Source organism: beta proteobacterium MWH-UniP1 (assembly GCA_036362785.1).
Taxonomy (GTDB): domain Bacteria; phylum Pseudomonadota; class Gammaproteobacteria; order Burkholderiales; family Burkholderiaceae_A; genus Lacustribacter.
Map to the genome: position 1 here is coordinate 917462 of CP143625.1, position 56541 is coordinate 974002.

Consider the following 56541-nt stretch of genomic DNA (forward strand, 5'->3'; position numbering starts at 1 on the left):
GCCCGGTCCTGGCCGCCGCCGCAGGCGCTGGTGGTTGACGGTTCAGGCGGGCCTGGTCTGCACCTGCGAGCGCTGCCTGACCCCCGTTCATTTGAGCCTTTCAACGCGGCGCGGTTTTGAATTCTGCGAGTCTGCCGCCCAGGCCGATGCCCAGTCCTTGCGACTGGAAGAGGCGGAACTCGAGGCGGATCCCGATATTGAGCTGGTGGACTACCTGTCCCCGGAAGATGAGATGACGATCGCCAAGCTGGTCGAGGACGAGCTTTTGCTGAATTTGCCGATGGCACCCAAGCACGATGGTTGTAAGTTGCCGGCAGAGCTGGCCGGCCCCGGGGATAGCGGGGACGCCGTGTCCCGTGGTCTGGCGTCTGCGCCAGAGTCGGCCGAGCCCGAGGTGGTTCGGCCGTTTTTGGGGCTTAAAGACCTGCTGAAGAAACGCTAAAACCCAAAAATGTCTTATAATTCAAGGTTTTCCGGAGTCCCAACATGGCTGTCCAACAAAATAAGAAGTCGCCGTCTAAGCGCGGCATGCATCGTGCCCACGATTTCCTGACCAACCCGCCAACTGCGGTTGAACCCACCACGGGCGAAGTCCATCTGCGTCACCACATCAGCCCGTCTGGCTACTATCGCGGCAAGAAAGTCGTCAAAACGAAAGACGTTGCCTGATTTGACTTCCCAGGGGGTCTGCGTTGCCGTCGATTGCATGGGCGGCGACCACGGTCTACCGACCACAATTCCAGCGGTCCTTGCTTTTCTGGGTGAAAGCCCAGAAAACAGGGTCCTATTGGTTGGTTTAGAGCCCCAAGTCTCACAGGCCCTCGCGGCCCAATCCGTCTCGGCGAGTCTTCGCAGCCGGATTGAAATTCTGGCCGCCGACGAAGTGGTGGCCATGGATGATCCACCGGCCATTGCGCTTCGGAATAAGCGCCGCTCCTCCATGCGGCTTGCTATCGAAGCCGTGAAAGAGGGCCGTGCCCAGGCCGCCATTAGTGCCGGCAACACGGGTGCCTTAATGGCGATCGCCCGCTACGTTTTAAAAACGATCGAGGGTATTGATCGCCCGGCGATTGCCACCGCGCTACCGAATCGCACTGGCGGTGTCACCACCATGCTGGATCTGGGGGCCAATGTGGATTGCAGTGCAGATCATCTGCTGCAGTTTGCGCTCATGGGGTCGGCCTTGGTGTCAGTGATTGACTGCAAAGAGCGGCCCTCGGTTGGTTTGCTGAATGTTGGCGAAGAAGTCATCAAGGGCAACGACACCGTCAAGCTCGCCGGTGAAATGTTGCGTGCTAGCCATCTGAATTTTTACGGTAATGTCGAGGGCGACGATATCTTCAAAGGCACCACCGATGTGATTGTCTGTGATGGCTTTGTTGGCAATGTGGCGTTGAAGACTTCCGAAGGCCTTGCCCAGATGTTGCGCAGCTTTATTAAAGAAGAATTCACACGAACAATTTGGACCAAGGTCATGGCCATGATTGCCTCGCCGGTGCTGAAGCGTTTTTCGCGCCGGGTGGATCATCGTCGCTACAACGGCGCATCGCTTTTGGGTCTGCGCGGTATTGTTATCAAAAGTCACGGTTCGGCGGATGCGGTTGCTTTCCGGCATGCCCTGCATCGTGCGGCTAATGCGGCTTCCCATGGCTTAAATGAAAAAATCGCCCAGGCGTTAGAGCAATCTCACAAAGACATCGCGCAGCGGCTCTCCACCACAGCCGGCGCTTCGGTGCCTGCCTCGGTGTCAGACACCTCAGGCATGGTGTCAGACACCGTGCCTGACACCATGCGTGGCACCGCATCGGACACTGTTTCCAGCTAGGTTGCGGAAAGCCTTCGCGCGGGCGTTGTAGACTGAGCGGATTATGGAAATCTTTTCAAAAATAGTGGGCACTGGCCGGGCACTACCCGGCGCACCTGTGACCAATGCCGAGCTGGCCAAACGCCTTGCCCAGTCGGGCATTGAAACCTCTGACGAATGGATTCGTGAGCGCACGGGCATTGCCCAGCGGCATATCGCTGCAGACGATGTCAATAGCAGTGATCTCGCGGCCGAGGCGGGCGCAAAAGCCTTGGCAGCTGCTGGCATTGCGCCGGCAGATGTTGATCTTGTGATTGTGGCGACCTCAACGCCCGACATGATTTTCCCTTCGACGGCTTGTCTGGTGCAAAAGAAGCTGGGCATCTCGGGTTCGCCTGCCTTTGATGTGCAGGCCGTCTGCAGTGGGTTTGTCTATGCGATGTCGACTGCTGATTTGTATATCAAGGCAGGCAAGGCCAAAAACGCCTTGGTGATTGGTGCCGAAGTGTTTTCGCGCATCATGGATTGGTCGGATCGCACCACCTGTGTGTTGTTTGGTGATGGCGCGGGTGCGGTGGTACTTAAGGCAGATTCAAGCCCCGGCATTTTGGGCCACCGGCTGCATGCCCGTGGTGAATACGAAAACATCCTGCGCACGCCGGGCATGATTTACAACGGCCAGATTAGTGGCCACCCGTTTTTAACCATGGACGGTCAGGCGGTATTTAAGCTGGCAGTGCAAGTCTTAGAGAGCGTGGCCCGTGAAGTTTTAGACGACGTTGGCATGCAGGTGAGCGATATCGATTGGCTCATTCCGCATCAGGCCAATATCCGAATTCTGCAAGCCACAGCGAAACGCCTTGGCATTGATGAATCCAAAGTGGTGGTCACGGTAGATCAGCAGGCGAACACCTCGGCGGCATCGGTGCCGATTGCACTTGATGTCGCGGTACGCGATGGCCGCATCAAATCAGGTCAACGCATCATGCTACAGGGCGTAGGCGGTGGCTTCACCTGGGGCGCAGTATTGGCGCAGATGTAATTTTTACCATCACTAAGACCATGAAAAATCTCGCATTTGTTTTTCCCGGGCAGGGCTCACAGACAGTGGGCATGCTCGCTGGCTTTGCAGGTAACACCGCAGTGGCAGCTGCCATGCAAGAAGCGTCCGACGCCCTTGGCCAAGACTTGTCGGCCCTGATTCACGACGGCCCCGCAGAAGCGCTTAACTTAACGGTGAACACACAGCCCGTCATGCTGGCCAGTTCCATTGCGTTTTATCGCGCATGGCTGGCTGCCGGTGGCGCCACGCCCACATGGGCGGCTGGCCACAGCTTGGGTGAGTATTCTGCGTTAACGGCAGCAGGTGTTTTTTCCTTGGCCGATGCCACCAAGGCCGTGCGTTTTCGTGCCGAGCAGATGCAATCGGCCGTGCCGGTTGGCGTGGGCGGCATGGCGGCAATTCTGGGAATGGACTCTGCCCAAGTGATTGCAGCTTGTGCCGATGCGGCCCAGGGCCAGGTAGTCGAGGCGGTGAACTTTAATGCGCCTGATCAAACCGTTGTGGCCGGTCACAAAGAAGCAGTGGACCGTGTCTGTGCGCTGGTGAAAGAGCGTGGCGCCAAGCGTGCGCTTCCACTTCCTGTGTCCGCACCATTTCATTCCAGTCTGTTGGCGCCAGCCGCGCAAGCCTTGCGCGGGTATCTCTCTGGCATGGCGCTTTCTGCCCCAAAAATTTCAGTCGTGAACAACGTCGATGTCGCCATTGAAACCGACTCGGTACGAATCCAAGACGCACTTTCACGGCAGGCCATGAGCCCTGTTCGCTGGGTGGAAGTCATCCAGTCTTTAGAGAAAAATGGCGTGACCACCATCATCGAGTGTGGCCCGGGCAAAGTCCTGTGCGGGCTTATCAAGCGGATCGCGCCGGCCATCACTACCTTTGCGATCAATGACCAGGCTAGCTTAGACGCTGCGCTGGCGGGCATTGCTTCCCAGTCATAAGGAGCCCCCATGACACAGACCCCCTCTTTAGAAACCCGCGTGGCCCTGGTCACCGGTGCCACCCGTGGCATTGGCCAGGCGATTGCCCAGGCGCTGGGCGCCCAGGGCCATACCGTGATTGGCACGGCCACCTCGGAAGAGGGCGCCGCCAAGATCTCTGCTGACTTGGCTGCCGCCGGCATCAAGGGCGAGGGCCGGGTGCTGCAGGTCAACGATGCCGCTGCCTGCGATGCACTCTTAGAAGATATTTCCGCCAAGTTTGGTGGCATCGGCATTTTGGTCAATAACGCCGGTATCACCCGCGACAACCTGGCCATGCGTATGAAGGACGAAGAATGGGACGCGGTCATTCAAACCAATCTCTCGGCGGTGTTTCGGCTCTCCCGCGGCGTGCTGCGGCCCATGATGAAGGCCCGCTGGGGCCGGATCGTGAATATCACCTCGGTGGTGGGCCAGTCGGGCAACCCTGGGCAGGTGAACTATGCGGCGGCCAAGGCCGGCGTGGCCGGCATGAGCCGGGCGCTAGCCCGCGAGGTGGCTAGCCGTGGGATCACCGTCAATGCCGTGGCGCCGGGCTTTATTGACACCGACATGACCAAGGCCCTGTCAGAAGACCAGATCAAGAGCCTGACCGCACAAATTCCCGCCCAACGTCTTGGAACTCCCCACGATGTGGCGGCATCTGTCGCCTTTTTGTGCTCAGAGGGCGCTTCTTACATTACCGGAATTACCCTGTCGGTCAACGGCGGCATGGTGATGTCCTGATACAATTCGACCACCGTTTTATCCTTTAGGAAGAGGTTCATGGAAGACATTCAAAAGCGCGTTATTGGTATCGTTTCGGAACAACTTGGCGTCAAGATCGAAGACGTCAAAAACGAGTCCAAGTTTGTAGACGACCTGGGCGCTGACTCTCTCGACACCGTCGAACTCGTAATGGCCTTAGAAGATGCCTTCGGCTGTGAAATCCCTGACGAAGAAGCCGAAAAGATCACCACGGTCCAGCAGGCGATCGACTACGTCACGACCCACCTGAAAAAGTAAGAAAGTCTCTTGCCGATGAGCGGTCCTTCCTCTCTGGGCGCCGCGGGTCGGCGCCGTGTAGTGGTTACCGGCCTTGGGTGCGTCTCCCCAGTGGGAAATAGCATCCAGGCCGCGTGGCAGCAGGTTCTTGCCGGAAAGTCCGGCATCGCCACTGTCACCAAATTCGACCACTCCAGCCTGCCGGTTCACTTTGCCGGCGAGGTTAAAGATTTCAATATTGAAGACTATCTGCCCGCCAAAGAGGCGCGGCACATGGATACCTTTATCCATTACGGCATTGCCGCTGGTCTTCAAGCCCTGGACGACTCTGGCCTGCAGGTCACCGAAGCCAATGCAGAGCGGATCGGCGCCTTTGTGGGGTCCGGAATTGGGGGCCTGCCGCTGATCGAAGAGACCCATGCGGAATACACCAACCGCGGTGCCCGCCGCATCTCCCCATTTTTTGTGCCAGGCTCGATCATCAACATGATCTCTGGCCACATCAGCATTCTGCGCAACCTAAAGGGCCCCAATATCGCTGCGGTAACCGCCTGCACCACAGGCCTGCACAGCATTGGTCTGGCCATGCGCCTGATCCAATACGGCGATGCCGATGCCATGTTGGCGGGCGGTGCCGAGTCCACCATTTCCCCGCTGGGCATTGGTGGGTTCGCAGCGGCGCGGGCACTTTCTACCCGTAACGACGACCCAGCGACCGCATCCCGGCCGTGGGACAAAGACCGCGATGGCTTTGTGCTGGGCGAGGGCGCGGGCGTCCTCATGCTAGAAGAATACGAACACGCCAAGGCGCGTGGTGCCAAGATCTACTGTGAGTTGTCTGGTTTTGGCATGTCTGGGGATGCCTTCCACATGACCGCACCGAACATGGACGGCCCGCGCCGTTGCATGGTCAATGCCCTGAAAGATGCGGGCATCTCGGCCGATCAGGTGAACTATGTCAACGCCCACGGCACATCCACCCCTCTGGGCGATAAAAACGAGACCGAGGCGATCAAGGCAGCCCTGGGTGAGCAGGCCAAAAAAATCGTGGTGAACTCGACCAAGTCGATGACCGGCCATCTTCTGGGTGGTGCTGGCGGCCTGGAGTCCGTTTTCACGGTCTTGGCCCTGCACCATCAGAAGAGCCCGCCCACCATCAACATCTTTAACCAAGATCCAGAGTGCGATCTGGATTACTGCGCCAATACCGCCCGTGATCTGAAGATCGATGTGGCTGTGAAGAACAACTTTGGCTTTGGGGGCACCAACGGCACTGTGGTCTTTCGCCGCATTTAAGGCGACCAGGGCAGGGTGGCGTAAAGGGTGATCAATCAGAAAGAGGCCGACGCCCAGCTGGTCGAGCGGGTTCAAAACGGCGATCAGCGTGCCTTTGAGTTGCTGGTCGTCAAGTATGAACGCCGGGTCCTTCGGCTGATTTCCCGGCTGGTCCGAGACCCTGCCGAGGCCGAGGAAGTCGCCCAAGAGGCCTTTATCAAGGCTTACCGGGCCCTGCCCCAATTCCGTGGAGACAGTGCCTTTTACACCTGGCTCTACCGGATCGCCGTTAACACGGCAAAAAACTACCTCGCGGCCCAGGGCCGTCGGCCCCGGACCATCTCCGAGTTCCAAGGCGATGAGGACGGGGAATCTTTTGATGTTTCCGATGTCGTAGAGGACAACAACACGCCTGATGCGGTGCTTCACAGCCGCCAGGTGGCCGAAACCGTGAACAAGGCCATCGAGGCCCTGCCAGAGGACCTGCGTACAGCAATCACCCTGCGGGAAATTGAGGGCCTGAGCTACGAAGAGATTGCCGCAGCGATGGATTGCCCGATCGGTACGGTGCGGTCAAGAATCTTCCGTGCCCGTGAGGCCATCGCGCAGCAGCTGCGGCCGTTATTGGGAACGAATGAAGGAAAACGTTGGTAGAGCCGTGATGAAGAATTCAATAACAATAATTTCAGTTCAAGTCGCTTGGTTTCAGGGAGCCAGACCATGAGTCAGTTTGAAAAACTCTCCTCTTTTATGGACGGAGAAACAGAGCAGTCCAGTGCCAGTGTGTCGGCAGCAGAAATCCTGGAAGACTCTGAAAGCCGGCAGCGTTGGCAGGATTGGCATCTGATTGGTGATGTCATGCGCAGCAACTCCCTTGCAACCAAGTCTTCAGTGGCCAACAAAATAGCCCAGCAGTTGGAATTCGAACCCATTCATTTCCCGCGCGCCACTGCCGTGAAAAAACCAGTGGCTCGTCGGCCTCGGCTCGTCTACGGTTCGGCAATTGCTGCGGCGATTGCCTTTGTCGCGGTGATCGCGGTGGCCCCCCAGATGCAGCAGACGGGTATCACTGGGCTGATTGCGGGCCAATTTGGTGGCGGTGCCGCCATGACAGCCAAGCTTGATCAGCCGGCCACCCCCGTCATGCTCGAAGATCCGCGCCTGCGCGATCTTCTTGACGCGCATGGGTCCATGTCCATTCGCCCTGTTTCGGCCGAGGTTCGGTAATGATGCTGCGGGGTGCGCTTGCGATTAGCCTGTCGTTGGGTCTTGCCAGCTTTGGGGTTCAGGCCGCCGACCCGTTGGATGCCACGTCGGCAAAGGTCATCATTGACCGTATTCAGGCCGCAGGCAACAGCCTCGTTTTCACCGGCACCTTTGTGCATCAGCAAGACACGGTGCTGCACACCTCAAAGATTGTGCAGCGTATCGATTCGCGACAGCCTGTGACCAAAGTCCAGTCGCTCGAAGGCCATCAGCGTGAAATTATCAAAACACCGGCCGAGACCCGCGTTTACATGGCCGAGCGTCAGCTGGTAAAGGTCGATCAGACCGGCCAACCCCGTGCGGCATTTCCTGCAATGTTTGTAGGCGAGTCAGCCAGCATTGTTCGTAACTACGACATGGTCAAGGGCGGCTCCATGCGAATCGCCGATGTCGATGCCCAGGAATATCAACTCAAGCCGAAGTTTGACTCGCGTTGGCCCATTCGCTTCTGGGTAGATAAGCGCAGCGGTCTGGTGGTGAAGTGCCAAAAACTTGGCAGTGATGGCCGTGCAGTAGAGCAGGCCGCTTTTACAGAACTCAATCTCAATGCGCGGCCCTCTGCTGCAAGCGTGGCCGTATCGTTTGCCGGGGCCCGGCAGTGGGAAACCCACGACGCATCGCTAAGCCCATTGGCCGCACCGCCACTACTGAAGTTCAAGCCCGAAACACTCAAGGGCTTTGATCTGGTGGGTGTGTATCAAAAGCCACAAAACGCATCAAACGACACGATCGAGACACGTCGCTATGTCTTCTCCGATGGTGTCGCCTTTGTATCTGTGTTTATTCAGCCGAAATCATCGGGGCCGCTCACGGATCGTGCCCGCCGTAAGGGGGCGCTGTCCATGTTGTCTCGTGAGATTCAAAACGCCTGGGTCACCGTCATTGGTGATCTTCCGCCCGAAGCCGTAAATCAATTTGCCCAAACTATCGAATGGAAATGAGAGCCATGAAGTCCCGTTTTGTATCTACGTTGTTCGCGGCAATGATGGTCACACCGCTCATTTCTGTGCCTGTGTTGGCGCAGCCGGGTACTCAGCCCAGCGCTGCTGCAGTTCGGGGTCTGCCTGACTTTGCGGATCTGGTGGAGTCGGCTGGCCCTGCGGTGGTCAACATCCGCACGATCGAAAAAGTCAAAGTTCAGCAGGCCCAGCAGCCACAGTTTCCCGAACTCGATGAAAACGATCCCTTCTACGAATTCTTTCGTCGATTCTTTCCGCCCCGCGGTGCGCCCCGTGGTGGTCCACGCAACCAGGGCCCCGAAGAAGTGCCACGTGGCGTGGGTAGCGGATTCGTGGTGTCTTCTGATGGTTTTATTCTGACCAATCACCACGTTGTCGATGGCGCTGATGAAATTCTGGTCACGCTTGCAGATAAGCGTGAATTCAAGGCGCGGCTGATTGGCTCTGACCGTCGTACCGATGTGGCCTTGGTCAAAATTCCGGCCACCAATCTCCCTTCTTTAAAGGCGGGGGACCCGAATAAGCTGCGGGTGGGCGAGTGGGTCTTGGCGATCGGTTCGCCTTTTGGCTTGGAAAACACCGTGACGGCCGGCATTGTCAGTGCCAAGGGCCGTGACACCGGGGACTATCTGCCGTTTATCCAGACTGATGTCGCCGTGAACCCAGGTAACTCGGGCGGTCCGCTACTGAATATGCGTGGCGAAGTTATCGGCATTAACTCGCAGATCTACAGCCGCACCGGCGGCTTCATGGGCATCTCGTTTGCCATTCCTATTGATGAAGCCAATCGCGTCGCGGATCAACTTCGCACACAGGGCCGGGTGACCCGTGGCCGAATTGGTGTTGGTATTGGTGAAGTCACCAAAGAAGTTGCCGATGCCCTGGGGCTGTCACGCACCTCGGGTGCCTTGGTGCGTAGCGTCGAGGCCTCGGGTCCCGCAGAGCGTGCCGGCATCGAGCCGGGCGACATTATTCTGCGGTTTGATGGCAAGGTGATTGAAAAGTCATCTGATCTTCCGCGCATTGTGGGCAACACACGGCCCAATGCAAAAGTCAGCGCACAAGTCTGGCGCAAGGGCCAGACCAAAGACCTCAGCATCACGGTGGCCGAGATGGAACCCGATCGCTTGGCCAAGGCGCCTGCAAAATCAACGCCAGCACCGGCTCAAGTCGCTTCGAGCTGGCTGGGTCTATCGGTGTCGGATTTGACCGATGCCAAACGCAATGAACTGAAGATCAAGGGTGGCGTGCTGGTCGAGGCCGCTGATGGCCCTGCCGCACGGGCAGGCATCCGCCAGGGCGATGTGTTGATCAGTGTCAACAACACGGATGTCAGCACGGCCAAGCAGTTTGGCGAGCTGGTTGGCAAGCTGGATCAGTCGAAGTCTTTGGTGGTGTTGGTCCGTCGCGGTGATGGTGCCTTGTTTATTCCGGTGCGACCCACACAGGCCAAGCCACCCGCAAAAAAATAAATGAACGAAGTGCAGTTCAAAACTTATAACAATAATTCCATGGTGCGTCTTGGAGAACATCCGAAATTTTTCGATTATTGCCCACATAGATCACGGTAAAAGTACGCTCGCAGATCGTATCATTCAGATTTGTGGTGGTTTGTCTGAACGCGAAATGGAATCCCAGGTGTTGGATTCCATGGCGCTTGAGCGCGAGCGTGGCATCACGATCAAGGCCCAGACCGCCGCGCTGAAATACAAAGCGCGCGACGGCAAGGTCTATTCGCTCAACCTGATTGACACCCCGGGCCACGTTGACTTCTCTTATGAAGTCAGCCGCTCGCTGTCGGCCTGCGAGGGCGCGCTCTTGGTGGTGGATGCTTCCCAGGGTGTCGAGGCCCAAACCGTGGCTAACTGCTACACCGCCATTGAGTTGGGTGTGGAAGTCGTGCCGGTGCTTAATAAAATTGACCTGCCCGCGGCCAACCCCGATCAAGCGATTCAAGAGATTGAAGACGTGATCGGTATTGACGCCCATGACGCCGTGCGCGCCAGCGCCAAAACGGGCCAGGGTGTGGAAGATATTCTGGAAATGCTGATTGCGCGGGTGCCGCCACCAAAAGGCGACCCCAATGCGCCGCTGCAGGCACTCATTATCGACAGCTGGTTTGATAACTATGTGGGGGTGGTCATGCTGGTGCGCATGGTCAACGGCACACTCAAACCCCGCGACAAGATTTTGCTGATGGCGGCCGGGGCCAACTATTCGGTCGAACACGTTGGCATGTTTACCCCGAAGTCAAAAAACCTGGATCAACTTAGCGCAGGCGAAGTCGGCTTTGTCATTGCAGGCATTAAAGAATTAAAAGCCGCCAAGGTGGGTGACACGATTACCCATGCGGGCCACGCCGCAGCAAAAGCACTGCCTGGCTTTAAAGAGATCAAGCCCCAGGTCTTTGCCGGACTTTATCCGGTGGAGTCCAATCAATACGAAGCCCTGCGTGATGCGCTGGATAAGTTAAAGCTTAACGACTCATCACTGCAGTACGAGCCCGAAGTGTCTCAGGCCCTGGGCTTTGGTTTTCGTTGCGGCTTTTTGGGTCTTTTGCACATGGACATTGTGCAAGAGCGCTTAGAGCGGGAATACAACATGGATCTCATCACCACGGCACCCACCGTGGTCTATCAGGTGCTGATGCGCGATGGCACCGTGATTGATGTGGACAACCCATCAAAGATGCCAGAGCCATCGAAGATTGAAGAAATCCGTGAGCCCATTGTCACGGTCACGCTCTTTATGCCCCAGGAATATGTTGGCGCCGTGATCACGCTGTGCACGGGTAAGCGTGGTGTGCAGACTGCCATGAGCTATCACGGCCGTCAGGTGAATCTCACCTATGAAATTCCCATGAACGAGATCGTGCTCGACTTCTTCGACAAATTAAAGTCGGTCTCGCGTGGTTACGCTTCGATGGATTACGAATTTAAAGAGTACCGTGCCTCTGATGTGGTCAAACTGGATGTGCTGATTAACGGTGATCGCGTGGACACGTTGTCGGTCATTGTTCACCGGGCTAGCGCTGCACCCAAGGGCAGGGAGCTTGCAGCCAAGCTGCGCGAACTTATTCCACGGCAGATGTACGACGTGGCCATTCAGGCAGCTATTGGCGCCAACATCATTGCCCGCGAAAACATCAAGGCGCTGCGCAAAAACGTGTTGGCCAAGTGCTACGGCGGCGACATCTCGCGTAAGCGTAAGTTGTTGGAGAAACAAAAGGCCGGTAAAAAGCGGATGAAGCAGGTCGGTACGGTTGAAATTCCCCAGGATGCCTTCTTGGCCATTCTGAAGGTCGAGGACTAGAAATGAATTTTGCGTTGATTATTTTTTTACTGTGTGTGGCAACCGGCATCTTGTGGTTTGTCGATCGGCTGGTCTGGCGCAAACAGCGTGGGCCAGATGCGGCCCGTCCGCTCTGGCTGGAATACACCGCGGGTTTTTTCCCGGTGATTTTCGCGGTGTTTGTGCTGCGCAGTTTTGTGGCCGAGCCCTTTAGCATTCCTTCGGGGTCCATGATTCCCACCCTGCGCGTGGGCGACTTAATTCTGGTGAATAAGTTTTCTTATGGCATTCGGCTTCCCATCGTGCACACCAAGGTGCTTGAAACCGGCAAGCCCCAGCGGGGAGATGTGGCGGTCTTTCGCTACCCGCCTGATGAGTCGGTGGATTACATCAAGCGGGTGATTGGGGTTCCTGGGGATGTGATCCGCTATGAAAACAAGCGGCTCTATGTCAATGACCAACTCGTCCCCACTCGGGGCTTAGAGCCCTTTTTTGATGGGGGCCGGATCTCGCTTCAGTTTGAAGAGAAGTACGGCGGCAAGACCTATCGCACCCTGAATGACGACGACCGCAATGTGCTGGGTGTTTTCCCGGCCTCAACTGGTCCGAACAGCTGCCAGGTCGTGGGCCTGGGCCTGCGTTGTGTGGTGCCGCAAGACCATTACTTCATGATGGGTGACAATCGCGACAACAGTAGCGATAGCCGGGTCTGGGGCTTTGTTCCCGAGCGCAATATGGTGGGTCGTGCCTTTTTTGTCTGGTTCAACGCAGGCGAGGTCATGAGCGGCAAGTTCGATCGATTGGGAAACTTTGAGTAATACAGCCATATCATCGTCAACGGTCAGCGCTGCGGCGGGTAATGCCGCGGGCTTTGTGCGCCCGCCCGTTGCTGAACTTGAGCAGCGCCTGGGTTATCAGTTCAAAGATCAGGCGCTTTTAAAACTAGCGCTCACCCATCGCAGCCACAGCGCTTCCCACAATGAGCGGTTAGAGTTCTTGGGCGACAGCGTCTTGAACTGCGCTGTGGGCCATCTACTGTATCGCCAGCTCAAACAGTTTGATGAAGGGGATTTGTCTCGCGTTCGATCAAACCTGGTCCGTCAGCAGGCCCTGCATGACATCGCGCAAACACTCGCGCTGCATCAGTATCTGCATTTGGGTGAAGGTGAACTGAAAAGCGGCGGCCTTCGCCGGCCATCCATTCTTGCTGACGCACTAGAAGCGCTCTTGGGCGCAATCTTTTTAGATGGCGGTTTTCCTGAAGCGGCCCGCGTGATCGACAGCCTCTATGCACCGATTCTGAAACAGGTCGACCCCAAGACGCTTGGCAAAGATGCCAAGACACTGCTTCAGGAATTTCTTCAGGGCCTTGGTCTGCCATTGCCGGTGTATTCGGTGGTGGCCACGCATGGTGCGGCCCATAGCCAGGTCTTTGAAGTCGAGTGTGCGATTGCCAAGCTCTCGATCACGGTCTTGGGTTCGGGCGCTAGTCGTCGGGCTGCAGAGCAGGTGGCGGCGACCCAGGCGCTTACGGCGGCCCGCTCGGCAACGGACAGTGTTCCGAAAAAATCACGTCGTGCCAAAAAGGCAGCGCCTCCACCGCAGGCACCGCTTGTGTTTGATGACAAGCAGCGCAAATAAACGGACAGCGACACGATGACCAATCGATGTGCGGTAGTGGCGATTGTTGGCAGGCCCAATGTCGGCAAGTCCACCTTGCTCAATCAGTGGGTCGGGCAAAAGGTGAGCATCACTTCCCGCAAGGCACAGACCACGCGACATCGGATTACAGGTGTGCTGTCGCGGCCGGGGCTACAGATTGTGTTCGTGGATACGCCCGGCATTCAAAAGCGCCACAACGCTGCGCTGAATCGCACGCTGAATAAAACTGCGGTGCAGGCCTTGAGCGATGTGGACATGGTGCTTTGGGTCATTGAGGCCACCGGCATGACTGCAGAAGACCAGGCAGTACTCGCCCTGATTCCAGAAAAACTACCCGTCATTGCGGTGCTTAATAAATCTGATCGCGTAAAGACCGAGCGTGAACGGCAGGCGGCCTATGCCCTGGGGGATCGACTCGCCGCGATGCAGCGGTTTGCCGCCTTGGTGCCGGTGTCTGCGGAAAAGGGCAGCCAGCTCGAAGCGGTCATTTACGAGATTGAAAAACTCGCCCCCGAGGGTGAGCCCATGTTTGCCGAAGATGAAATCTCGGATCGCAGTGTGCGGTTTCTCGCTTCGGAAATCATTCGTGAAAAATTATTTCGCCTGCTGGGCGACGAGATCCCCTACGAGGCCACAGTGGTGATTGATCAATTCATTGAGGGGCCATCAAAGTCCAATCCTGCCCGTGTGCATGCGGATATCTCTGCCAGCATTGTGGTCGCCAAGGCCTCTCAAAAAGCCCTGGTGATTGGTGACAAGGGAGAGCGAATTAAACGTATCGGCACAGAAGCCCGCCAAGACATTGCCAAGCTGATTGATGGGTCTGTGCATCTGGAGCTCTGGGTCAAGGTCAAGGGTGGTTGGGCCGATGACGCCGCCGCTGTGCAGGCATTTGGCTATCAATGACAAGTGCGCGTGATATGGGCCTGGTGTTGCACACCATGCCTTGGCGTGAGACCAGCCTGATTATTGAAGTCTTTACCCGCCATCATGGCCGGCTCGGTTTGGTGGCCCGCGGTGCGCGGCGCCCGCGCTCGGCGCTTCGGGGGCTGTTGCAGCCGTTTCAGCCCTTAGAACTGCGCTGGTCGGGCAAGTCTGAACTGCGAAATTTGATTGGCGCCGAGTGGGTGGGTGGGCTTGCCCAGCTCAGTGGTGCCGCCATCATGCCGGGCTTTTATCTGAATGAATTAATGGTCCGATTGATTCCGCGTGACGATGCCCACCCAGGCCTGTTTGACGATTATCTGGCCACGCTGGGCCTGCTGGCCCGCGATGACAATGAGCGAAGCCGTGAGTTGACCGAGCCTATTCTTCGGCGCTTTGAGTGCAATCTGCTGCGTGAGATGGGCTATGCGCCCAACTTTGATTGCGAGACCGCAACGGGCCATCAGGTTCGGCCCGATGGCCTTTATCAGGTCTGCCCCGTGGCAGGAATCAGTCTGGATTCAGCCAGCGGTAACGTTCAGGGGAGAACGCTGTTGGCCCTGGCCGCAGCCGGCCAGTCCATTGAAGAGGCGGTCTCGGCCTTAGAGGCCCCCGACATCGCAGCCGAGTCGAAGCGGCTACTGCGCACTCTGCTGGGCCATCACCTGGGTGAAGATGGGCTACAGTCCCGTCAGGTCATGCGGGAGCTGGTTCGGATTTAAGATACGGCAGGCAGGCACGCGAACCGGGCGACCCGCCATATAGAGAGAAAAAAATGATCGAGTTAGGTGTCAACATTGACCACGTAGCCACGCTTCGGCAGGCCCGCCGCGGCATTGATCCAGACCCAATCTGGGCAGCCGTTGAGGCCCACTTGGGTGGGGCTGACGGCATCACGGTGCACCTTCGTGAAGACCGCCGGCATATTCAAGACGATGATGTGCGGCGTCTGCGCACGCACACCCAGATCAAGTTGAATTTTGAAATGGCCGCCACCGCCGAAATGGTGGACTTTGCCTGTGATGTCCAGCCCGAGATGGCCATGCTGGTGCCCGAGGGTCGCCAGGAAATCACCACCGAAGGTGGCCTGGATGTGATTGCCAATCGTAAGAGCCTGCAGTCCAAGATCAAAACACTTCGCGATGCCGGCATCACGGTAAGCGCCTTTGTCGATGCGGATCTAAAACAAATCAAGGCGGCTGCAGATCTAGGGGTTCAAGTCTGCGAAGTGCATACCGGACCTTATGCGGCAATTTTTCACTCACAGGGCCGTGATCCAGAGTCACCTGCGGTGGCCAAAGAAATTGACAAGATCGCCAAGGCTGGCCAGAAGATTCAATCCCTGGGCATGCGGTTTAACGCGGGCCACGCCCTGAACTATTTCAATGTGCAGCCAATCGCGGCATTGCCGGGTGTAAGAGAGTTGCACATTGGCCATGCGATTGTGTCTCGCGCGGTGTTGGTGGGGATGCGCGAAGCCGTTCGTGAAATGAAGCGGCTGATGCGTGAAGCCGAAGTCATGGGAGCCCAGTCTTGATTGTTGGGATTGGCACGGACACCGTGGTCATTGATCGCGTTCGAAAGATTTTCGATCGCTGGGGTGACCGGTTTGCCGAGCGGGTGTTGGGCCCCATGGAATATCAAGAGTATGTGCGCCGGCAGTCCCGTGGCGTGAGTGGTCAAGATCGTGCGGTGCGCTATCTTGCCAAACGATTTGCCGCCAAAGAGGCGATTGGCAAGGCGCTTGGGGTGGGGCTTTTTCATCCCATGTCACTTCATGCCGTAGAAATTCTGAATGATGCCAAGGGCGCACCGCGGGCCGTGCCGCGCAAAGCCCTGGCCGACTATTGTGAGGCCCGGGGCTATCACGTGCATGTCTCGATCTCGGATGAGATTGATCATGCACAGGCCTTAGCGATTGTGGAACAGGACAACAAATGACTTTTGGTAATGACCGTTTGGGCCCGCTGATTGTTTGTGTTCAAGGTTTTGCACTCACTGATCGTGAGCGCGAGGTCTTGGCCCACCCATGGATTGGTGGCGTGATTTATTTTACGCGTAACTTTCAATCCAAAGAGCAGATCCAAGATATGAGCCGCGAGATTCATGCCATCCGCAGGCCAGGGGGTGGAGCGCCGCTGTTGATTTGTGTCGATCATGAGGGCGGCCGTGTCCAGCGATTCCGCGAAGGCTTCACAGAAATTCCCGCCATGTCCACCCTGGGGGCGATGTGGGACCCAGACAATACCGATGCACAACTTGCAGCACTAGCCCGAGCGAGACAGCTGGGTTTTATCCTGGCATCTGAATTACGTGATGTTGGTGTGGATTTTAGTTTTACACCGGTATTGGATTTGGATTGGGGAAGAAGTGAAATCATTGGCGAGCGCGCCCTTCATCATGACCCACGGGTGGTCGCGCAGTTATCAGCGGCTGTTATGCATGGCCTGGCGCTTGCTGGCATGAAAAACTGTGGTAAGCATTTTCCTGGCCATGGCTGGCCCCAAGCCGATTCGCACTTGGCGCTACCCGTGGATGAGCGAAGCCTGGATGAGATCTTGCAGCAAGACGCGCTGCCATACGCCCGCATTGGTTCACCAGCGCTGAGTTCGGTCATGCCCGCCCATATTCAATACACGCAGGTCGACAACATGCCCGCCGGTTTTTCAAAGGTCTGGTTAGAGCATATTTTGCGCCAGCGGCTTGGCTTTGAAGGGGTGATCATCTCTGATGACCTTTCTATGGCTGGTGCCGCAGTGTTGGATGATGTCGCTGATCGCGCCGAGACCGCGTTTAAAGCGGGCTGCGATGCCACACTGATCTGCAACCGCCCTGATCTGGTGGAGCGTGCGCTGGATGAACTGCCCAAGCGTATGCCCGAGTTTCTAACGGACCCCAATCGTCGTGGTCTGGAATTACTGCGGCCACTGTCGTAGCGGATTCTCCGCAGCTTATCGTTTGACCAGACCCATCGCGCCAAGCCGTATGACGTTGCCCAGAGATCGCCATGCCATTTAGCCCAGCGGTCTATAGTGCCGATTGCCGTGACTGCCCGCGGCTGGCAGCATTTCTTGATCAGGTCCGGAATCAGCACCCAACTTATTTCTGTAAGCCCGTGCCACCGTTTGGTAGTGAGCAGGCCGATCTGTTGGTGGTGGGCCTTGCACCCGGCATGCACGGCGCAAACGCAACCGGTCGGCCCTTTACCGGGGACTGGTGTAGTGATCTGCTCTATGGCACGCTGCACGCCTATGGCTTTGCGAGAAAACCGCAGTCGATTGCGCGGGATGATGATCAAGAGCTAATTAACTGTCGGCTGACCAATGCTGTGAAGTGTCTGCCTCCCGCCAACAAACCCACGCCAGCAGAGACCAAGACTTGTGCGAAGTTTTTGGCGGCAGAAATTGCCGAGCTCTCACCCAAGGTGATTGTCTGCCTGGGTGCAGTAGCCCACGACGCTGTGTTGCAGTGTTTGGCCAAAGATGACCCATCGATAAAACGCAGTCAGTTTAAATTTGGTCACGGGGCGATTCATCAATGCGGCCCATACCGACTGATCGACAGTTACCACCCCAGTCGTTACAACACGAATACCGGCCGGCTGACGCCTGAGATGTTCGCCGCAGTGTTCGATAAGGCAAGGCAGTATGTCAGCCTTTGACCCCAAGCCCATTCTCAAGACCCTGCCGAATCTGCCCGGGGTCTATCGCATGGTGGGACCCCAGGCGAAAGTTCTGTATGTGGGCAAGGCCAAGGATTTAAAGAAACGGGTGACATCGTATTTTCGGCCGACCGGATTGTCACCGCGGATCGCCAAGATGGTGAGTCTGATTGAGAGCATCGAGATCACGGTGGTGCGAAGCGAGGCCGAGGCGCTTTTATTAGAAAACAATCTGATTAAGACGCTTGCGCCGAAATTTAATATCTTGTTTCGTGACGACAAGTCCTATCCGTTTTTAAAGTTAAGCAAACATAGCTTCCCGAGAATCTCGTATTACCGGGGCGCCTTGGATAAAGATTCGCAGTTTTTTGGTCCTTTTCCAAATTCCTGGGCAGTGAAAGAAAGCCTGCAGCTTCTGCAGAAAGTCTTTCAATTGCGTAGCTGCACGGATGCTGTGTTTTCCAATCGATCTCGTCCGTGCCTGCTGCACCAGATCCACCGTTGCAGCGCGCCTTGCGTGAATCGGATTTCAAAGGAAGCCTATGCCCAAGATATTGCCAATGCGGTTCGTTTCCTAAAAGGGGATTCGGCATCGGTTTTAAATGATCTTGAGCGGCAGATGAATGATGCGGCGAGTGATCTACGCTATGAGCAGGCCGCAGTCTTTCGTGATCAGATTGCATCGCTTTCGAAAGTCTTGGCCCAGCACAATATGGAGACCCACCCTGAGCTGGACTGCGATTTGTTGGCGGTTGCAACGGATGGCAATACCATTGCCGTCAACCTGGCTATGGTCCGTGGGGGGCGGCATCTTGGTGACCGTGCCCATTTCTCATCGGTATCGGTCGATATTTCGGAAGCCGATCTGGATGATCTTCAAGACGAGGCCTTATCGGCGTTTGTGTCGCAGCACTACGCTGGCCAGGATGCACCCGGTGTTCTCGTGATCAATCGGCCGGGCTTGGCGTCGGTGTTGGCGGAGTGGCTGTCCGTCCAATCGGGCAGAGAGATCCGTGTCTTGCATCAGCCCCAGGGCAAACGTCGTGAGTGGTTAGAGCAGGTGGAGTCCAACGCGCGCTTGGCACTGGCGCGCCGCGCACAGGAGATGGGCTCACAGCAGTCGCGCACACAGATTTTGAGTGACACGCTTGGTGTTACATCTCAGGCGGAAGATCCCTTTGACTTGCGCATTGAATGTTTTGATATCAGTCATACCGCAGGGGAGTCGACCCAGGCCTCGTGCGTGGTCTATCAGCATCACGACATGCAGCCTGCGGAGTATCGTCGATTCAACATCAGCGACATTACGCCGGGCGATGATTACGCGGCTATGCGTCAGGCCTTAACGCGCCGATACGAGGGCATGGAGACGCTTCCGGATCTGGTTCTGGTGGATGGTGGCAAGGGCCAGCTCGGCGTGGCGATTCAGGTCTTCGATAGCCTGGGCTTGGATACTGGCGTGCTGGTTGGTGTAGCCAAAGGCGAAGGCAGAAAGGTCGGACTTGAGACTCTGGTGTTCCCAGACGGCCGAGAGATCGCCCTGGGCCCCGATCACCCCGCACTGATGTTGGTGGCCAAAATACGGGATGAGGCCCACCGGTTTGCCATCACGGGCATGCGGGCCCGTCGCGCAAAAGCGCAGATCGGCTCTGTATTAGATGAGATCGAGGGCATTGGTCCTAAGCGCCGTCAAAAACTTCTGGCTCGGTTTGGTGGTCTGTCGGGATTAAAGGCCGCCAGTGTTGAAGAGTTGGCAACCGTAGAGGGCATTTCTCGGGCCACGGCCCAAGAGATTTATCGGCGGCTTCGGCGATAATCGATCGCATGGTCTGGAACCTTCCCAACATCCTGACGTGGGCCCGCATTGTGGCGATACCGCTTTTGGTCGCCATCTTTTATCTGCCCATGGGGCTGACGGAAGCGGAGCGAAACCTAGCCACCACCGTGCTTTTTGTTGTGGCCGCCATTACCGATTGGATCGATGGCTGGCTGGCCAGAAAATGGAACCAGACCTCGCCCTTTGGCGCCTTTTTAGACCCGGTAGCGGACAAGCTGATGGTCTGCACCGCTCTGGTGGCCTTGATCGAACTGGGCCGGCTAGACCCCATTATTGGCCTGATTATTATTGGCCGGGAGATCACCATTTCGGCCCTTCGGGAATGGATGGCATCAGTTGGCGCCCGGGCGAGTGTGGCGGTGAATTGGATGGGCAAGGCCAAGACCATTGCCCAGATGGTGGCGATTCCTTTTCTGCTCTATCACGGCTCGCTATTCGGGGTTTTGGACACCGCCTGGTGGGGCCAGTTGCTGGTCTGGATTGCCGCCGTATTGACGGTTATTTCCATGGTGGTCTACCTACGGGCGGCCTGGCCCGAGTTGCAAAAGCGATCTTAATCGGGCTAGAATTACGGTCTTCGCGAAGCAGCGGTCGGTAAAAAGTTGGTAAAAAGCGAAGCGAAATATGCGGGAGTAGCTCAGTTGGTAGAGCGCAACCTTGCCAAGGTTGAGGTCGAGAGTTCGAGACTCTTCTCCCGCTCCAAATTTTCAGAAAAAGGGGCTAGGCCCCTTTTTTATTCCCCACGCGGCGGGATGGCAGAGTGGTTATGCAGCGGCCTGCAAAGCCGTGTACCTCGGTTCGATTCCGGGTCCCGCCTCCAAGACCAAAAAAGTTATAGAGTTGTCAACGTCAAGATGACCCTGGCAGATCGAAGCGTTACATTAAAGTTGATTGATTAGTGGCTTGAATGCTGCTTCGCTTTTCGGCAATGCCTGCAACTTCAGCCCCAATGCTGCAAGCACTTTAATTACTGTTGCGAACTCAGGATTGCCGGTTTTGGAGAGTGCTTTATAGAGGCTTTCACGACCGAGAGATGCTTCATTCGCCACTCTGGACATACCTGATACACGCGCGACGTCACCAATAGCGGCGGCGATAAGAGCCGGATCGCCGTCATCGAAAGCCGCCCCTAGATAAGCAAGCACGTCTTCTTGCGTTTGAAGGGATTCTGTCGGATCCCATTTCGTGAGTTTTGCTTTCTTCATAGGTGTTTGGCTAGCTGAATAGCTTTATCAATATCTTGTTGCTGTGTGCTTTTATCGCCACCGCCCAACAGAATCACAGTTGTCTTATTTTTGTTGACGAAATAAACCCGGTAGCCTGGCCCGTAATCGATCCGTAGTTCTGATACTCCGGAGCCGACTGGGCGAACATCACCTGGGTTGCCAAGCGATAAGCGCCGAATCCGGATGTTGATCCTCGCGCGGATCTGCGAATCACGAAGCGATGCAAACCAGTTCTCGTAAGTCTTCGACTGAAGAATTTCAATGGTCACAACTGTATCCTTTGAGATACAAATAGTCAAGACCTCTCAGTGTGTGGCTAATCAGACTGTCTGAAAATTCGACTTGCGGATTAATCCGGTCGCCTAATCACGGGCCGCGAACGGGCAACAGAACAAGAAGTGGGATTGAGGTGCTTATTGGGTTTCCGCCCAAACCAGCCCGCTCTGCCGAACTACCTCCGGCAGACTACCCGAGGCGGCGTATTGATCTCGAAGCCAGTTGGCGTCCTCTGTCTTCTTGCGCACACGTTCTTGAAGCCGGACCATTGACTCGGTGCTCTCAAGCGTTTCAAAGTAGCCTGACAGACTTTCAATAGTCTTGGAGATGCGCTCATGAAGCGACAGCATCTCTCGGCCCTCCACGTCAACGATCTGGCCGCCTAATCCAAATCGGCAGGCCTGAAAGCGGTTGTAGCTATGCACACGCTCGGCATCGGGGTGGGGCGTCTGGCCGATTTCCGGGTGATCGAAACAATAGGCTGCTAATGCCTGAGCATAAGCGGCCAAGTCCACCGCAGTCCCGATATGAATTGGTGAGTCACAGACCCGGATTTCAATCGTCCCGTACTCGGGCTTTGGCCGTAGATCCCAATAGAAGTCTTTCATCGACTCTACGATTTTTAGGCTTTTCATGTGTGCAAAGTAGTCTGAGAATTCAGACCAGTTGCGAAAGCCGGGCATACGGCCACTTAGCGGAAAAGCATTCACGCTCGTGAGTCGCGATGACTGAAAGGAAGTATCCACCCCCTGATAAAAAGGCGATGAGGCACTCAGCGCGATAAAGTCGGGTAAATAGGCCCCGATAAAGTTAGCAAGCCGGATCGCATCGTCACCGCTAGGGCATCCAATATGGATATGCTGCCCATAGACGGTGAACTGTTTAGCCAGATAGCCATAGAGCTCAGATACGAGTTGGTAGCGATCGGCGGAGAAAATACGTTGATCATCCCAGTGCTGAAACGGGTGGGCACCACCGCCAACAATCGCGATATTCATTTTCTCTGCATGGCTGAGCAGCAGGGTGCGAATGGCGTCGAGCTCGCTGCGCATAGGGCCAACCCGCTCATGAATACCCGTCGCAATCTCAATCATGGACTCGGTAATCTCGGGCTTGATGTCAAAGCCGTGCTTAAGCGGCTTTAGCCGTGTCAGCAGATCGGTGGCCGCGCGTGTCAGGTTGTAATCCCGCCGATTCACCAGTTGGAGTTCGAGCTCTACACCCATGGTGAGCGGGGCCGAGGTTTTAAATTCAAGCATTGGGCCTTGCCTCGCCAGAGAGTTTCAGGCTCCACCATGTGATGAGTGGGCCAACGATATAGGTCAGCAATAAAACGGAGCCCAAGAGATTTGCGGCCTCGTTGCCGAATCCGGGATAGAGCGTGATGGTGTGGTTCACCAGAATTACCGTCACGGTGGACATGGGAAATAGGGCGCTTCCCCAGAGCGCTCCCCGCCGGACGGTTAGGCCGTTTTGCTTGGCCAATAGCACAGGTGGAACGATGAGTAATAGCCAGCGAACGATGAGCACCACAGCACCAATCGCAATCGCCGTCATCTGAAAGTCGATTCTGAGCGTGGTGCCCAGATAGACGAATAAAAAGGCGAAGACCACATAGTGCCCAAACGGTGATTCTGGATTCGGCAGAGCAGGGTGTCGGCCATAGCCACGGCTTGCCAAACCAAAGATCAGCAAGGACACCATCGGTGCAAGTTTTAGTAGATCGTTGGCCTCGACCAGCAGACCGACGGCACTCAGGATTAAGAGCTGCTGCAGTTGTGTCTGTTGGCCCAGTAGCCGTGATAGGTAGCCCACCAGTAGACTCGCGATTACGCCGAGCGCGGCTGAGCCCAACAGCAAATAGAGTGGGTGGGCGAGTGTAGTGAGCCAGCTGACCGACTGTGACCAGTGCAGTGATTGCAGGGCGATCGCAAACAGCACAAAACCCAGAATTGATTGAACTACGACGGCGTGTAACAGACGCTCAGTGACCTGGCCTTCGGCGCCGAGTTCTTGGCTGATGCGCAGGGTAATGGCGGGTGAGCTGGCACAACCTAATGCGGCGACCATCATGGAAAGCAGTGGGCTCACACCCAGCAGACTGAGCGTGACCAACAGTCCAATAAATACGATGAGTCCCTGGGCCAGGCCAGTGATCAGGGCCCAGCGTTCTCGGGCCAGCCAAACGGGATCAACCCGGCGGCCAAGCTCGAAGAGCACCAAGCCCAGGGCGTAGTCGGCGAGCGTCGTGAGTCCTGGCAGGCTGTCCGCTGACACCAGCGATAAGACACTGGGGCCCAGCAACAGGCCGCAGAGCAGAAATCCACTGGTCTCGGGGATCTTCAGGGTCTTGGCGAGCAGCCTTGCCAGTAACCCGCCAGAGATCAGCATGAGGGCCACGGCAGTGAGCAGACTGAACTGCGATGGCCAAGAAGGCATCCAGGGCAATTCGTTCATGAAAGGAAGTGTAAGGTCTACTGGCCTTGGACTAGGGTCATCCCCCATAGGGTTCCGAAACCTTTCTAAATCTTAAGTTAGAAATATTTCATAACTTATTGATTAGTAATTGATTGTTCAGCCGGTTTAGATCTAAACTCCGGGCTACAGGAGAGGAATAGGGGTTAGATTTGGGCCAAAAGCAGCCTGCATCAACAGCTGATCGTCGGTGTTGTCGTCCGGTTTCGGTGGCGGCGCTCGTGCTTTTGGTGACTCTGACATCTGGTTGCGCGAGTCATTCGGGCAAGACTTATGCAACGCTCGATCGCAACAACCCTTATTTCCATTCCTCCCAATGCCAGCAGGCCACACGGGATATTGAAGTCCACGATGACATTAAGTTGGTTCGCACAGTGGTCTCGCCTGTAGCAGTGATCATGTCGGGCGGCCTTTTGTTGCCTGCGGTCTTTGCGGCAAACGTAGGCCTAGACACTGTGGATCGCGTGGATGCCTCGCGCATGGAGATTCACTGCGGTGGGCAGGGCCAGTCACCCATTGAAATCGCCCAGGGTGTGGCCAAAGGCGCTGCCTTTGGGCTGGCCACTAGCGCAGCTGGAAGTGCGATTAGCAACGGAACGATGGTGCCCACAGGCGCCGGCTCAGGCCGCTAACCGGTTCGAGCAAACTTGGTGTCTGTCACGGTGTCTGACACCTATCAGGAATGCAAACTTGGTGTCTGACACCTGTCAGCGAGCAGTTGCTGGAAGCGTGGGTCGGGCGAGCTGAATCTTTTGTAACGGTGGCGCTGCAAAGCCAGTCCATTGCGCCTGCAGCGACTGATACGCCTGTGCGGGGTTGGGCGCAGTGACAATTGCTTGAATAATCGATGCACTCGCACAGCCCGTGTCGTGAATGGCCTGCAGGTTGTCTTGATTCACGCCACCAATGCCCACCACCGGCACCGGAATAAGGGCCGACCAATAACGCAGGTTGTCTAATCCCTGTGCAATCCATGGCATGGCCTTGGCACGTGTCGGAAATACCGGGCCACAGGCGATGTAACTGGGTGATATGGTCATGGCACGGGCCACCTCCCAGAATGCATGAGACGACACGCCAAGCCGCAGCCCTGATTGTGCGATCGCCTTGAGATCGGCGGTGAGCAGGTCTTCCTGGCCCAGATGGACCCCATAAGCACCCTCGTCAATGGCGGCCTGCCAATAGTCGTTAATAAAGAGTTGGCTGTCAGGGTAATGCTGCGCGAGTTGCACTGACCGATCAATCGCGTGACGTATTTCATTGGTCAACACATCCGATTTAATGCGCAACTGAATAATCTTGGCACCGGCATCAAGCAGGGCAGCAAGATGATCCAAATTATCGACAATTGAGTAGATGCCGGGCCTGGGGTTATGCATGGTCGGAAACCGAAGTTGCATCAACCCATAATCCTTGTTCCGGCAGTCATCTACCAGTTTTGGAAAGTAGGCCGTGCGAGTTAACCCATCTTGTATAAAGTCTGAAACGCCTGCCTGGGTGCAGCTCTGCTCAAACACGGCCAGAATTGCGGCGTCTTCAGTCACATAGCCCTTGGTCTGCCAGTTGGCGATCGATTGACGCAACTGGTCTTGGACCGAGACCGATGCAAGATCAGTCGGCTGCGCGGGAATGATCTCCGCACTTAACAGCTTCGTTTTTAGTCGAAGTGTCCAGCCCTTGGGGGTATGGTGAAACTCCACAGTTTTGAGATCTTGCATGGTTGAAAAAGGTAAGGGCGGGCGCTACAGAGTCATTTACAAAGTAAAAGGCTGGCCCGTTACCGGCGTGGATGGGGTGGCAAACGCCTGCGGGGGAATCACACCAGCCTTAAAGGCGGCGCGGCCCGCGCGAATCGCATCACGAAAGGCACCGGCCATCATCACCGGGTCTTGGGCCTGCGCCACTGCGGAATTCAACAACACTGCATCAAAGCCAATTTCCATGGCAAGCGCTGCATGTGATGGTGCGCCAATGCCGGCATCCACCACCAGGGTGGTCTTTGGAAAACGATCCCGCATGCGAATGAGTGCCTCTCGGTGCACAATACCCTGGCCCGAACCAATCGGTGCGGCCCATGGCATCAGAATTCGGCAGCCCGCATCGACCAACCGCTGGGCAACGATGATGTCTTCCGTGCAATACGGAAAGACCTCAAAGCCAAGGTCCACCAATTGCTTTGCTGCCGTGACCAACTCAAAGGTGTCGGGCTGCAATGTGTAATCGTCACCCACCACTTCAAGCTTGATCCAGTTGGTCTCGAAAATCTCGCGGGCCATCTGAGCAAGGGCCACGGCCTCGCTTGCTGTGCGGCAGCCGGCGGTGTTGGGAAGAATTCTCTTTCCGGTTTTGCGAATCAGATCCCACCAGGTGTTACTACTGCCAAGCGCCACATTGGCGGCCTGCCGCTTAATGCCCATGGTAACTATTTCCGCTTCAGAGACAGCAATCGCGGTTTCTAAAACCTGGGGCGATGGGTAGCCTGCCGTGCCCAGCAAAAATCGACTCGAGAGTTCGGTGTCGCCAAAAAAAATTGGATCGGGTTTGATGTCCATATCAACCGCCCGTGATGGGCGCAAAAGTCATGATTTGATCGTTGGCCTCTAATATGCGGTCTTGCCGTGCCTGACGTGCCACAAACTGTCCATTGACTGCAGTGGCGCAGCTTGCTGGTGCAAGCTGTAATTGCTCCAGCAAGTCGGCCAGTGTGCAGCCATCTGGGCAGTCGTGGGCCGAGCTATTAACAAAGACTTGCATCACGCAAAGCCTTTTCTGCCACTGCTGGGCCCAATAGCCATCCATGTCGAAACAGTCCATTGATTCGGCTTAGCCCATCTGCTGTTTCGATAAACGGCAGGTTATCGGGTGTAGCGGGGCGCAGATTCACATCAGACCAAAGAATGCGGGCCTCGGCCAGGCTTGGAAAAATACTGAATGTGGCGGATAGCAATTCCATCGTGCTTTGCACCGAGATGCTGGAGCGGTCTTCACTTTCAATTTCGGTGGCACCGATCACAATCTGCCGGCCTGGGCGCGGCACGATATAAACCCGCCAACGGGGGTGCAGTAGCCGTACTGGCCGATGCAACTCAAAGCCTGGCGCAAACAACACCAGTAATTCGCCGCGCACACCGCGCACCGGGATTTCGCTGGCTGCACCCACGCCGCGGCTGTCGATCACCCAGTCAAAGGAGTAGGTCTGATCGCTGGTCTCAACCGTGTTGGCACGCACATGATTAACATGTACACCCCACTTCCAATTTACCTTTGGCATGGCCTGATAAAAGCTACGCATGGCCTGATGGGGGTAGAGATGGCCCTCGCCGAGCAATCGCCAGGCGTGTAGCGTTCCCTTTAATGCGGGTGCGAGTGGGGCAATGTCATGCGGGTTTAACTTAATCAGACTGCCGTCGTCTTGACTCAATAGCCGCAGCACGCGTTGTGCCGACCCCATGTCGTTGCCGTGGCAGACCATTAAGCTGTCATGCAGGCGCAGGCCAAGCGGGGATTGGTTGGACTCTTCTGTGTTGATGGCCTGATCGTTGATCACGACTAAGTCGCGCGTGCTTTTCACTGACTCGGTTGCAGAGATGGGCGCTGCGGCTTTTTCCGGCGATAAGACAGCCCGAATCTCTCGGTCAATTTCTTGCCAAAGGGCAAGCGAGCGTCTGCCAAGATCGCGCACCACAGGCCCGCCACACTCCATTTCCGCAATGGGGCTTAGCATGCCAGCCGCCGTCCAGGCGGCTGCCCGTATTGAGTTCACCGCTGGGGCGGGGGATGCATTCGCTTCAAAGATGGTGACCTGGTGTCCGGCCTGGGATAACCGAAACGCACAGAGTCGGCCCAGTAGGCCGCCGCCCGCAATACCAATGTTCATAGAGTCCTTTTGGTGGGTTTAAAGTTTGTGATACACCTTTGCTCCGGTTTGCACGAACTCAATCGATTTCTCTTTCATCCCCATGGAAATCGCTTGGTCTTCCGACACGCCCTGAGAGGCAGCATAGTCACGGACATCTTGCGTGATCTTCATGCTGCAGAAATGCGGTCCACACATGCTGCAGAAGTGGGCCACTTTCATGCTCTCTTTGGGCAGTGTTTCGTCGTGATAGGCCTTGGCGGTATCAGGGTCCAGGCCCAGGTTAAATTGATCATTCCAACGAAACTCAAATCGCGCCTTGGATAGCGCATTGTCACGAATCTGCGCACCAGGGTGGCCCTTGGCCAGATCCGCAGCATGGGCGGCAATCTTGTAGGCAATAATGCCGGCCTTCACATCGTCTTTGTTGGGCAGTCCCAAGTGCTCTTTGGGTGTGACATAGCAGAGCATGGCTGTGCCATACCAGCCGATCTGTGCAGCGCCAATCGCCGATGTGATGTGGTCATAGCCGGGTGCGATATCGGTGGTAAGTGGCCCCAGGGTATAAAAGGGTGCCTCATCACACCACTCCAACTGCTTGTCCATGTTTTCTTTGATGAGCTGCATGGGCACATGGCCTGGGCCCTCGATCATGGTCTGCACATCGTGCTTCCAGGCAATCTGTGTGAGCTCACCAAGCGTTTTTAGCTCACCCAATTGGGCCTCATCGTTGGCGTCCCATCCACTTCCAGGCCGCAGTCCGTCACCCAGGCTAAATGACACATCGTAAGCCTTCATGATCTCGCAGATCTCTTCGAAGTGGGTGTACAGAAAGTTTTCCTTGTGGTGGGCCAAGCACCACTTGGCCATGATGCTGCCGCCACGGCTGACAATGCCGGTCATGCGGTTGGCGGTCATGGGCACGTAACGCAGCAGCACGCCGGCGTGAATCGTGAAGTAGTCCACGCCTTGCTCAGCCTGCTCAATCAGTGTGTCGCGGAATAATTCCCAGGTGAGTTCTTCGGCCTTGCCGTCAACTTTTTCCAGCGCTTGGTAGATGGGCACGGTACCAATGGGCACGGGGCTATTGCGGACAATCCACTCACGGGTTTCGTGAATGTGTTTGCCGGTGGACAAATCCATAATCGTGTCGGCACCCCAGCGAATGCCCCAGGTCATCTTATCGACCTCTTCACCAATGCCAGAAGACACGGCGCTGTTACCGATATTGCCGTTGATCTTCACCAGGAAGTTGCGGCCAATGATCATGGGCTCGGATTCTGGGTGGTTGATATTGGCTGGAATAATCGCGCGGCCGCGGGCCACTTCTTGGCGAACGAACTCGGGCGTGATTTCGCGGGGAATAGCGGCACCAAAAGACTCGCCGGGGTGTTGGCGAAGCATTAGCTCTGCCATGCGGGTACTGTTGCCCCCAGCGTGTTTCAGGCTTTCAATGTATTCCGCGCGCAGCATGTTTTCACGAATCGCGATGTATTCCATCTCGGGCGTGACAATTCCTTTTTTGGCGTAATGCATCTGCGTGACATTCATGCCGGCTTTGGCGCGGCGTGGTGTGCGCTGCAGATTAAAGCGCAGTGCCACTAACTTTGGATCATTTAAGCGCTCTTGGCCGAAGTGGCTGGTGGGGCCGGTAAGCAGTTCCGTGTCGTTGCGCTCGTCAATCCATTTGGCACGCAGTGGATTCAAACCGGCACGAATGTCAATCTTTGCGTTGGGGTCGGTATAGGGGCCGCTGGTGTCATACACATAGATGGGCGGATTTTTTTCGGCACCCATCTGGCTGGGCGTGTCGTCTTGGGTAATTTTTCGAAAGGGCACCTGGATATCGGGCCGTGAGCCCTGGATATAGACCTTTTCGCTGTTGGGAAAGGGTGCGATTGCGCTCTGATCAACGCTTGCGGTTGCCGCAAGAAATTGTGGGTTAACGGCCATGATGGGTCTCCTGTTATTTTGTTATGGGTGTCAGACACCGGGGTTAGCGGTGTCTGACACCGTGTTTAAAAGCTGCATGGGCTGTGGGTCAAAACTATGGTTCACCGGGCCGTGGCCTGTTTCAGGGTGCAGGCCCAACTGCATATCCACGGCCGCTTCAATCGCCTGCCGAACATAATCTTGCGCACCTTTGACGGCAGTCTTTAGCGGATAGCCTTGTGCCAAAAAGCAGGCTATGGCAGACGATAGCGTGCATCCTGTGCCATGTAGATTTCGGGTGGTAATTTTGCGGTGTTCGATTTCGGTGACTTGGCCAATCGTTCCCAGCGAAGCGCCGGGTGCCGACTCAAAGAGCACATCCACGATATTGGGCTGATCCAAATGGCCCCCTTTGATGAGTACCGCTTTGGCCCCCATTTTTAATAGCGCTGTGGCGGCCGCTGCGAATTCCTGTGGCCGCGTCACCGGCTGACCAATCAATAAAGAAAGTTCATCCAGATTGGGTGTGATCACGCTGGCCAGTGGGAATAAAGATTGAACCAGGCGTTCTTGTGTGGAGGGTGTAATGAGTGCATCGCCACTGGTGGCCACCATGACCGGGTCGAGCACCACATGGGGTGGGGCAAAGCGCTTTAACCGGTCTGCCACGATCGCGACGATTTCTGGTGAATGCAGCATGCCAATCTTGACGGCATCGGCTCCGATGTCTTCAAAGACCGCGTCTAACTGCTGCCCAAGAAATTCTGGGTCTGGCGCATGGATGGCCCGAACCCCTTGGGTGTTCTGGGCGGTAAGGGCCGTGATGGCCGACAGACCATAGCAGCCCAGGGCGGCAAAGGTCTTTAAGTCCGCCTGAATGCCTGCGCCGCCACCGCTATCGGAGCCAGCAATCGTCAGAATTTTTCGGGGTGTGCCCAAGTGTTTTCGCTTTTCCAAAAATATCAAGCGAGCCATGGGCTTGAGAGAAGGCTTTCCTACGCCGGTACCAGCCGGATCAGGTTCAAGGGTATGTCTCAGACGCGCCACCACTGGGCGGCGTCACCCCTAGCTCTAGGGCCAATCTTAGCGCAGAAGCATAAAAAAAGCCCGCTGGGGATCAGCGGGCTGTCTTGCGAGAAGGGGCGCTAAAGGGGTTAGCGCCTGGCTTCTGGAACCCCCCCCAGACAGCCCGAAGGCCGCCTGGGGCTTGGTACGGCTTACTTCGCCATCTTCAGATCAGGATAGCGAACCGATTCCACCAACTCCTGAACCTGACGGTTCGGGGCAGGTGTGATCAGGCTGACCACGATCATGACGATAAAGCCGGCGGGCATACCGAAGGTGGCGGCCGAGATTGCAGCAATCTCAAACCACTCACCGGTGATGGGTGCCGAGCGCGGAATACCCAAAAACACTTCGCGCAGCCATGGCTGGTTGATCACCATGTAGTAGAAGGTGACACCAATACCGACCAACATACCCAGGCTTGCAGCGATACCCGTGGTGCGCTTCCAGAAGATGCCAAGCACCAGTGCCGGGAAGAAGCCAGCAGCGGCAAACGAGAAGGCTGCACCCACCAGGAACAGGATGTCTGCAGGTTTCTGTTGTGCCACCAGGGCTGCCAACACGGCAATGATCAGGAGCATCGATTTGGACAGCAGCACACGACGTGCCACCGGTGCCGACGGATCGATCATCTTGTAGTAGATGTCGTGGGACAAGGCGTTGGCCATGGTCAGCAGCAGACCGTCAGCGGTGGATAGTGCAGCAGCCAAACCACCAGCTGCAACCAAGCCGGAGATCACATAGGGCAGGCCTGCGATTTCTGGGGTTGCCAGAACCACAATGTCTGCACCAATCGAGATCTCTGCCAACTGCACAATGCCGTCTTTGTTAAGGTCAACCACCGACAACAGTCCCGGGTCTACCCGTGTCCAGTTGGCCACCCAGGCCGGGAGCGCTGAATAGGCGGATCCCACCACGTCGTTGTAGACCACAAACTTCACCAGTACAGCCAGCGCAGGCGCTGAGAAGTACAGCAAGAAGATGAAGAACAACGACCAGGTCACCGAGTTACGTGCCTCACGAACCGATGGTGTCGTGTAGAAACGCATCAGGATGTGTGGCAGTGCAGCCGTACCGACCATCAGACAGAAAATCAGCGCCAGGAAGTTCTTGCGCGCTTTGTTCCGAGCAGCTTCGTCTTTGCCAGGGAATGCCTCTGCGTGGGGCAGTGGTGGCGCTGCGCGGGCAGCACCAGCCTTAGCCTTGTTCAGGTTCGCGGCATAGGCTTTTTCATCGGCGGGGAACTTGGCCAGCGCTTCTTCTGCAGCCTTGATGGCGGCAGCGTCTTGCGCTTTTGCACCCTTCAGATCAGCAACGGTCTTTTCTAGCGCAGCTTTTTCAGCCTTGTAGAACTCGGCCGGGGCTTTGAGCTTCTCGGTTGCAGCAGCAGCACGGTCTTTAAAGATCTGACGAACTTCTTGCTCTTTTGGATCTGCCGTCAGTTTCTTTTCGAGCTCGGTCACCTTTTGCAGTTGCTGGCCATAGACCAACTGGGGAACAGGAATACCGGTTTGTTTCACCGATAGCCAGACCAGCGGAATCATGTAAGCAATGATCAAGATGATGTACTGGGCCACCTGTGTCCAGGTCACCGCCTTCATGCCACCCAGGAATGAGCAGACCAGAATACCGGCAAGGCCCAGGAACACACCGACTTCAAAGGTCACACCCGTGAGACGGGTGGTGATCAGGCCCACACCGTAGATCTGCGCCACCACATAGGTGAAGGAACAGAGAATGGCGATACAGACCCCAATGAATCGGGGAAGGTTGCCGCCGTATCGTGCGCCCAAGAAGTCTGGAATCGTGAACTGACCAAACTTACGCAAGAAGGGAGCCAGGAACACGGCCACCAGCACGTAACCACCGGTCCAGCCCATGATGAAGGCCAGGCCCGAGTAGCCCTGCAAGTACAGACCACCGGCCATACCGATAAACGATGCAGCCGACATCCAGTCGGCGCCCGTCGCCATCCCGTTGAATACAGCGGGAACGCGGCGGCCGGCGACGTAGTATTCGTCGGCGTCGTTGGTGCGGCTCATGATACCGATACCGGCATAGAGCAGGATGGTTGCAGCCAGGAACACATAGCCCATCACTTCACGTGATAGACCCATTTGCTCGGCGATACCCAGCAGGATCACGAATACCGCGAAACCACCGGTGTAAAAGCCATAGACCTTTTTCAGCTGGTTGGTAAACGCCGTCTGAGATTGGGCCGGAGCGGCGATTGGATTGTTAGAAGCCATGATTAGTCGTCCTCCGCTTCAGCCACGCCGAACTCTTTGTCCATCTTGTTCATCGATCGGGCGTAATACCAGATGATCAGAACATAGATGATCAACGAGCCTTGTGCTCCCATATAGAAAGCAAAGGGCCAGCCGAAAAAGTTAAAAGAAAGTTCGCGAGCATAAAAACTCACGACGTACGTGACGACGAACCAGAGTGCGAGCAGCAGGGCTGTCTTTCTCAGAAGCGCCGACCAATACTGTTGGTGCTTTTCTGTTAATTGCATCAAAGTCCTCCTAAAGGAAGTGTTTTTGGTACTGCTTTCTTATACGGTTTGTCCCACCGTTTCTTACTATCAATTCTTTTCAGGCGCTGGATTCCATCGACTGCTTCAGCGCACGTTTTATTTGCGGTATTTGGAAAAGGGATCTTCAACGCCTGCTTCTACCCCGGTTTCACGCTGTAGTTGCACGGCAAGCTGGGGCTCAAATTTGTGTAGTTTTTTGACCAGCTTGATGCAGGCCTTTTCGTCGCCCAGCTTGTGATGCAGGGCAGCGAGTTGGTAATAGCCATAGGGGCTCATGGGCTGCAGATCGATTGTTCGTTGTAGTGCTGCTTTGGCCTCTTCGGGGCGATCCAGCGCCATCAGGGATAGGGCCCGCCCGTAGTGGGCACGGTCCATTTTTTCTTCAAAACGAATGGCCATGTCAAAGCAACGCAGCGCCTCTTCGTGGTCTTCACGTTTTTGAATCAAGAAGCCTAAGTTGAACCAGGCGGCCGAGTAACCGGGGTCGACCTCGAGCGCTTTACGCAACAGGATTTCGGCTTCTAGGTTTTTGTTTTGCTCTGCTTTGCAGTGGGCTGCGGTTGTGAAGGGTTTGGGGTCTTTGGGCCGAAGCAGGGCCATCTTGATCCAGTAATCGGCGGCGATTTCGTACTGCTTGATCAGCATTGCGAAGTCGGCGATCCGGCTGTAGTACCAGGCGTTAATGAATTTCATCTCATGCCCCTTGACCAATCAACATGCTGAACTTCAGGTAGGACATAAAGAGCCATACCCAGAAAACGAGCATCAGAGCCACAACAGGTACATGCCTGTCAGCCACTTTGTTGGGGGTGATCACACGGACAACTTTGACGACTGGGGAGGTCACCAGACGGAACATCTTGTAAACGCCGTTGGCTTCGTGTTTGCCAAAGCTCAATAAGTAGACCAAGCCTTGTCCAATGAGTAGTAGGCCGACGAATTCGGCGAGCCCTTTCAGAACAACTACGGTTCCTAGCAAACTTGTCCCCTTAAATGTGCTGCGAACTGCTTTGTTTTTCACACCTTTTGGACTTTGATCCCCAAAGCCAGAGGTGGTCTAATTCTTGTATGGGACGGACGATAGCCCGTCACTTTTTTGATGTCTACCTAGGGAAACAACTGTGTCTAATGCAACGCAACATGACTTGACCGAATTAGCGATGGATACGAGGGTTGGACAACTTGTCCGCAAGTCCCCCCTGGTCTGTTTGCCTGCAACACCCTTGCAGCAAGTCTTCGAGGCCATGGAGCGGGAAAAGGCGGGTTCCATGCTGGTGGCCGACGAGTCAGGGGCGATCCAGGGCATCTTGACGCGCTATGACCTGATTAAGCGGATTTTGCTGCCTCAATTGCCGCTTTCCACGCCGATTAGCCAGGTCATGAGTACGGGTATTAAGACCATTGATGCGGATAGCGGGGCCCTAGAAGCCATGCTGATGATGGCCAGATTCCGGGTTCGCCATCTGCCAGTGCTGCAGCATGGTTTCTTGGTTGGCATGGTCTCGGAGCGGGACTTATTTAATTTTCAACGCTCCAGTCTTCGGATTTTGTCGGCAACGGTGGAGCAGGCCGAGACCATCGCCGATCTAAAGCTCTGCGCCACAGAGGTGCTCTCGCTGGCTCGGCGGCTGATGGCCCAGGGGGTGGCGGCAACCTCTCTGGCCCGACTGGTGAGTCACCTAAACGATGGCATGACCCGCCGTGTGATTGCCATTGTGGAGCAGCAGATGGCGGCAGAGCTTGGCCCCTTGCCCCCGTGGAGCTGGCTGGCACTGGGGTCCGAAGGCCGGGAAGAGCAGACGGTTGCCACGGACCAGGACAACGCCATTATTTTTGAGGGAGATGGGCCCACCCATCGCGAGAAATTTAAAAAGTTCGCGACAGCGGTGAACAATGGCCTTGCCGAAATCGGCTTTCCGCTGTGCAAGGGCGGAGTCATGGCCATGAACGACAAGTGGTGCCGCAGTGTGGATGAATGGCATGCGCTTTTGGTGGATTGGTTTCGCTCGCCCCAGCCCGAAGCCCTTTTAGACGCCAATATCTTTTTTGATTTCCGTGGGCTGTATGGCGAGACCCGCTTGGCCGATAGCCTGCGGTCCTGGCTGTCCCAGCAGGTATCCGATCAGGGATTGTTTTTGCGATCGCTTGCCCAAGACGCCATGCGAGACGAGGTGGGCAAGCTTGGCCGGAATTCGGTGGCCATTAGCATTGCCCGTGCACTTCGTAAGCGCGGCTACCTGATGGAGTGGTTGGCCCCATCCACACTTGAAATGAAACGCAGTGGCACGGCCCCTGTGGTCTATTTCGCGCGGGTGTTGGCCTTGGCCAAGGGCGTGAGCGCCACATCCACCGATGAGCGATTAAAAGTCTTGGTGGATAAGCGGGCCATGTCGGAATCGGAATCGCATCAGATGCGCGATGCGTTTAACGTATTGCAGCGCTATCGGTTAAGGGCCCAGCTGGCCTACGCCACCCGCGCGGCCCAAAGCGATCAGGGCGACTTGTCTCCGAACATCTTGAACTTAGATGAGCTAAGTTCCCATGAGATTGAGCGGTTGTCCGAGGCGCTCTCAACGCTATCCGGCCTGCGGGCCCGGTTAGAGATGGATTTTCTGCGCTAGCTGGGGGGTCGTTATGCCGAGTGCATTTAATTTTTCGGCCTCGCCGTTTGATTGCCTAACGCGCGAAGAGCAGCAGTTGGTCAGCAACAGCGTGGATGTGACGTACTTTCGGCCAGGCGAGATCATTCTGGACGTGGGCGCGGTGCCGACACATCTGTATGTGGTGATCAAGGGCTATGTTCAGCAGATCGAAGATGGTGAAGAGGTCCGTGTCTACGGGCCAGACGATTCTTTTGACGGTCGGGGCTTGGTTGCCGGCAAAGTCTCCAATCAATTTGTGGCCATGGAAGAGGTGGTGGCCTATCAACTCTCTAAGGCAGCCGTCAATGAGTTGATTTCGAGCAACAGTACCTTTGGGGCTTTGTTATTCGAGGATCTCTTTAAAAAGCTCAATGCTTTATCCGAGCGTCGAAGCCAGCACGAGCTTCACACACTGAGCATGGCCAGGGTAGATCAGGCATTTCTGCGGCCAGCGGTTTTCGTCGATACGGCAGAAAATGTTCGTGCCGTTGCAGAGATCTTCGATCGCATCAGAACCAATACGGTCTTGGTTCAGGACAACACTGGGCCGACTCCTCGTCTGGGTATCTTTACTCTGCGTAACCTAAGCCGAGCCATTTTGGATGGCACGCCACTGGATCAGCTTGCCGTGGGCAGACTCGCCCGCTGGGGCCTGGTGAAGATCAAGCCCACAGACCATGTCTACGATGCGCTGGCCACTATGGTTCGGCACAAAGTCACCCGCGTGGTGGTGATGGATGGGGATAAGGTCGTGGGTCTTTTGGAGCAGGTCGATCTGTTGAGTTTTCTCACCAATAGTTCGTCTTTGATCGTGCAGCGTATTTTGCAGGCCCAGTCGCTGGATCAACTGCACCAGGCCGCCAACGAAATCACCCGGTTGGTTGCGTTACTCCATCGCAACGGCACCCGTGTGGGCATGATTGCCAAGCTTGTGCAGGAGTTAAATGCCACCTTGTTTGACCGCACCTGGAGCCTGATTGCCAGCCCGGAATTACGTGCCAACAGCTGTCTTTTTGTGATGGGCAGCGAGGGCAGGGGTGAACAGTTACTGAAGACCGACCAAGACAATGGGTTGATTATTCGAGACGGCCACCCCGATCTGATCAAAGAAGCAGAGATTTCTTGTGAGCGTTTTTCAAGGGCGCTTTCCCAGTTTGGCTACCCCGAGTGTCCTGGGAAAATTATGGTGAACAATCCGCAGTGGTGCTTAACCCTCACGCAGTTTTCAACGCGTGTCCGTGACTGGTTGGTTCAGCCAACGCCCGAGGGCTTAATGGATTTGGCGATCTTTATCGATGCCCATTCGGTGAGCGGTGATGCGGAGCTCTTGAAAGCAGTGAAAGAGGGCTTGTTTGAAGCGCTGCTTGATAACGACTTTTTTCTTGCGCGTTTTGCTGCATCGATTGACGCCTTTTCAACCGAGTCGGGCTGGTGGAACCGGCTTTTGCAGATGGGGGACAAGGGGCCTGAGACCTTAAATCTTAAGAAGGCAGGAATATTCGCGATTGTTCATGGTGTGCGTAGTCTGGCGCTTGAACACCGACTCGCCGAGACATCGACACTGGATCGGCTAGAGCGGCTTGTCGAGTTGGGCAAGCTTCCCCGCGACACCGCCACGCACTTGATTGAGAGTCTGCATTTTCTGATGGGCCTGCGGCTTAAAGAGGGCCTGCGTCAGATCGAGACCCAACACACCGTGACGGGTGAGATTGATATGCGCGGCTTGTCGGCGCTTGAGCGCGATCTGCTGAAAGACAGCTTGAACGAAGTGAAAAAGTTTAAGGCGCTCTTGCGGCAGCATTTTCATCTCGAGGCTGCATGAGTCGATCGCAAGGCGGGCTGATGCAGTCGCTCAGTCAAAAGTGGATGCGGATGCGCTTGTCAGACCCGCACTATCAGTTTTTGTTCGAACCGCCGCCAGAGCAGGAATGGGTCTGTCTGGATACCGAGACCACTGGCCTGAATGTCGCGACTGAGGAGATTATCGCGATTGGCGCAGTCCGCATTGTGGGCAATCGAATCCTGACCAGTGAACGACTTGAGCTGCTGGTGCGACCCGAGAAAAAAATCTCAGCGGGGGCGGTGAAAGTACACAGAATTCGCGAGCAGGATCTATCTGCTGGGCTTGCGCCCGAAGAGGCGATGGCGCGCCTGCTGGCGTTTATTGGTAGCCGGCCCCTGGTGGGGTATTTCCTTGAGTTCGACGAGGCAATGGTCAATAAGACGTTGCGCAAAATGATTGGCATTGGATTGCCGCAGCCGAAAATTGAAGTATCGTCGATGTATTATGAATTTAAGACCAAACAACTGCCAGACCATCTGCGCGAGTTCACCCAGATCGATTTGCGGTTTGCCTCGATGATGCGCGATCTGGGGCTGCCCCTGCGGGATGCGCATGACGCAATTAACGATGCGGTGATGACGGCCATGGCTTTTATCAAGCTGCGAAATTTATTAGCTGCATAAAAAACCAGGCCCGCAAGCCTGGTTTTTTTTAGCGAGATATCGTTTAATGCCCCGACGCCCCCGAGGCACCCAGCCCTGTTTCTGAACGAACTTGCTGGGCTTCGAACGCTTCGCGCTCTTTCGCTGCCTGTGCGCTGTTGTCGAGTTTCGAGAAAATGTAGATCGACGCAAACGCAATGGTCATGGAAAAAAGCGCGGGTGACGTGTAAGGAAAGAGTGCTGATCCTTTTGGATTGCCAAAGACGGCCTCCCACACCGACGGCGATACCACGGTGAGCGCCACTGAAGAGACTAGTCCGGCAAAGCCACCGATCACGGCACCCTTGGTCGTGCAATCCTTCCATAGTACCGACATAAAGAGCACGGGGAAGTTTGCCGATGCGGCAATCGCAAAGGCGAGCGACACCATGAACGCAATGTTCTGTTTCTCAAATGTGATTCCCAGCAGCACCGCGATTACACCGAGCGTTAGGGTGGTTAGCCGTGAGACGCGCAACTCGGCCTTGGTATCGGCTTTGCCCTGCTTAAAGACTGTGGCGTAAAGATCGTGTGAGACCGCCGATGCACCTGAGAGCGTGAGACCCGCGACCACCGCCAAAATCGTGGCAAAAGCAACGGCTGAGATGAAGCCATAAAACACATCCCCGCCCACCGATTTGGCAACGAGCACAGCAGCCATGTTGGCTGTGCCCGCGCCGCCTTTGATAATGCCTTTGGCTGTGTCGGCAAATTCTGGATTGGTCAGCACCAGGGTAATGGCGCCAAATCCGATAATGAAAATCAGCACGTAGAAGTAGCCGATCCAAGTGGTGGCCCAGAAGACTGACTTTCGCGCCTCTTTGGCGTCCGGCACTGTGAAAAAGCGCATCAAGATGTGGGGCAGGCCAGCAGTGCCAAACATCAGTGCCATGCCAAACGAGATCGCTGATATGGGGTCTTTTACAAAACCCCCGGGGTTCATGATCGAGCCGCCAATTTTCGCCGCTTCTTCGGCGGTCTTGCCGGCGTTAAGTTGAATGGCGGTTTTGACTTCGACTCCCTTGGCAAACAGCGCCTCTGGGCTAAATCCATACTGTGCCATGACCATAATGGCCATAAAGGTCACGCCAGACAGCAGCAGGCAGGCCTTGATGATCTGCACCCAGGTTGTGGCCGTCATGCCACCAAAGAGCACGTAGATCATCATGAGTGCGCCAACGATCACCACCGCCACCCAATACTCCAGGCCGAAGAGCAGTTTGATCAGTTGGCCTGCGCCGACCATCTGGGCAATGAGATAAAAGGCCACCACGACCAAGGTGCCCGAGGCTGCAAAGGCCCGGATCGGGGTTTGTTTGAAACGATAACCAGCCACATCGGCAAAGGTGAATTTACCCAGGTTGCGAAGCCGCTCGGCCATTAAAAAGGTGATGACTGGCCAGCCCACCAAAAAGCCGATGGAATAAATCAGCCCGTCATAGCCATTGGCCATGACGGCAGCGGAGATCCCCAAAAACGAAGCCGCCGACATGTAGTCGCCTGCGATCGCCAATCCATTTTGAAAGCCAGTGATCCCCCCGCCCGCCGTATAAAAATCGGCTGCGGATTTGGTGCGGGCCGCCGCCCATTTTGTGATCCACAGTGTTGCCAGTACAAAGGCGGCAAACATACCGATGGCTGTCCAGTTGGTGGCCTGTTTGGCTGCCTCGCCAACATCGCCACCAGCGGCAAAGGCCGCGCCTGAGATCGTTAAAAAAACAAGGGCAGTGAAAATGTTTTTGTTGGAAATCATTTTTTTCCGCCTTCTTTTTTTAGAATTTCTGCGGTCAAGGCATCAAATTCACTATTGGCCCGGCGCACGTAAATACCAGTGATGACTACGGTAAAGATAATCACACCCATGCCAATGGGGATGCCAAGCGTGGTCACTCCCTCACCGAGTCTGGTGGACAAGAATTCTTTGTTAAACGCGATCAGCGCGATGTACCCGTAGTAGACGACCATCATTAAGATGGTCAGTGTCCACCCGAAACTACTGCGTTTGCGTTTTAATTCGTGATACTGCGGATTGGATTTAATCCGCGCAACGATGTCGTCGCTCATTGGTCATCTCCCTGTGGTGGCGATCCGATTGGGTCGGATACTTGTTTATGCTGCACTGCCACTATACGAAAGGTTCTCGGCCTTAGCGTTAAGAGAAAATGATTTTTGTCAAACTTTGTGTGCGAAAACTTTTGAGTAGTTGGGCTGGCTGATCACCAGAGGGTGAGCGGAAATAGCTGAAAGCACAGGATTGCGACCACCGTCGGCCCAGCTGCCGCAGCAAGCAGGCCCAGCGGATTAATGTTCTGGTCTGAGAACCGGTGCCGCAGAATCGATGCGCCCGCCGGGTTGGGCGCATTGGCAATGATGGTCAATCCGCCACCGGTCACCGCACCAGCCACCAGTGCATATTTGAACTCTTCACTCAGGCCTTCCACCAGCGAGCCAAGGTAAGTCAATGCGGCGTTGTCAGTAACCGCTGTGAGTGCGGTGGCGCCGTAGTACACGGATGTTGGGCTCATGCCTGAGAGCAGGGGCTGAAGCCACCAAGACTGCAGCCCACCCAGCACCACCAAGCCAGCCAAAAAGAACGCGACCATCAGTCCCTCGCGCAGGATAAGCCGTTGCTGGTATTGCGGATAGGCGGTGGCGATGCCCATGAAGACCAAGAAAATTCCAAGAAAAATTGGGGGGTGGTGGGCAAACAGCACAATGCCAGCAATCATGAGCATGTGAATGACAATCACACTTTTCGGCACCGAAGTTACCGTGGACTCCAGGTTGGTGATTTCTTTTTGAATCTGATCGCCCGCTGATTTCAAATAAGGGCGAAAGAGTGCGGTGACCACCGCGCCGTTGATGAGCACAGCTATTGCAGTCTTCCAGCCGAAGTGGGACAGCATGTACGCTGTGTCCCACTGCCATTTTGCCGCCACCATCAGTACGGGTGGCGCAGCAAAGTGGGTCAGCGTGCCACCGATCGACACGTTTACAAATAGAACCCCAAGGGTGGCGTACTTAAACGCGGTCGACGCGTTGGCCAGAAAGTATCGCAAGAGCATGAGCGCGGCCAGTGTCATAGCAGCGGGCTCGGTAATTAGTGAGCCCATGAGCGGGACCAGGGTCAACAGCAAGAAGTACCGGGAAACCCCTAGGTTAAGCGGCATGGCTTTGGCCACGACTTCCACCATGGAGCCCGCGACCTGCATGACCGGTCGGCTTGCGGCCACCACCATAATGGCAAATACAAACAGCGGTTCGGTGTAGTTGCGGCTGTCGGCATAGCCCACGGCTTTATCGAAACCCTCGGCGTACATCAGCCAGGCAAACAAGACAATTGACCAAAACCCAAAGACTGCCTCGACTTCGCCAAGCAGGTGAAAAACGCCGTGGTGGGCGGGGTAGCGGTGGGCGAGGCGTTCGAAGAGCTTGGCCGAAAAGGTGTGCAACACCGCAATGGCGAATATTGCGGCGGCAACGTACTGAGTGGTTTCCGACATGCTCCCCCCTTGTTGTGCTGGACTGTGGTCCGGCCGGTTATCGCTTCCGGCCTTAAGGTCTTTCCCGACTTGGCTGTACCAAGTCAGCCGGACCGATTGTAAACTGAGTCAACTATGCTGATTCATATCGCCTCGGACCTGCATCTGGAATACCTGAATAAGCGGTTTCCGGACTTCCTGCGTGTTGACCGCCTGTACACGCCATTTGCGGACGTGTTGGTCTTGGCCGGCGACATCCACGTAGGCACGGAAATGGTGAATAAGTTCGGCCAATGGCCCCACCCGGTGCTGTATGTGCCGGGTAACCACGAGTTTTATGACACGGCCATCGAGCCCCATGTGGCCAAGATTAAAGAGGCAGCCAAAAACACGGCGATGATTGTGTTATCGCGTGACGAATATATTGACCAGGGTGTGCGTTTTCTGGGGTGTACCCTGTGGACAGACTATCAGTTGATGGGAACAGGTGGTCGGCAGCTGGCCTCGATGTTTGCCTGCGAGGCCCGTATTGCGGATCACCGCAAGATTATGGGGGTGCAAAAAGCGGGGCAGGGTTTTTCGGCACAGCAGGCCTATGAGCTGCATTTGCAAGAGCGTGCATGGCTGGAAGCAAAGCTCAACGAACCCTTTGACGGTAAGACCGTGGTAATTACCCACCATGCGCCATCGCGGGGTAGCGTTCATCCGCGTTTCCGGGGGGACCCCTGCAATGCGGCCTTCGTATCTGATTTAGATGAGCTTGTGATGAAAGCCGACCTGTGGATCCATGGACACGTACACGACGCCTTTGACTACCAGGTGGGCAAGTGCCGGGTGGTGACCAATCCTGGCAGTTACGCCACAACCCTTGGCAAGGTCAAAAGCCCAGAGGAACTTGAGTTTGAGAACCCCGATTTTGACCCACAAAAAGTAATTGAGATAGAAGCTGTAAAATCTGAGCAATTCCTGCCCGGATGATGAAATAGGTAGACATACAGGACTTAAAATCCTGGGGCGCAAGCCGTGCCGGTTCGATTCCGGCTCCGGGCACCACAAGCTTTGATATCGCTTTAGGCTGCGTTTTTCCGCAGTGCCCGCTCACGGATCTCATCAAAATTGGCTGGGCGTTGGTGCAGATCGGAGCTTCTTCCGGCTTTGACAATCTGGCTTGGCACGTCGTGGCCAATGAGTGGCGCCAGCATTTTTGCAGTAGCGATGAGTTTCACCAGATCAACGCCCGTTTGATAGTGCATCAGGCCCAGGGCATGTACCACTTCTTCACTGCAGACATTACCAGTAGCGCCTGGCGCATAGGGGCAGCCGCCGATACCGCCAATAGAGGTGTCAAAGCGATTCGCGCCGGCATCGATAGCGGCCAAGATGTTGGCCAGACCCATGCCGCGCGTGTTGTGAAAATGCAGGGTTAACTCGGTGTTGGGCCAGCGCTCGATAAAGGCGTGGGTGATTTCTGCGACTTGGCGGGGATTGGCCATGCCAGTGGTGTCGCATAGTGTCACGCCATCGGCCCCCAGCTGAGTGATGAAACGATCACACCAGTCAAACACGGTTGATACGGGCACATCGCCTTCCATGGGGCAGCCAAAGACGCAGGAAAGCGATATGTTGACTCGCCGGCCAGCTGCTTTTGCCAGCTGGGTGACCTCGGCAAGGCCGCTGAACGATTGTTCACGTGTCATTCGCAGATTGCAAAGATTGTGGGTCTCGCTGGCGGACATGACCAGGTTTAACTCATCGGTGCCAGAGGCAATGGCGCGCTCTGCGCCCTTGATATTGGGTACCAGCGCGGTGTAGACGATCGCGGGATTACGTTCGATAGAACGCATCACTACGTCAGCATCTGACAGTGCAGGAATCGCTTTGGGGGAAACAAAGGCGGTAACCTCGATCTTGGCCAGGCCTGTTGCCGAGAGCGCATTGACGAGCGCAATCTTTTTGTCCGTATCGACAAAGACCGATTCGGACTGAAGGCCATCCCGAGTGCCCACCTCTTGGATGTAGATCCGTTTTGATTGCCCCTCCCAGACACCTGTGTTGCTCATGCAATCACCTTTTTGTCGCGTAATTCTTTAATCTGCGCTGTTGAGAGCCCCATGTTTTTTAACACCGCGTCGGTGTCATCGCCCAGATGGGGTGCAGAGCTGCGAATCGTGCCCGGCGTTTCAGAAAGTTTCGGCACAATCCCTGGCACTTTCACATCGTAGCCATCACGGGTGTGCTGGGTCAGGATCATGTCGCGCGCCTGAAAGTGCGCATCTTCCACAATGTCTTTGGCCGTATACACGCGGCCGGCGGGCACCTTTGCGGTGGCCAGTATCCCTAAGACGTCGTTTACAGTTCGTGTGGTTGTCCAAGCGCCAATGGCTTGATCGATTTCATCAACCCGTTTTACACGGCCTGCGTTGTCACCAAGGCTTGGGTCACTGCCCAGATCGTCTCGGCCAATGGCCGCCATGAGTCGCTTGAAAATACTGTCGCCATTACCTGCAATCAGCACCACGCCGTCACTGCAGCGATAAGCATTTGATGGTGCTATGCCGGGCAGGGCGCTACCGGCAGGTTCACGAATGGCATTAAAGGCATCGTATTCAGGAATCAGGCTTTCCATCACATTGAGCACGGCTTCAGTGAGCGCGACATCAATCACCTGGCCTTCGCCACCATTGACCTTCTTGTGATACAGCGCCAACAAAATGCCGATTACGCCATGCAGCGCCGCCAAGGTGTCACCAATGGAAACGCCACAGCGCACCGGAATGCGGCCTGGTTCACCGGTAAGGTGGCGCAGGCCACCCATGGCCTCACCAATGGCGCCAAAACCAGGCAGGTCACGATAAGGGCCGGTCTGACCATAGCCTGAAATGCGCAGCATCACTAGGCCAGGGTTGAGCTTATGAAGGTCTTCCCAGCCCATGCCCCATTGTTCAAGCGTGCCGGGTTTGAAATTTTCAATCAGTACATCGGCTTCGGCGATGAGTGAGCGGGCCAGATCTTGGCCCTCTTTTTGGCGCAGATCCAGCGCAATCGATTTTTTGTTTCGGGATTGCACCTGCCACCAGACCGAGGTGCCGTTTTTCATCAGGCGCCAATTACGCAGTGGGTCGCCTGTTTCGGGTGCCTCGATTTTGATGACATCGGCACCAAACTCTGCCAGGGTCTTGCCAGCAAATGGGCCAGCAATGAGCTGGCCCATCTCGACAACTTTAAGACCCTGGAGTGCCTTTGGTGAATTGACGATTGAATTCATGAAACGGCAGTCAAGGTATCAAGGCTTAGTCAGCCTTGATGTTGGAAGACTTCACCACGGCCTGCCAGCGAACTTGATCTTGCTTGACCATTTCGGCGAGTTCTTTCGGGTTCATGTAGTCGGCCTCGGCACCCAGATCAATCGCCTTTTGCTTGATCGCTGGCGTTGCCAAAATCTTGGCCACTTCTGCACTGAGCTTATCGATCACAGGCTTCGGGGTCTTCGCAGGCGCAAACAATGCAAACCAGGACGTGGGGTTGAGCTTTGGCATTCCCGCTTCAGCTGTGGTGGGCACATCGGGCATGCTGGGCAAACGCTTTTTGCTCGTGACCGCAATGGCACGCAGCTTGCCGGATTGAATGTGGGGAACAAAGGGTGGGGGTGTGCCAAAGGTCAGGTCCACCTGGCCGCCCACCAAATCGGTGAGCGCAGGGCCGGTTCCTTTGTAAGGAACGTGGGTCATCTTGATACCGGTCTGCTGCTCGAGCATGGCACCGGTGACGTGCTGTAAAGACCCGTTGCCCGAAGAAGCGTAGTTCAACTTTCCGGGGTTGGCTTTGGCGTAGGCCACCAACTCCGCCATGGTTTTAATCGGCAGATCGGCGCGCACCACAATGACCTGGGGGGCGGAAATCACGTTGGCGATCGGCACGAAGTCGTTGGCATTCCATGGCAGGGGCGATGACGACACGTAGGGCGTGATCACGTGGTAGCCGGAATACTGCATAAATAGGGTGTAGCCATCGGGCTCTGACTTCTTCACGGCCATTGCGCCGATCGTGCCGTTCGCACCACCTTTGTTCTCGACCACAACGGCCTGCCCAAGCGCTGCGGCAAGGGGCTGAGAGATCAGTCGGGCGGCCAGGTCGGTGGTACCGCCGGTTGCGGTGGGCACGACCATCGCAATGGTCTTGGTCGGGTAGGCCGTCTGGGCCGAAAGGGCGCCACTGGCCAGGCCGGCGGCGGCAATAGCCAGGCTGATGAACTGGCGTCTAGTGTGGTGGGAAAGGGTCATCAAAGTCTCCTTTAAAGGGGGGTAGCATCTGCTTTGGAGATGTTAGGCATTGGCGAACAGCCTGTAAAAATGTATTCTGGCACGTTGCCATCTCGTTTCGAGATGGTGGCCTCGCCCAAACAAGATAGCAATGCGACTTGACCCTGTATCCCTGCGTTTTTTTCTGGCCGTCATGGAAGAGGGCAACATCGCCCGGGCGGCATCCCGTGAGTTGATTGCGGCATCGGCGGTGAGCAAACGGATCAGTGAACTCGAGGCCGCTTTGGGGGCTGAGCTTTTTTATCGCGACAACAAGGGTGTGCGGCCAACCGCTGCCGCACAGACCCTGGCCGCCATGGCCCGCGGTGTGCTGCATCAGTTGGACTCCATCACAGAGGAGATGCGGGGGTATGCCACAGGCCTGCGTGGTCATGTCCGAGTCTTTGCCAACATCTCAGCCATCACCCAATTTCTGCCCGACCAACTCAAACAATTTCTTGAACGCTACCCGGATGTTCAGATTCACCTGCAAGAGCGCATCAGCAGTGAAGTGGCCCATGCCGTTGTCGAAAATGTGGCCGACGTGGGCTTTTTGCAAAGCGGCGACTATGGGGCTGGCCTAACCTTGATTCCTTACATCACAGATGAATTGGTGGTGATTGCAAAAGCATCCCATCCGATTGCAAAACGTGAGTCGGTCACGATTGATGACATTCTTGCCTACGATGTGGTGGGGGCCCATACGGGAAGTGCGATTAATAATCTTTTGATCAAGGCCGCGGGGGAAGTCGGTGGCCATCTGAAATTGCGGATTCAAGTCACCAGCTACGATGCCATGTCATTGATGGTATCGGCTGGCCTGGGTATCGGCGTGATGCCACGAAAAAGCGCACGCCTTTTTAGAGAATCCCAAGACATTGTTTGCGTCACGATTAATGCCCCCTGGGCTATACGGCAGTTGTCGATTTGTATTCGGGATCAGGCGTCGCTTTCTCCAGCCGCCAAGATGCTGGTGGACTGCCTGCTGGAGGGGAATTCCCTGGCGGCGCGCGGTTTGGTGCAGCCTGGAAGTACGATTTAGGTAACCCCAGAGTCTTAATCTCGCCTTAATTTTCCTGATAGACACTCCTGACCCATGAGCATCAGGAGTGATATGGCGATCGGACTGGGATTTCCTTGGACGGGGGCGGCTGCGGTGAAACCAGCACCAAGCCCAGGCCCTGTCGCGGCTGAATTTACGCCCGTTCTTGTGGATCGGTTTCATCCGCTGCGTTCGGGCTTAGAGGCTTACATCGCTGACGTGTATTTGCAGCGGTACCAGGCCCGCTTGAGTTACTTCCTTGACATCCTGATTGGTTTTCGGGATTCGCGGGGCCATTGGGTCGCCGCAGTGGGTTTCACTCCCTTGGCCCACCGTGGCGCATTTTCCGAGCAATACCTGGACGTACCGGTGGAGCGACTGGTGGCTGCCGCCGAGGCGCAGCGATCTGGATCATCCATCGTGTCACGTTGGGATCTGGTGGAGGTGGGTAACCTTGCTGCCGAGTCTCCTGGTATGGCAAGAAAAATCATTCAGGAAATGACCCGCTATCTTTACCGCCGGCGTTTTCGTTGGGTGGTGTTCACCGCGACACGGTCTTTGAAAAATGCATTCAAACGGCTGGGGTTTGAGCCTGTGGCACTTCAGGTTGCTGACCCAGCACGGCTCGGGCCACTCGCAGAGCAGTGGGGCAGCTACTACAGCACAGACCCCCAGGTCATGTACGCTGACACGGATAAAGCTTATGCATGCATGTTCCCAGAGACTTAATTCTTTGATCAGTCCTCCGGGGCGTCTTGTCGGCAGCGATGGCGTGATCATCGATGCCGAGGAAATCACTACACGGGCAATTCAGTTGGCCGAGGCACTTGCAACTCAGGTGGCCGATGGTGAGGCCGTGGGCCTGTTGTCAGACAATTCAGTCGATTGGGTGATTGCGGATCTTGGCCTGCAGTCTTTAAACGTGACGGTGATTCCTATTCCCGGTTTTTTTACTGCAGCCCAGGTCCAGCATCTTTTGGCGTCACGAAAGATCGGTGCAGTCATCGCTGCTCGCGGGCAGCCCCCTGCATTTGCAACATCTTGGCTCGACCCGATTGCCCTGCCGGGGCTGGCCTCACTTGCTCTCTACAAACGTGTGGCCGACACACCGGCCGCCGTTCCAGGTGCTGTGTATCAGAAAGTGACGTTTACCTCGGGCAGCACGGCGGAACCGAAAGGGATTAGTTTGACTGCGGAGCAGCAATGGACAGTGGCGAAGTCTCTTGACCACGTACTTGCGCCACTGAATCTGCGCCGTCATTTGGTCATGTTGCCGCTAAGTGTGCTGCTTGAAAACCTTGCGGGTGTTTACGCTGGCTTATCGATGGGAGCCGAGGTGGTGATTCCACCGCTGTCAGCAACTGGGTTGACGGGGTCTTCTGGCTTTGACGCCCAGCAGGCCATCCGCACCATTCGAGATAGTGGCGCCCAGAGCCTGATCACCTTGCCCCAGATGCTAAGAGAGATGGTTTCTTGTCTCGCGTCTTCGGGTGAGCAGCTGCCTAACCTGAAATTTGTTGCTGTGGGCGGGGGCAAAGTGGCTCCTGATTTGATTCAACGGGCACGCACCCAGGGCCTGCCGGTCTATGAGGGCTATGGTTTGTCGGAGCTGGCGTCGGTTGTTGCACTGAATCTGCCACAACAAGATCGTGTAGGAAGCGTGGGTCAGCCGCTTCCGCATGTGCAGGTGAAGATCGCTGCCGATGGTGAAATCTTGGTGGGTCCATCTGTAGATTGTCATGCAAATGCGGGCCTTGGTTTAAACAGGGGATGGGTCGCAACAGGGGATTTGGGCCACATTGATCAAGACGGTTTTTTATACGTGACAGGCCGCAAGAAAAACCTATTGATTACTGGGTTTGGTCGGAACGTTTCCCCCGAGTGGCCAGAGGCTTTATTGCTTTCCTGTGACGAGATCGCGCAAGCGTTTGTTTACGGCGAGGCGCAGACCAGGCTGTCGGCACTGATTTATCCAAGGCAGGCAAATGCATCTGACGATTCGCTAGCCCAGGCGATCAGCAGAATCAATGCAACCCTGCCGGATTACGCCCAGATTGGGCAATGGCACCGGTTGCCCGAACCATTCACGTATGCCAACGGACTGTTGACGGCCAACGGTCGTATGAAACGCGGCGCAATTCTGCAGCGTTACGAATCCATATTTAGTTCCGAATTAATTCAAAGGAGCCTTACTACATGAGTGATTTCTTCTCACAACTTCAGTCTGCGACCACAAAAGAGCGTGAATTCTTGGTGAGTGCACCAGTGATTCAAGATGCGGTGTCAGGCACCCTAAGTCGCGAGGACTATATGGCCTTTCTGGAGCAGGCCTATCATCACGTTAAACACACTGTGCCGCTCCTGATGGCTACCGGATCGCGCTTAGCACCCCATCAAATGTGGATGCAGGCTTCGATTGCCGAGTACATTGAAGAGGAGATCGGCCATGACGAGTGGATTTTGTCGGATATCGCAGCTTGTGGCGGCGACCCGGACCGTGTGCGAAAAAGCATTCCCAGTCATGCCACTGAGATAATGGTGGCGTATGCCTATTACCAGATTGAGCGGGTCAACCCTGTTGGTTTTTTCGGAATGGTGCATGTCTTGGAGGGGACCAGCGTGTCGCTTGCGACCCGCGCAGCCGCATCGATCCAGTCGTCTCTTGGTCTGCCAGGTAATGCGTTTTCTTATTTGAATTCCCATGGCAGTCTGGACATTGAACATGTTCAGTTTTTCGAGACCTTGATGAATGGGGTGACCAATCCACAGGACCAGCAGCAGATTCTGCATTGCGCCAAGCGCTTTTATCGACTCTACGGGGATATCTTCCGTAGTCTTCGTCGTGATGAAGCGGTCGCTGTTTAATTAAGACAGGAGCAGAAAGAATGGCTGGAACGCTATACCGAGCACTTGTTACTGGCGCATCTCGTGGCATTGGCCGTGAGATTGCGATTGCACTGGCACCAAAGTGCGAAAAATTATTTCTGGTGGCCCGCAGTCAGCAAGAGCTTGAATCTCTTCGTGGTCAACTTTCTTGCCCAGATGTTGTTGTTTTAAGTGGTGACTTGATGGATCAGGCCTTTGTCCACCACTTGAAGAAAGAGGTGACGGCACAGGGCGGCATCAACCTGTTGGTCAACAATGCAGGCGCCAGCGAGTTTGTCGAGTTCGGCCAGCAGTCGGAAAGCTCAATTGATCGGCTGATCGCACTAAACGTTACGTCGCTGGTGCGGTTGACCCAGGCGATGCTGCCAAGTCTGCGGGCTTTGGCCGGCACGGCGGCACGGGCCCAGATCATTAACATTGGATCGAGTTTTTCTTATATTGGCTACCCCGGATTCGCGGTCTATTGCGCAACGAAATATGCAGTCCGCGGTTTTACTCAGGCCCTTGGCCGAGAGTTGGACGGTAGTGGTGTGGTTGTTCGGTTATTTTCGCCACGCGCAACCAAGACCGAGATCAACAGCGAATCGGTGCGCGCCATGAACCGTGATCTTGGTGTGCGCGAGGACGATCCGGCCGATGTAGCAAGACAGTTCATGGTGTTTTGTGCTGGGCATGCCCCGGAATACCGGGTTGGTTTTCCAGAGAAATTGTTTGCCGTGATCAATCAGATTCTCCCCGGCGTCGTGAGCGGTGCGATTGCAAAACAATTACCCCGTATTCGGCAGGCATTTCAGAAGTCTTAAATTATCAGGAGCCACGATGTTCAAGAAAATCACCCCTTTCATCATCGCCAGCGCCATGCTGATCGGTACGCCCGTCTTTGCTTTATCGCCCGAGGTTGCCCAACTCCAAAAAGAATGGGCAGAGATAAAGTATAAGACCCCGAAAGACGATCAAGAGAAAAAGTTTGCCGTTCTGGTGAAGCAGGCGGCAGACCACGCCGTGGTGGCTCCCAAAGACCCTGAGGCGCTAATTTGGTACGGCATCATTGAGAGTTCCTATGCCGGTGCCAAGGGTGGGTTGGGCGCTTTGTCTCATGTGAAAAACGCCAAGAAAACGCTTGAGCGTGCGATTGCGATTGACCCGAAAGCCATGGACGGCTCTGCCTTGACCAGTCTGGGGTCGCTTTACTATCAAGTGCCCGGCTGGCCGATCAGTTTTGGTGACGATGCCAAGGCGGTGGATTATTTAAGGCAGGGGCTTGCGGTGAATCCCAACGGGATCGATCCCAATTTTTTCTACGGGGATTTCATGTTCCGTAGTGGCGAGTACGGGGCCGCGGAACAGGCGCTAAAAAAGGCGCGTCAGGCACCGCCTAGAGCGGGCCGTGAACTTGCCGACGACGGCCGCCGTCAGGAAATTGACCAATTGTTGGCTAAGATTGCCGATAAGAAACGTTAAGTAGTCCAGCCGAGGGGGGCGGTATTGAAAATTCTGGTCGTTGAAGATGACGAGATGATCGCATCGGGTCTGCGCACTGCCTTGGAGCGGGCCCATCACACCGTGGAGCATGCCGGCGATGGCCAGACGGGGCTTACGCTTGCCCAAGACGGTGCCTTTGATTTAATGATTCTGGATTTGGGGCTCCCAAAAAAAGATGGCCTTCAACTTTTAAAGTCCCTTCGCGACTCTGGCTCCCAGTTGGCGGTTCTGATTCTGTCAGCCCGAGATGGCACCAGTGATCGCGTGCGTGGGTTGGATCTTGGCGCAGACGATTATTTGGTGAAGCCGTTTGAACTGCAGGAGTTACTTGCCCGAGTCCGGGTGTTAGAGCGCCGACGGGCGAGTGTGGCCTCGAACACTGTGCAACGCGGCCCGCTGGTGCTGGATCTCAACGCCATGACACTGACCTGGAAGGGTCAGTTGGTGGATCTGCCGCGGCGGGAGTGGATGCTGCTTCGACTCTTGGTGGAAAACCCAACGCGGGTTTACTCGAGAACCCAGATTGAAGAAGCAATGTATGGCTGGGGCGAGGGTGCCGACAGCAATGCCATTGATGTTCACGTCCATCATCTTCGGCGAAAACTTGATCCCGATGTCGTTCAGACTGTCCGCGGCGTTGGTTACCGACTAGGAGATCTTCAATAATGGCCGTGAAGCCATACTCGTTGCGTGAACGGCTGCTTTGGAGTCTGTTTGGGTCGATGCTGGTGATCCTGGGGAGCATCGGTTTTGTTGCCCATGAAGTGAGTCAACACGAGGCCGACGAGGTGTTCAGTGCGCGGCTGGCGACATCCGCTCGGGTGCTTGAAGCATTGTTGGCACCCTCGTTGAGCAAGGCCACACTCGCCCAGCCTATCGTCATCACCCTGCCAGAGGCGTTGGAGCATTCTGAAACACATCAACCAACCAGTGCGGGCCACCCGTATGAGAGCAAACTCGCTTTTCAGGTCTGGAGCGACGCTGGCCAGTTGTTAGCAAAATCTGCAACAGCGCCGATGGATATGCTGGGGCCAAGAACGGCGGGGTTTCATGAGCACTTGGTCAATAATGAGATTTGGCAGGTATTTGCACTGCAGTCCGGCAGTATTTGGATATTTGCAGCAGAGAAAAATGATTTTCGTGAAGAGATGTCCAGCGAGATTAGTGTGGCCATTTTGACGCCACTTGCTCTTGGCGGTTTGTTGCTATTGCTGGTGACTAATTTTCTCGCGATCCGATCGGTCAAGCCGGTGCGTAGTCTGGCAAAGAGCATCTCGCAGCGTGAACCTAATTCACTTGAGCCAATCGGTGTGTCCAATATGCCAAGAGAATTACAGTCTGTGGTGGGCGAGCTCAATGCGCTTTTGAGTCGAGTTCGCTCGGCCTTTATTCGCGAGCAACGGTTTACAGATTCGGCGGCTCATGAATTGCGTACCCCCATTGCCGCCATCCACCTCCATCTGCAAAACGCCGAGTTAGCCACCAAACCGGAAGACGTTCTGGAATCTGTGTCTCAGGCCCTGGAGGCATCGCGCCGCGCCAAAAAACTTGCGGAACAATTGTTGGTCTATAGCCGTGTCAGCAGCTCGGTTGGCCTGGAAGATAAAAGCCCACTCGATTTAACAGCCGTGACTCGGCAGTTGCTCAACATGATGGGCCCGATCACCGCGCAGCGCGATCAGCAGATCGTCATGGCTGACTCTGACCCTGCAGTGATTCTTGGGGAACGAACAAAGATCGAGAGCCTGATTCAGAACCTGGTTGAAAATGCATCTCTCTACGGTCTCTCACCTGGCGTTATTTCGGTAGGCGTGAAGACGCAAGGCCCCGATGTGATCCTGACCGTTGAAAACGATGGCCCCGCCATTCCCGACGAAGAAAAGTCCAAAGTCTTTATTCCGTACTACCGGACTCCGGGCAGCAAGGTGTCAGGCACCGGACTGGGTCTGGCTATTGTTCAGGAGATCGCCAATCAACACGGGGCCACTGTTGAGATTGAAGACCGTATCCCCGGTGCTGGCGTGCGCGTTCGGGTGGTTTTTCCTAAACCCTAGCGCGCGGCATAACCGTTGGTGTACCAGTTCGACCATTGGCCCGCTAGAATGCGGACATTGATTTTCAAAGGACAATTCAGATGAAAACCGTTTCCCGCCGCGTTGCGGCACTCGCTCTAGCGCTCTCGGCCGGCGTTGCCGCACCGGGGGCTGTTGCACAGGAAAAAAAGTCGGGCGCTCCTTGTGGCCCCAGCAAGCAAAGCCGTAAGTCCAATCCCTGCGGCCCGAGCAAACCATGTGGCCCCTCGAAGCGATCGGGTAGCCCCTGTGGCCCATCCAAGCCTTGTGGCCCAAAGCAAAAGAAAGAGAAGTAAATGTCTTGTGTGGCATCGGCCCAGTTGATTGTGGGGGTGATGTCGCAGCTTGCCGCGCGGCAATCTAATCTTTGTCTGGCCGCGCTGGCCGGTGCCCGTAGTTTTCAAGAGTGGCGGCACTACCCAGAACACGATGCGGTAGACCGCCAACACGCCACTGAGTTTTACTACCATGCCCACGCGGCCAAAGAGCGGCTTGCCGATGAGCATGGCCACTTCCATGTCTTTTCCAGAAGCAGCCGGACCAATCGCTTTCATCACTTGGCAGGCATTTCCTTGAATCCGCTTGGAATGCCCACGCGGCTGTTTTTGACCAATCAGTGGGTCACAGGTGAGTCATGGGTGAGTGCGGCACGTATTGCGCCGCTGGTGGCCCGCTTTGAGTGCCAGGTCTCTGGCCGCTTGGCACCGGTTGCCACCTGGATTACGGCGATGATTCGGGTGTATGCGCCTGAAATCATGGCTTTACACGCCCAACGTCAAGCCTGGTCAATGCGCGGGGTTGATTCTGTGCGTGAGCGTCATGCCCGGCTTCATGATCAGCGTCACGCGGTGATCGCCCAGAAGAAACTTAATCTGCCACGCCATCTTGCTGCGCTTGGTGCTGTCGCCATACCAGCGCGCTGACAGGCGAAAATTTTTTCTCCAGTGTTGCCAGTTGCTTTACTGCGGTATGGCGTGGCCCATGCGTGCAGTCACACCAATGAGCGCAATGCACCGATTGCCCGTTCGGCAGTAGGCCAAGATGGGCTGCGGCATGGTTTCAAGTAATTTGCCCATTGCCTTGGCATCACTGGCCGTTCCACCATCGGGTGTGACTGGCACAAAGCCATAGGCAAGGCCGGCAGCCTGCGCGGCGGCTTTGATGTCGTCGGCCTTGGGTTGCCCCGGCCCATATTCGTCATCGGGGCGATTACAGATGACCGATTTAAAACCCATGCCAGCAATCTCCGGAATGTCTTGCGGCGTGATTTGCCCAACAACAGCGAGTTTTTCTGTGAGCCAGCGAACGGTAGTACTCATGAGTTTGCGGTTTTCTTTGACTTTGGTGTGGATGGCTGATTGATCGGGCCACCGAGCTTATAAATGTGCTGCAGATTCGGAAACTGTTCGGCCAATAATTCTGCACCACGATCCAGCATAAAGTAGCGAAAGGCCTCGGCGGCGGGGGACAAATGCCGCTGAGCGAGTGCCACCACGTGCCAGGCGCGCAGCACCGGCGTGTCTTCAATGTCCAGCACGACCAGCTGTCCATGTTCGATCTCCAGGCCCACGGTGTGCAGCGATACAAAGGAAATCCCAAGCCCGGCAATCACCGCCTGCTTGATGGTCTCGTTGCTGGCCATCTCCATGGTGATCGGTGGGCTCAGCCGGTGCTGTTCGATGTAACTCTGCATGATGACTCTGGTGCCAGAGCCTTCTTCGCGGGAGATGATTTCTTCGGAGTTCAGTGCGCTAGCCTGAATCGCGGTGTGTTTGGCCAAATGGTGTTTTGGGCTTGCCACAAAGGCATGTGGGTGGTGGGCAAAGACTTCGGCCCGCGTGTCCATATGCTTTGGTGGGCGACCCATCACGGCCAGATCAATTTCCCCGTCTCTCAGCCGTGCAAGCAACTGGTCGCGGTTGCAGACATCGATCCGGATCTGCACACCGGGGTGTTCCTCGCGAAAGAGGCCCAGCATCCTGGGAATAGAGTACTTGGCGGTACTCACCAGCCCAATCTTCAAGGTGCCGGTCTGGGCGCCCTGAAGCCGTTGCATGACCGACTCAGCTTCGGTGAGGGTGCTCAGGATTTTTCGGGCAAAGACCCAGAAGTACTCGCCGGCACTCGTCAACTCCACCCTTCGGCCGATACGGGCAAAAAGCTCCGCGCCAATCTCTTGCTCAAGCTCCTTGATCTGCATGGAGACCGCAGGGGCGGTCAGGTGGAGCTCTTCTGCGGCCCTGGCAAAACTGGCCAGCCGGGCGGCGGCGGAGAAGATTCGGATCTGGCGAAGGGTCAGGTTCTTCATAAGAAAAACTTATTTATTGGATCAAGATAAGTGACTTTAACTTATTAATAGCCAGTTCTAAAGTCCCTGCTATGCCTATGGATTTAGGCTTAGACCAACCCCCCAGGAGACGCGGCATGAACAAACCGGCAGATGGACGAATCACCGATGTGAAAGAGCGCTACAAAGGCGGCGTTCTGAAATACAAGCAGATGGGCTATTGGCGGCCCGATTACGAGCCCAAAGAGACCGATGTGATTTGTCTTTTCCGCATCACCCCACAAGAGGGCGTGGATGCCGAAGAGGCCGCTGCCGCCGTGGCGGGGGAGTCGTCCACCGCGACCTGGACCGTGGTCTGGACCGATCTACTCACCGCCCATGAGTCCTATCAGGCTAAGGCCTATCGTGTGGACCCCGTGCCCAACACTGGCCCGGGCACGGCCACCGAACAGCAGTACTTTGCCTATGTCGCCTACGACATCATTTTGTTTGAAGAGGGATCGATTGCCAACATGACGGCATCGCTGATTGGCAACGTGTTTTCCTTTAAGCCACTCAAAGCTGGCCGACTGGAAGATATCCGAGTGCCAGTGGCTTATGTGAAAACCTTTAAGGGCCCATCCACCGGCATCATCGTGGAGCGCGAGCGCTTAGATAAATATGGCCGCCCACTGTTGGGTGCCACCATGAAGCCAAAACTTGGCTTGTCGGGCAAAAACTATGGTCGTGTGGTCTATGAAGCACTCACAGGTGGCCTGGACTTCACCAAAGACGATGAAAACATCAATAGCCAA

Annotated in this window: 60 protein-coding genes, 3 tRNA genes, 1 pseudogene and 1 riboswitch (2 of these 65 only partly in view); of the genes and pseudogenes, 42 read left to right on the forward strand and 22 right to left on the reverse strand. The window is 55.7% G+C overall.

Annotation, left to right across the window (positions count from 1 at the left end; all coding sequences use genetic code 11):
* The 25 genes and pseudogenes from AOB54_04455 to AOB54_04575 all read left to right on the forward strand — a co-directional run.
* Positions 1 to 442, forward strand: the 3' portion of a protein-coding gene (locus AOB54_04455; GenBank protein WVN42631.1) for a YceD family protein. 203 nt of this gene lie to the left of the window's left edge; only the last 442 of its 645 coding nucleotides appear in the window; its start codon lies beyond the left edge, outside the window; the stop codon is at positions 440 to 442.
* Positions 443 to 486: 44 nt separating this feature from the next.
* Complete coding sequence (gene rpmF / locus AOB54_04460) at positions 487 to 669, forward strand: 50S ribosomal protein L32 (protein WVN42632.1); 183 nt, start codon at positions 487 to 489, stop codon at positions 667 to 669.
* A gap of 1 nt (position 670) precedes the next feature.
* Complete coding sequence (gene plsX / locus AOB54_04465; protein ID WVN42762.1) at positions 671 to 1825, forward strand: phosphate acyltransferase PlsX; 1155 nt, start codon at positions 671 to 673, stop codon at positions 1823 to 1825.
* A gap of 43 nt (positions 1826 to 1868) precedes the next feature.
* On the forward strand, positions 1869 to 2846 hold the full coding sequence (locus tag AOB54_04470) for a beta-ketoacyl-ACP synthase III (GenBank protein ID WVN42633.1): 978 nt from the start codon (positions 1869 to 1871) through the stop codon (positions 2844 to 2846).
* Positions 2847 to 2866: 20 nt separating this feature from the next.
* Positions 2867 to 3808, forward strand: coding sequence for an ACP S-malonyltransferase (gene fabD, locus AOB54_04475; protein ID WVN42634.1), 942 nt, complete (start codon positions 2867 to 2869; stop codon positions 3806 to 3808).
* Between the two features lie 9 nt (positions 3809 to 3817).
* Entirely contained in the window at positions 3818 to 4573 is a 756-nt protein-coding gene (fabG, locus tag AOB54_04480; protein WVN42635.1) for a 3-oxoacyl-ACP reductase FabG, read from the forward strand.
* A 39-nt stretch (positions 4574 to 4612) separates the two neighbouring features.
* On the forward strand, positions 4613 to 4852 hold the full coding sequence (gene acpP / locus AOB54_04485) for an acyl carrier protein (protein ID WVN42636.1): 240 nt from the start codon (positions 4613 to 4615) through the stop codon (positions 4850 to 4852).
* Between the two features lie 15 nt (positions 4853 to 4867).
* Positions 4868 to 6127 (forward strand): beta-ketoacyl-ACP synthase II, encoded by a 1260-nt coding sequence (gene fabF / locus AOB54_04490; protein WVN42637.1) that lies wholly within the window; start codon positions 4868 to 4870, stop codon positions 6125 to 6127.
* 30 nt (positions 6128 to 6157) lie between these two features.
* A complete protein-coding gene (gene rpoE, locus AOB54_04495; GenBank protein ID WVN42763.1) occupies positions 6158 to 6760 on the forward strand; it encodes an RNA polymerase sigma factor RpoE in 603 nt (200 codons plus the stop codon).
* A gap of 66 nt (positions 6761 to 6826) precedes the next feature.
* Positions 6827 to 7333: an RseA family anti-sigma factor gene (locus AOB54_04500; protein ID WVN42638.1), complete on the forward strand. Its 507-nt coding sequence runs from the start codon at positions 6827 to 6829 to the stop codon at positions 7331 to 7333.
* On the forward strand, positions 7333 to 8313 hold the full coding sequence (locus AOB54_04505) for a MucB/RseB C-terminal domain-containing protein (protein ID WVN42639.1): 981 nt from the start codon (positions 7333 to 7335) through the stop codon (positions 8311 to 8313). The genes AOB54_04500 and AOB54_04505 overlap by 1 nt, the downstream gene beginning before the upstream one ends.
* Positions 8310 to 9803 (forward strand): DegQ family serine endoprotease, encoded by a 1494-nt coding sequence (locus AOB54_04510; GenBank protein WVN42640.1) that lies wholly within the window; start codon positions 8310 to 8312, stop codon positions 9801 to 9803. The genes AOB54_04505 and AOB54_04510 overlap by 4 nt, the downstream gene beginning before the upstream one ends.
* A gap of 49 nt (positions 9804 to 9852) precedes the next feature.
* Positions 9853 to 11643, forward strand: a complete 1791-nt coding sequence (lepA, locus tag AOB54_04515) for a translation elongation factor 4 (protein ID WVN42641.1) — start codon at positions 9853 to 9855, stop codon at positions 11641 to 11643.
* A gap of 2 nt (positions 11644 to 11645) precedes the next feature.
* Positions 11646 to 12440 carry a signal peptidase I gene (lepB, locus tag AOB54_04520; protein ID WVN42642.1) on the forward strand — a complete coding sequence of 265 codons (795 nt, stop codon included), beginning with the start codon at positions 11646 to 11648 and terminating at the stop codon, positions 12438 to 12440.
* Between the two features lie 55 nt (positions 12441 to 12495).
* Positions 12496 to 13212: pseudogene (gene rnc, locus AOB54_04525) on the forward strand (ribonuclease III).
* Positions 13213 to 13278: 66 nt separating this feature from the next.
* Positions 13279 to 14190, forward strand: a complete 912-nt coding sequence (gene era / locus AOB54_04530; GenBank protein WVN42643.1) for a GTPase Era — start codon at positions 13279 to 13281, stop codon at positions 14188 to 14190.
* A complete protein-coding gene (gene recO, locus AOB54_04535) occupies positions 14187 to 14930 on the forward strand; it encodes a DNA repair protein RecO (protein ID WVN42644.1) in 744 nt (247 codons plus the stop codon). The genes era and recO overlap by 4 nt, the downstream gene beginning before the upstream one ends.
* Before the next feature lie 53 nt (positions 14931 to 14983).
* Entirely contained in the window at positions 14984 to 15745 is a 762-nt protein-coding gene (locus tag AOB54_04540) for a pyridoxine 5'-phosphate synthase (protein ID WVN42645.1), read from the forward strand.
* The gene (gene acpS, locus AOB54_04545; protein WVN42646.1) at positions 15742 to 16149 is read left to right on the forward strand and encodes a holo-ACP synthase; all 408 of its coding nucleotides are present in this window, start codon (positions 15742 to 15744) and stop codon (positions 16147 to 16149) included. The genes AOB54_04540 and acpS overlap by 4 nt, the downstream gene beginning before the upstream one ends.
* Positions 16146 to 17144, forward strand: coding sequence for a beta-N-acetylhexosaminidase (gene nagZ / locus AOB54_04550; GenBank protein ID WVN42647.1), 999 nt, complete (start codon positions 16146 to 16148; stop codon positions 17142 to 17144). The genes acpS and nagZ overlap by 4 nt, the downstream gene beginning before the upstream one ends.
* Positions 17145 to 17215: 71 nt before the next feature.
* Positions 17216 to 17869 (forward strand): uracil-DNA glycosylase, encoded by a 654-nt coding sequence (locus AOB54_04555; GenBank protein WVN42648.1) that lies wholly within the window; start codon positions 17216 to 17218, stop codon positions 17867 to 17869.
* Positions 17856 to 19685 carry an excinuclease ABC subunit UvrC gene (uvrC, locus tag AOB54_04560; protein ID WVN42649.1) on the forward strand — a complete coding sequence of 610 codons (1830 nt, stop codon included), beginning with the start codon at positions 17856 to 17858 and terminating at the stop codon, positions 19683 to 19685. The genes AOB54_04555 and uvrC overlap by 14 nt, the downstream gene beginning before the upstream one ends.
* An 8-nt stretch (positions 19686 to 19693) precedes the next feature.
* Positions 19694 to 20263: a CDP-diacylglycerol--glycerol-3-phosphate 3-phosphatidyltransferase gene (gene pgsA / locus AOB54_04565; protein ID WVN42650.1), complete on the forward strand. Its 570-nt coding sequence runs from the start codon at positions 19694 to 19696 to the stop codon at positions 20261 to 20263.
* Between the two features lie 69 nt (positions 20264 to 20332).
* Positions 20333 to 20408: transfer RNA gene (locus AOB54_04570), tRNA-Gly, on the forward strand.
* A 44-nt stretch (positions 20409 to 20452) separates the two neighbouring features.
* A tRNA-Cys gene (locus AOB54_04575) sits at positions 20453 to 20526 on the forward strand.
* A 61-nt stretch (positions 20527 to 20587) separates the two neighbouring features.
* Here AOB54_04575 and AOB54_04580 read toward each other — a convergent pair.
* The 4 genes from AOB54_04580 to AOB54_04595 all read right to left on the reverse strand — a co-directional run bounded on the left by AOB54_04580 (position 20588) and on the right by AOB54_04595 (position 23665).
* Positions 20588 to 20911 (reverse strand): addiction module antidote protein, encoded by a 324-nt coding sequence (locus tag AOB54_04580; GenBank protein WVN42651.1) that lies wholly within the window; start codon positions 20909 to 20911, stop codon positions 20588 to 20590.
* A complete protein-coding gene (locus tag AOB54_04585; GenBank protein ID WVN42652.1) occupies positions 20908 to 21201 on the reverse strand; it encodes a type II toxin-antitoxin system RelE/ParE family toxin in 294 nt (97 codons plus the stop codon). The genes AOB54_04580 and AOB54_04585 overlap by 4 nt, the downstream gene beginning before the upstream one ends.
* A 144-nt stretch (positions 21202 to 21345) precedes the next feature.
* Positions 21346 to 22467, reverse strand: coding sequence for a YbdK family carboxylate-amine ligase (locus AOB54_04590; protein ID WVN42653.1), 1122 nt, complete (start codon positions 22465 to 22467; stop codon positions 21346 to 21348).
* Positions 22460 to 23665, reverse strand: coding sequence for a cation:proton antiporter (locus AOB54_04595; GenBank protein ID WVN42654.1), 1206 nt, complete (start codon positions 23663 to 23665; stop codon positions 22460 to 22462). The genes AOB54_04590 and AOB54_04595 overlap by 8 nt, the downstream gene beginning before the upstream one ends.
* Positions 23666 to 23913: 248 nt before the next feature.
* On the opposite strand from AOB54_04595, the gene AOB54_04600 reads away from it, so the two are divergent.
* On the forward strand, positions 23914 to 24315 hold the full coding sequence (locus tag AOB54_04600; GenBank protein ID WVN42655.1) for a hypothetical protein: 402 nt from the start codon (positions 23914 to 23916) through the stop codon (positions 24313 to 24315).
* Positions 24316 to 24390: 75 nt separating this feature from the next.
* Here AOB54_04600 and AOB54_04605 read toward each other — a convergent pair whose 3' ends face one another.
* The 10 genes from AOB54_04605 to AOB54_04650 form a co-directional block, all read right to left on the reverse strand.
* The gene (locus AOB54_04605; GenBank protein WVN42656.1) at positions 24391 to 25401 is read right to left on the reverse strand and encodes a thiamine phosphate synthase; all 1011 of its coding nucleotides are present in this window, start codon (positions 25399 to 25401) and stop codon (positions 24391 to 24393) included.
* Between the two features lie 36 nt (positions 25402 to 25437).
* Entirely contained in the window at positions 25438 to 26235 is a 798-nt protein-coding gene (locus AOB54_04610) for a thiazole synthase (GenBank protein ID WVN42657.1), read from the reverse strand.
* 1 nt (position 26236) lies between these two features.
* Positions 26237 to 26437: a sulfur carrier protein ThiS gene (gene thiS, locus AOB54_04615; protein WVN42658.1), complete on the reverse strand. Its 201-nt coding sequence runs from the start codon at positions 26435 to 26437 to the stop codon at positions 26237 to 26239.
* Positions 26421 to 27560: an FAD-dependent oxidoreductase gene (locus tag AOB54_04620; protein ID WVN42659.1), complete on the reverse strand. Its 1140-nt coding sequence runs from the start codon at positions 27558 to 27560 to the stop codon at positions 26421 to 26423. The genes thiS and AOB54_04620 overlap by 17 nt, the downstream gene beginning before the upstream one ends.
* An 18-nt stretch (positions 27561 to 27578) precedes the next feature.
* Positions 27579 to 29492, reverse strand: a complete 1914-nt coding sequence (thiC, locus tag AOB54_04625; GenBank protein ID WVN42660.1) for a phosphomethylpyrimidine synthase ThiC — start codon at positions 29490 to 29492, stop codon at positions 27579 to 27581.
* Between the two features lie 30 nt (positions 29493 to 29522).
* Positions 29523 to 30446, reverse strand: coding sequence for a bifunctional hydroxymethylpyrimidine kinase/phosphomethylpyrimidine kinase (thiD, locus tag AOB54_04630; protein ID WVN42661.1), 924 nt, complete (start codon positions 30444 to 30446; stop codon positions 29523 to 29525).
* Positions 30447 to 30548: riboswitch (TPP riboswitch) on the reverse strand.
* Positions 30549 to 30688: 140 nt separating this feature from the next.
* Positions 30689 to 32785, reverse strand: coding sequence for a sodium:solute symporter family protein (locus AOB54_04635; GenBank protein WVN42662.1), 2097 nt, complete (start codon positions 32783 to 32785; stop codon positions 30689 to 30691).
* Between the two features lie 2 nt (positions 32786 to 32787).
* Positions 32788 to 33051 (reverse strand): DUF4212 domain-containing protein, encoded by a 264-nt coding sequence (locus AOB54_04640; protein ID WVN42663.1) that lies wholly within the window; start codon positions 33049 to 33051, stop codon positions 32788 to 32790.
* A gap of 117 nt (positions 33052 to 33168) precedes the next feature.
* Positions 33169 to 33765, reverse strand: coding sequence for a tetratricopeptide repeat protein (locus AOB54_04645; GenBank protein WVN42664.1), 597 nt, complete (start codon positions 33763 to 33765; stop codon positions 33169 to 33171).
* 1 nt (position 33766) lies between these two features.
* Positions 33767 to 34093, reverse strand: coding sequence for a hypothetical protein (locus AOB54_04650; protein ID WVN42665.1), 327 nt, complete (start codon positions 34091 to 34093; stop codon positions 33767 to 33769).
* A gap of 100 nt (positions 34094 to 34193) precedes the next feature.
* Between AOB54_04650 and AOB54_04655 the strand changes: the two genes are divergently transcribed.
* From AOB54_04655 to AOB54_04665, 3 genes are read left to right on the forward strand one after another with little or no spacing between them, the layout of a single operon-like run.
* The gene (locus AOB54_04655; GenBank protein WVN42666.1) at positions 34194 to 35693 is read left to right on the forward strand and encodes a DUF294 nucleotidyltransferase-like domain-containing protein; all 1500 of its coding nucleotides are present in this window, start codon (positions 34194 to 34196) and stop codon (positions 35691 to 35693) included.
* Between the two features lie 13 nt (positions 35694 to 35706).
* Positions 35707 to 37536, forward strand: coding sequence for a putative nucleotidyltransferase substrate binding domain-containing protein (locus AOB54_04660; protein ID WVN42667.1), 1830 nt, complete (start codon positions 35707 to 35709; stop codon positions 37534 to 37536).
* Complete coding sequence (locus tag AOB54_04665; GenBank protein ID WVN42668.1) at positions 37533 to 38180, forward strand: 3'-5' exonuclease; 648 nt, start codon at positions 37533 to 37535, stop codon at positions 38178 to 38180. Before AOB54_04660 ends, AOB54_04665 begins: the two co-directional genes overlap by 4 nt.
* A 43-nt stretch (positions 38181 to 38223) precedes the next feature.
* On the opposite strand, the gene AOB54_04670 is transcribed toward AOB54_04665, so the two are convergent.
* The 3 genes from AOB54_04670 to AOB54_04680 all read right to left on the reverse strand — a co-directional run bounded on the left by AOB54_04670 (position 38224) and on the right by AOB54_04680 (position 41701).
* Positions 38224 to 39951, reverse strand: coding sequence for a cation acetate symporter (locus tag AOB54_04670; protein ID WVN42669.1), 1728 nt, complete (start codon positions 39949 to 39951; stop codon positions 38224 to 38226).
* Positions 39948 to 40262, reverse strand: coding sequence for a DUF485 domain-containing protein (locus tag AOB54_04675; protein ID WVN42670.1), 315 nt, complete (start codon positions 40260 to 40262; stop codon positions 39948 to 39950). Before AOB54_04675 ends, AOB54_04670 begins: the two co-directional genes overlap by 4 nt.
* A 152-nt stretch (positions 40263 to 40414) precedes the next feature.
* The gene (locus AOB54_04680) at positions 40415 to 41701 is read right to left on the reverse strand and encodes a putative Na+/H+ antiporter (protein ID WVN42671.1); all 1287 of its coding nucleotides are present in this window, start codon (positions 41699 to 41701) and stop codon (positions 40415 to 40417) included.
* 114 nt (positions 41702 to 41815) lie between these two features.
* Between AOB54_04680 and AOB54_04685 the strand changes: the two genes are divergently transcribed.
* Positions 41816 to 42658 (forward strand): metallophosphoesterase, encoded by an 843-nt coding sequence (locus AOB54_04685; GenBank protein WVN42672.1) that lies wholly within the window; start codon positions 41816 to 41818, stop codon positions 42656 to 42658.
* Positions 42649 to 42733, forward strand: a tRNA-Leu gene (locus tag AOB54_04690). The genes AOB54_04685 and AOB54_04690 overlap by 10 nt, the downstream gene beginning before the upstream one ends.
* Before the next feature lie 17 nt (positions 42734 to 42750).
* On the opposite strand, the gene AOB54_04695 is transcribed toward AOB54_04690, so the two are convergent.
* The 3 genes from AOB54_04695 to AOB54_04705 are packed head-to-tail and all read right to left on the reverse strand — an operon-like array spanning position 42751 to position 45960.
* Positions 42751 to 43740: a hydroxymethylglutaryl-CoA lyase gene (locus AOB54_04695; protein WVN42673.1), complete on the reverse strand. Its 990-nt coding sequence runs from the start codon at positions 43738 to 43740 to the stop codon at positions 42751 to 42753.
* Positions 43737 to 44945, reverse strand: coding sequence for a CaiB/BaiF CoA-transferase family protein (locus AOB54_04700; protein ID WVN42674.1), 1209 nt, complete (start codon positions 44943 to 44945; stop codon positions 43737 to 43739). The genes AOB54_04695 and AOB54_04700 overlap by 4 nt, the downstream gene beginning before the upstream one ends.
* Before the next feature lie 25 nt (positions 44946 to 44970).
* Positions 44971 to 45960 (reverse strand): tripartite tricarboxylate transporter substrate binding protein, encoded by a 990-nt coding sequence (locus tag AOB54_04705; protein ID WVN42675.1) that lies wholly within the window; start codon positions 45958 to 45960, stop codon positions 44971 to 44973.
* A 130-nt stretch (positions 45961 to 46090) separates the two neighbouring features.
* Between AOB54_04705 and AOB54_04710 the strand changes: the two genes are divergently transcribed.
* The 10 genes from AOB54_04710 to AOB54_04755 all read left to right on the forward strand — a co-directional run bounded on the left by AOB54_04710 (position 46091) and on the right by AOB54_04755 (position 54383).
* Entirely contained in the window at positions 46091 to 47020 is a 930-nt protein-coding gene (locus tag AOB54_04710) for a LysR family transcriptional regulator (GenBank protein WVN42676.1), read from the forward strand.
* A 72-nt stretch (positions 47021 to 47092) separates the two neighbouring features.
* Positions 47093 to 47749 (forward strand): thermostable hemolysin, encoded by a 657-nt coding sequence (locus AOB54_04715; protein WVN42677.1) that lies wholly within the window; start codon positions 47093 to 47095, stop codon positions 47747 to 47749.
* 4 nt (positions 47750 to 47753) lie between these two features.
* The gene (locus tag AOB54_04720) at positions 47754 to 49220 is read left to right on the forward strand and encodes an AMP-binding protein (GenBank protein ID WVN42678.1); all 1467 of its coding nucleotides are present in this window, start codon (positions 47754 to 47756) and stop codon (positions 49218 to 49220) included.
* Positions 49217 to 49885, forward strand: coding sequence for an iron-containing redox enzyme family protein (locus tag AOB54_04725; protein WVN42679.1), 669 nt, complete (start codon positions 49217 to 49219; stop codon positions 49883 to 49885). The genes AOB54_04720 and AOB54_04725 overlap by 4 nt, the downstream gene beginning before the upstream one ends.
* Positions 49886 to 49905: 20 nt before the next feature.
* Positions 49906 to 50709, forward strand: a complete 804-nt coding sequence (locus AOB54_04730; GenBank protein ID WVN42680.1) for an SDR family oxidoreductase — start codon at positions 49906 to 49908, stop codon at positions 50707 to 50709.
* Positions 50710 to 50725: 16 nt separating this feature from the next.
* On the forward strand, positions 50726 to 51367 hold the full coding sequence (locus AOB54_04735; GenBank protein WVN42681.1) for a hypothetical protein: 642 nt from the start codon (positions 50726 to 50728) through the stop codon (positions 51365 to 51367).
* Between the two features lie 24 nt (positions 51368 to 51391).
* On the forward strand, positions 51392 to 52054 hold the full coding sequence (locus AOB54_04740) for a response regulator transcription factor (protein ID WVN42682.1): 663 nt from the start codon (positions 51392 to 51394) through the stop codon (positions 52052 to 52054).
* A complete protein-coding gene (locus AOB54_04745) occupies positions 52054 to 53442 on the forward strand; it encodes an ATP-binding protein (GenBank protein WVN42683.1) in 1389 nt (462 codons plus the stop codon). Before AOB54_04740 ends, AOB54_04745 begins: the two co-directional genes overlap by 1 nt.
* An 80-nt stretch (positions 53443 to 53522) precedes the next feature.
* Positions 53523 to 53756, forward strand: coding sequence for a hypothetical protein (locus tag AOB54_04750; protein WVN42684.1), 234 nt, complete (start codon positions 53523 to 53525; stop codon positions 53754 to 53756).
* On the forward strand, positions 53757 to 54383 hold the full coding sequence (locus AOB54_04755; protein ID WVN42685.1) for a hypothetical protein: 627 nt from the start codon (positions 53757 to 53759) through the stop codon (positions 54381 to 54383).
* Positions 54384 to 54419: 36 nt separating this feature from the next.
* Here the strand turns inward: AOB54_04755 and AOB54_04760 are convergent, their stop codons facing one another.
* Positions 54420 to 54779 carry a TIGR01244 family sulfur transferase gene (locus tag AOB54_04760; protein ID WVN42686.1) on the reverse strand — a complete coding sequence of 120 codons (360 nt, stop codon included), beginning with the start codon at positions 54777 to 54779 and terminating at the stop codon, positions 54420 to 54422.
* Positions 54776 to 55768 (reverse strand): LysR family transcriptional regulator, encoded by a 993-nt coding sequence (locus tag AOB54_04765; GenBank protein WVN42687.1) that lies wholly within the window; start codon positions 55766 to 55768, stop codon positions 54776 to 54778. Before AOB54_04765 ends, AOB54_04760 begins: the two co-directional genes overlap by 4 nt.
* 116 nt (positions 55769 to 55884) lie before the next feature.
* Here AOB54_04765 and AOB54_04770 point away from each other — a divergent pair, with 116 nt between their 5' ends.
* Positions 55885 to 56541, forward strand: the 5' portion of a protein-coding gene (locus AOB54_04770) for a ribulose-bisphosphate carboxylase large subunit (GenBank protein ID WVN42688.1). The gene runs 825 nt beyond the window's last position; 657 of the gene's 1482 nt are visible here — the first part of the coding sequence; the start codon lies at positions 55885 to 55887; its stop codon lies beyond the right edge, outside the window.

Bases quoted from the DNA above. Each gene is read 5' to 3' on its own strand.
- fabF (WVN42637.1), top strand. From the start codon at position 4,868: ATGAGCGGTCCTTCCTCTCTGGGCGCCGCGGGTCGGCGCCGTGTAGTG.
- AOB54_04640 (WVN42663.1), bottom strand. From the start codon at position 33,051: ATGCAATTAACAGAAAAGCACCAACAGTATTGGTCGGCGCTTCTGAGA.
- AOB54_04665 (WVN42668.1), top strand. From the start codon at position 37,533: ATGAGTCGATCGCAAGGCGGGCTGATGCAGTCGCTCAGTCAAAAGTGG.
- fabD (WVN42634.1), top strand. From the start codon at position 2,867: ATGAAAAATCTCGCATTTGTTTTTCCCGGGCAGGGCTCACAGACAGTG.
- AOB54_04505 (WVN42639.1), top strand. From the start codon at position 7,333: ATGATGCTGCGGGGTGCGCTTGCGATTAGCCTGTCGTTGGGTCTTGCC.
- recO (WVN42644.1), top strand. From the start codon at position 14,187: ATGACAAGTGCGCGTGATATGGGCCTGGTGTTGCACACCATGCCTTGG.
- pgsA (WVN42650.1), top strand. From the start codon at position 19,694: ATGGTCTGGAACCTTCCCAACATCCTGACGTGGGCCCGCATTGTGGCG.
- AOB54_04620 (WVN42659.1), bottom strand. From the start codon at position 27,560: ATGAACATTGGTATTGCGGGCGGCGGCCTACTGGGCCGACTCTGTGCG.
- fabG (WVN42635.1), top strand. From the start codon at position 3,818: ATGACACAGACCCCCTCTTTAGAAACCCGCGTGGCCCTGGTCACCGGT.
- AOB54_04715 (WVN42677.1), top strand. From the start codon at position 47,093: ATGGCGATCGGACTGGGATTTCCTTGGACGGGGGCGGCTGCGGTGAAA.
- AOB54_04590 (WVN42653.1), bottom strand. From the start codon at position 22,467: ATGCTTGAATTTAAAACCTCGGCCCCGCTCACCATGGGTGTAGAGCTC.
- AOB54_04610 (WVN42657.1), bottom strand. From the start codon at position 26,235: ATGGACATCAAACCCGATCCAATTTTTTTTGGCGACACCGAACTCTCG.
- AOB54_04595 (WVN42654.1), bottom strand. From the start codon at position 23,665: ATGAACGAATTGCCCTGGATGCCTTCTTGGCCATCGCAGTTCAGTCTG.
- thiC (WVN42660.1), bottom strand. From the start codon at position 29,492: ATGGCCGTTAACCCACAATTTCTTGCGGCAACCGCAAGCGTTGATCAG.
- AOB54_04645 (WVN42664.1), bottom strand. From the start codon at position 33,765: ATGAAATTCATTAACGCCTGGTACTACAGCCGGATCGCCGACTTCGCA.
- AOB54_04670 (WVN42669.1), bottom strand. From the start codon at position 39,951: ATGATTTCCAACAAAAACATTTTCACTGCCCTTGTTTTTTTAACGATC.
- AOB54_04685 (WVN42672.1), top strand. From the start codon at position 41,816: ATGCTGATTCATATCGCCTCGGACCTGCATCTGGAATACCTGAATAAG.
- AOB54_04760 (WVN42686.1), bottom strand. From the start codon at position 54,779: ATGAGTACTACCGTTCGCTGGCTCACAGAAAAACTCGCTGTTGTTGGG.
- AOB54_04555 (WVN42648.1), top strand. From the start codon at position 17,216: ATGCCATTTAGCCCAGCGGTCTATAGTGCCGATTGCCGTGACTGCCCG.
- AOB54_04705 (WVN42675.1), bottom strand. From the start codon at position 45,960: ATGACCCTTTCCCACCACACTAGACGCCAGTTCATCAGCCTGGCTATT.
- AOB54_04660 (WVN42667.1), top strand. From the start codon at position 35,707: ATGCCGAGTGCATTTAATTTTTCGGCCTCGCCGTTTGATTGCCTAACG.
- nagZ (WVN42647.1), top strand. From the start codon at position 16,146: ATGACTTTTGGTAATGACCGTTTGGGCCCGCTGATTGTTTGTGTTCAA.
- AOB54_04635 (WVN42662.1), bottom strand. From the start codon at position 32,785: ATGGCTTCTAACAATCCAATCGCCGCTCCGGCCCAATCTCAGACGGCG.
- lepB (WVN42642.1), top strand. From the start codon at position 11,646: ATGAATTTTGCGTTGATTATTTTTTTACTGTGTGTGGCAACCGGCATC.
- AOB54_04755 (WVN42685.1), top strand. From the start codon at position 53,757: ATGTCTTGTGTGGCATCGGCCCAGTTGATTGTGGGGGTGATGTCGCAG.
- AOB54_04745 (WVN42683.1), top strand. From the start codon at position 52,054: ATGGCCGTGAAGCCATACTCGTTGCGTGAACGGCTGCTTTGGAGTCTG.
- AOB54_04675 (WVN42670.1), bottom strand. From the start codon at position 40,262: ATGAGCGACGACATCGTTGCGCGGATTAAATCCAATCCGCAGTATCAC.
- AOB54_04500 (WVN42638.1), top strand. From the start codon at position 6,827: ATGAGTCAGTTTGAAAAACTCTCCTCTTTTATGGACGGAGAAACAGAG.
- AOB54_04470 (WVN42633.1), top strand. From the start codon at position 1,869: ATGGAAATCTTTTCAAAAATAGTGGGCACTGGCCGGGCACTACCCGGC.
- uvrC (WVN42649.1), top strand. From the start codon at position 17,856: ATGTCAGCCTTTGACCCCAAGCCCATTCTCAAGACCCTGCCGAATCTG.
- acpP (WVN42636.1), top strand. From the start codon at position 4,613: ATGGAAGACATTCAAAAGCGCGTTATTGGTATCGTTTCGGAACAACTT.
- AOB54_04735 (WVN42681.1), top strand. From the start codon at position 50,726: ATGTTCAAGAAAATCACCCCTTTCATCATCGCCAGCGCCATGCTGATC.
- AOB54_04540 (WVN42645.1), top strand. From the start codon at position 14,984: ATGATCGAGTTAGGTGTCAACATTGACCACGTAGCCACGCTTCGGCAG.
- AOB54_04510 (WVN42640.1), top strand. From the start codon at position 8,310: ATGAGAGCCATGAAGTCCCGTTTTGTATCTACGTTGTTCGCGGCAATG.
- AOB54_04695 (WVN42673.1), bottom strand. From the start codon at position 43,740: ATGAGCAACACAGGTGTCTGGGAGGGGCAATCAAAACGGATCTACATC.
- thiS (WVN42658.1), bottom strand. From the start codon at position 26,437: ATGCAAGTCTTTGTTAATAGCTCGGCCCACGACTGCCCAGATGGCTGC.
- thiD (WVN42661.1), bottom strand. From the start codon at position 30,446: ATGGCTCGCTTGATATTTTTGGAAAAGCGAAAACACTTGGGCACACCC.
- AOB54_04730 (WVN42680.1), top strand. From the start codon at position 49,906: ATGGCTGGAACGCTATACCGAGCACTTGTTACTGGCGCATCTCGTGGC.
- AOB54_04710 (WVN42676.1), top strand. From the start codon at position 46,091: ATGCGACTTGACCCTGTATCCCTGCGTTTTTTTCTGGCCGTCATGGAA.
- AOB54_04680 (WVN42671.1), bottom strand. From the start codon at position 41,701: ATGTCGGAAACCACTCAGTACGTTGCCGCCGCAATATTCGCCATTGCG.
- AOB54_04765 (WVN42687.1), bottom strand. From the start codon at position 55,768: ATGAAGAACCTGACCCTTCGCCAGATCCGAATCTTCTCCGCCGCCGCC.
- AOB54_04750 (WVN42684.1), top strand. From the start codon at position 53,523: ATGAAAACCGTTTCCCGCCGCGTTGCGGCACTCGCTCTAGCGCTCTCG.
- era (WVN42643.1), top strand. From the start codon at position 13,279: ATGACCAATCGATGTGCGGTAGTGGCGATTGTTGGCAGGCCCAATGTC.
- AOB54_04700 (WVN42674.1), bottom strand. From the start codon at position 44,945: ATGAATTCAATCGTCAATTCACCAAAGGCACTCCAGGGTCTTAAAGTT.
- AOB54_04605 (WVN42656.1), bottom strand. From the start codon at position 25,401: ATGCAAGATCTCAAAACTGTGGAGTTTCACCATACCCCCAAGGGCTGG.
- rpmF (WVN42632.1), top strand. From the start codon at position 487: ATGGCTGTCCAACAAAATAAGAAGTCGCCGTCTAAGCGCGGCATGCAT.
- AOB54_04725 (WVN42679.1), top strand. From the start codon at position 49,217: ATGAGTGATTTCTTCTCACAACTTCAGTCTGCGACCACAAAAGAGCGT.
- AOB54_04580 (WVN42651.1), bottom strand. From the start codon at position 20,911: ATGAAGAAAGCAAAACTCACGAAATGGGATCCGACAGAATCCCTTCAA.